The 57,366-nt window shown below is 72.9% G+C and carries 48 protein-coding genes and 3 pseudogenes (1 of these 51 only partly in view); 24 read left to right on the top strand and 27 right to left on the bottom strand.

Going from position 1 to position 57,366, the window contains the following annotated elements; genetic code table 11:
• Positions 1–79, bottom strand: the 5' end (the start) of a protein-coding gene (locus R2S09_RS25050; protein WP_306190659.1) for a DeoR/GlpR family DNA-binding transcription regulator. 701 nt of this gene lie to the left of the window's left edge; 79 of the gene's 780 nt are visible here — the first part of the coding sequence; it begins with the start codon at positions 77–79; the stop codon falls past the left edge of the window.
• 128 nt (positions 80–207) lie between these two features.
• Here R2S09_RS25050 and R2S09_RS25045 point away from each other — a divergent pair, with 128 nt between their 5' ends.
• On the top strand, positions 208–1,089 hold the full coding sequence (locus tag R2S09_RS25045) for an SIS domain-containing protein (RefSeq protein ID WP_316743348.1): 882 nt from the start codon (positions 208–210) through the stop codon (positions 1,087–1,089).
• Between the two features lie 31 nt (positions 1,090–1,120).
• The gene (locus R2S09_RS25040) at positions 1,121–2,041 is read left to right on the top strand and encodes a ketose-bisphosphate aldolase (protein WP_316743347.1); all 921 of its coding nucleotides are present in this window, start codon (positions 1,121–1,123) and stop codon (positions 2,039–2,041) included.
• Here R2S09_RS25040 and R2S09_RS25035 read toward each other — a convergent pair.
• Positions 2,031–3,164, bottom strand: coding sequence for a methyltransferase (locus tag R2S09_RS25035; RefSeq protein WP_316743423.1), 1,134 nt, complete (start codon positions 3,162–3,164; stop codon positions 2,031–2,033). The genes R2S09_RS25040 and R2S09_RS25035 overlap by 11 nt on opposite strands.
• A gap of 68 nt (positions 3,165–3,232) precedes the next feature.
• Here R2S09_RS25035 and R2S09_RS25030 point away from each other — a divergent pair, with 68 nt between their 5' ends.
• On the top strand, positions 3,233–3,883 hold the full coding sequence (locus R2S09_RS25030) for an alpha-ketoglutarate-dependent dioxygenase AlkB (protein ID WP_316743346.1): 651 nt from the start codon (positions 3,233–3,235) through the stop codon (positions 3,881–3,883).
• A gap of 36 nt (positions 3,884–3,919) precedes the next feature.
• Positions 3,920–5,158, top strand: a complete 1,239-nt coding sequence (locus R2S09_RS25025) for an ROK family protein (protein ID WP_306190655.1) — start codon at positions 3,920–3,922, stop codon at positions 5,156–5,158.
• Between the two features lie 25 nt (positions 5,159–5,183).
• Here the strand turns inward: R2S09_RS25025 and R2S09_RS25020 are convergent, their stop codons facing one another.
• The 5 genes from R2S09_RS25020 to R2S09_RS25000 form a co-directional block, all read right to left on the bottom strand.
• On the bottom strand, positions 5,184–5,585 hold the full coding sequence (locus tag R2S09_RS25020) for a tautomerase family protein (RefSeq protein WP_306190654.1): 402 nt from the start codon (positions 5,583–5,585) through the stop codon (positions 5,184–5,186).
• Between the two features lie 15 nt (positions 5,586–5,600).
• Complete coding sequence (locus tag R2S09_RS25015; RefSeq protein WP_306190653.1) at positions 5,601–5,786, bottom strand: DUF1272 domain-containing protein; 186 nt, start codon at positions 5,784–5,786, stop codon at positions 5,601–5,603.
• Positions 5,787–5,934: 148 nt separating this feature from the next.
• Positions 5,935–6,843 carry a phosphotriesterase gene (locus R2S09_RS25010; protein WP_306190652.1) on the bottom strand — a complete coding sequence of 303 codons (909 nt, stop codon included), beginning with the start codon at positions 6,841–6,843 and terminating at the stop codon, positions 5,935–5,937.
• A complete protein-coding gene (locus tag R2S09_RS25005; RefSeq protein WP_306190651.1) occupies positions 6,840–7,451 on the bottom strand; it encodes a DUF4865 family protein in 612 nt (203 codons plus the stop codon). Before R2S09_RS25005 ends, R2S09_RS25010 begins: the two co-directional genes overlap by 4 nt.
• Positions 7,452–7,472: 21 nt before the next feature.
• Positions 7,473–8,072 carry a TetR/AcrR family transcriptional regulator gene (locus R2S09_RS25000; protein WP_316743343.1) on the bottom strand — a complete coding sequence of 200 codons (600 nt, stop codon included), beginning with the start codon at positions 8,070–8,072 and terminating at the stop codon, positions 7,473–7,475.
• Between the two features lie 175 nt (positions 8,073–8,247).
• Here R2S09_RS25000 and R2S09_RS24995 point away from each other — a divergent pair, with 175 nt between their 5' ends.
• Genes R2S09_RS24995 through R2S09_RS24985 form a run of 3 tightly spaced genes read left to right on the top strand, consistent with a single transcriptional unit; the run spans position 8,248 to position 11,896 of the window.
• Positions 8,248–8,559, top strand: a complete 312-nt coding sequence (locus R2S09_RS24995; protein WP_306190649.1) for an SHOCT domain-containing protein — start codon at positions 8,248–8,250, stop codon at positions 8,557–8,559.
• A 53-nt stretch (positions 8,560–8,612) separates the two neighbouring features.
• On the top strand, positions 8,613–9,338 hold the full coding sequence (locus tag R2S09_RS24990; RefSeq protein WP_306190717.1) for an ABC transporter ATP-binding protein: 726 nt from the start codon (positions 8,613–8,615) through the stop codon (positions 9,336–9,338).
• Entirely contained in the window at positions 9,335–11,896 is a 2,562-nt protein-coding gene (locus R2S09_RS24985) for an ABC transporter permease (protein ID WP_306190648.1), read from the top strand. Before R2S09_RS24990 ends, R2S09_RS24985 begins: the two co-directional genes overlap by 4 nt.
• Positions 11,897–12,786: 890 nt before the next feature.
• Here the strand turns inward: R2S09_RS24985 and R2S09_RS24980 are convergent.
• On the bottom strand, positions 12,787–13,332 hold the full coding sequence (locus tag R2S09_RS24980) for an ATP-binding protein (RefSeq protein WP_306190647.1): 546 nt from the start codon (positions 13,330–13,332) through the stop codon (positions 12,787–12,789).
• 198 nt (positions 13,333–13,530) lie between these two features.
• Entirely contained in the window at positions 13,531–13,854 is a 324-nt protein-coding gene (locus R2S09_RS24975) for a hypothetical protein (RefSeq protein ID WP_306190646.1), read from the bottom strand.
• Between the two features lie 369 nt (positions 13,855–14,223).
• Here R2S09_RS24975 and R2S09_RS24970 point away from each other — a divergent pair, with 369 nt between their 5' ends.
• On the top strand, positions 14,224–15,348 hold the full coding sequence (locus R2S09_RS24970; protein ID WP_306190645.1) for a PLP-dependent cysteine synthase family protein: 1,125 nt from the start codon (positions 14,224–14,226) through the stop codon (positions 15,346–15,348).
• 28 nt (positions 15,349–15,376) lie between these two features.
• Here the strand turns inward: R2S09_RS24970 and R2S09_RS24965 are convergent, their stop codons facing one another.
• Together R2S09_RS24965 and R2S09_RS24960 are read right to left on the bottom strand one after the other, a co-directional pair.
• Positions 15,377–15,850: an SRPBCC family protein gene (locus R2S09_RS24965; protein WP_306190644.1), complete on the bottom strand. Its 474-nt coding sequence runs from the start codon at positions 15,848–15,850 to the stop codon at positions 15,377–15,379.
• A 95-nt stretch (positions 15,851–15,945) separates the two neighbouring features.
• On the bottom strand, positions 15,946–16,773 hold the full coding sequence (locus R2S09_RS24960) for a DeoR/GlpR family DNA-binding transcription regulator (RefSeq protein WP_030164439.1): 828 nt from the start codon (positions 16,771–16,773) through the stop codon (positions 15,946–15,948).
• Positions 16,774–17,081: 308 nt separating this feature from the next.
• Here R2S09_RS24960 and R2S09_RS24955 point away from each other — a divergent pair, with 308 nt between their 5' ends.
• Entirely contained in the window at positions 17,082–19,517 is a 2,436-nt protein-coding gene (locus R2S09_RS24955) for a hypothetical protein (RefSeq protein WP_399144585.1), read from the top strand.
• Here the strand turns inward: R2S09_RS24955 and R2S09_RS24950 are convergent.
• The 4 genes from R2S09_RS24950 to R2S09_RS24935 form a co-directional block, all read right to left on the bottom strand.
• Complete coding sequence (locus tag R2S09_RS24950) at positions 19,487–21,928, bottom strand: right-handed parallel beta-helix repeat-containing protein (RefSeq protein ID WP_306190643.1); 2,442 nt, start codon at positions 21,926–21,928, stop codon at positions 19,487–19,489. The genes R2S09_RS24955 and R2S09_RS24950 overlap by 31 nt on opposite strands.
• A gap of 154 nt (positions 21,929–22,082) precedes the next feature.
• On the bottom strand, positions 22,083–22,688 hold the full coding sequence (locus R2S09_RS24945; RefSeq protein ID WP_316743421.1) for a hypothetical protein: 606 nt from the start codon (positions 22,686–22,688) through the stop codon (positions 22,083–22,085).
• Between the two features lie 230 nt (positions 22,689–22,918).
• Positions 22,919–23,743: an MOSC domain-containing protein gene (locus R2S09_RS24940; RefSeq protein WP_306190641.1), complete on the bottom strand. Its 825-nt coding sequence runs from the start codon at positions 23,741–23,743 to the stop codon at positions 22,919–22,921.
• A gap of 41 nt (positions 23,744–23,784) precedes the next feature.
• Positions 23,785–24,237, bottom strand: coding sequence for a DUF6643 family protein (locus tag R2S09_RS24935; RefSeq protein ID WP_306190640.1), 453 nt, complete (start codon positions 24,235–24,237; stop codon positions 23,785–23,787).
• 295 nt (positions 24,238–24,532) lie between these two features.
• On the opposite strand from R2S09_RS24935, the gene R2S09_RS24930 reads away from it, so the two are divergent.
• Entirely contained in the window at positions 24,533–25,909 is a 1,377-nt protein-coding gene (locus tag R2S09_RS24930) for a TerD family protein (RefSeq protein WP_316743419.1), read from the top strand.
• Positions 25,910–25,948: 39 nt separating this feature from the next.
• Here R2S09_RS24930 and R2S09_RS24925 read toward each other — a convergent pair whose 3' ends face one another.
• Positions 25,949–27,130 (bottom strand): glycosyltransferase, encoded by a 1,182-nt coding sequence (locus tag R2S09_RS24925; RefSeq protein ID WP_316743338.1) that lies wholly within the window; start codon positions 27,128–27,130, stop codon positions 25,949–25,951.
• Positions 27,131–27,187: 57 nt separating this feature from the next.
• Here R2S09_RS24925 and R2S09_RS24920 point away from each other — a divergent pair, with 57 nt between their 5' ends.
• Together R2S09_RS24920 and R2S09_RS24915 are read left to right on the top strand one after the other, a co-directional pair.
• The gene (locus R2S09_RS24920; RefSeq protein ID WP_306190638.1) at positions 27,188–27,973 is read left to right on the top strand and encodes a glutamate racemase; all 786 of its coding nucleotides are present in this window, start codon (positions 27,188–27,190) and stop codon (positions 27,971–27,973) included.
• Between the two features lie 105 nt (positions 27,974–28,078).
• Positions 28,079–28,621: a hypothetical protein gene (locus R2S09_RS24915; RefSeq protein WP_306190637.1), complete on the top strand. Its 543-nt coding sequence runs from the start codon at positions 28,079–28,081 to the stop codon at positions 28,619–28,621.
• Between the two features lie 264 nt (positions 28,622–28,885).
• Here R2S09_RS24915 and R2S09_RS24910 read toward each other — a convergent pair whose 3' ends face one another.
• Positions 28,886–29,941, bottom strand: a complete 1,056-nt coding sequence (locus tag R2S09_RS24910; RefSeq protein ID WP_316743417.1) for an O-antigen ligase family protein — start codon at positions 29,939–29,941, stop codon at positions 28,886–28,888.
• A gap of 350 nt (positions 29,942–30,291) precedes the next feature.
• Between R2S09_RS24910 and lnt the strand changes: the two genes are divergently transcribed.
• The 5 genes and pseudogenes from lnt to R2S09_RS24885 all read left to right on the top strand — a co-directional run bounded on the left by lnt (position 30,292) and on the right by R2S09_RS24885 (position 35,639).
• Positions 30,292–31,920 carry an apolipoprotein N-acyltransferase gene (gene lnt / locus R2S09_RS24905; protein ID WP_316743335.1) on the top strand — a complete coding sequence of 543 codons (1,629 nt, stop codon included), beginning with the start codon at positions 30,292–30,294 and terminating at the stop codon, positions 31,918–31,920.
• A gap of 68 nt (positions 31,921–31,988) precedes the next feature.
• A complete protein-coding gene (locus R2S09_RS24900; RefSeq protein WP_306190635.1) occupies positions 31,989–32,468 on the top strand; it encodes an NUDIX domain-containing protein in 480 nt (159 codons plus the stop codon).
• A 27-nt stretch (positions 32,469–32,495) separates the two neighbouring features.
• Positions 32,496–32,842: pseudogene (locus R2S09_RS24895) on the top strand (SDR family oxidoreductase); the annotation flags it as partial.
• A gap of 76 nt (positions 32,843–32,918) precedes the next feature.
• Positions 32,919–34,919, top strand: coding sequence for a GAF domain-containing protein (locus R2S09_RS24890; protein WP_316743331.1), 2,001 nt, complete (start codon positions 32,919–32,921; stop codon positions 34,917–34,919).
• Between the two features lie 156 nt (positions 34,920–35,075).
• Positions 35,076–35,639: a dihydrofolate reductase family protein gene (locus R2S09_RS24885; RefSeq protein WP_306192683.1), complete on the top strand. Its 564-nt coding sequence runs from the start codon at positions 35,076–35,078 to the stop codon at positions 35,637–35,639.
• Positions 35,640–35,743: 104 nt separating this feature from the next.
• Here the strand turns inward: R2S09_RS24885 and R2S09_RS24880 are convergent, their stop codons facing one another.
• The 3 genes from R2S09_RS24880 to R2S09_RS24870 form a co-directional block, all read right to left on the bottom strand.
• Entirely contained in the window at positions 35,744–36,646 is a 903-nt protein-coding gene (locus tag R2S09_RS24880) for a carbohydrate ABC transporter permease (protein WP_306192684.1), read from the bottom strand.
• The gene (locus R2S09_RS24875) at positions 36,643–37,536 is read right to left on the bottom strand and encodes a sugar ABC transporter permease (protein ID WP_316743329.1); all 894 of its coding nucleotides are present in this window, start codon (positions 37,534–37,536) and stop codon (positions 36,643–36,645) included. Before R2S09_RS24875 ends, R2S09_RS24880 begins: the two co-directional genes overlap by 4 nt.
• Before the next feature lie 143 nt (positions 37,537–37,679).
• On the bottom strand, positions 37,680–38,978 hold the full coding sequence (locus R2S09_RS24870; RefSeq protein WP_306192686.1) for an ABC transporter substrate-binding protein: 1,299 nt from the start codon (positions 38,976–38,978) through the stop codon (positions 37,680–37,682).
• A gap of 911 nt (positions 38,979–39,889) precedes the next feature.
• Between R2S09_RS24870 and R2S09_RS24865 the strand changes: the two genes are divergently transcribed.
• The 3 genes from R2S09_RS24865 to R2S09_RS24855 all read left to right on the top strand — a co-directional run bounded on the left by R2S09_RS24865 (position 39,890) and on the right by R2S09_RS24855 (position 44,128).
• Entirely contained in the window at positions 39,890–41,344 is a 1,455-nt protein-coding gene (locus tag R2S09_RS24865) for a non-reducing end alpha-L-arabinofuranosidase family hydrolase (RefSeq protein WP_306192688.1), read from the top strand.
• A gap of 204 nt (positions 41,345–41,548) precedes the next feature.
• A complete protein-coding gene (locus tag R2S09_RS24860) occupies positions 41,549–42,622 on the top strand; it encodes an alpha/beta hydrolase (RefSeq protein WP_306192700.1) in 1,074 nt (357 codons plus the stop codon).
• A gap of 321 nt (positions 42,623–42,943) precedes the next feature.
• Positions 42,944–44,128, top strand: a complete 1,185-nt coding sequence (locus tag R2S09_RS24855) for a type III polyketide synthase (protein ID WP_306192690.1) — start codon at positions 42,944–42,946, stop codon at positions 44,126–44,128.
• 115 nt (positions 44,129–44,243) lie between these two features.
• Here R2S09_RS24855 and R2S09_RS24850 read toward each other — a convergent pair whose 3' ends face one another.
• From R2S09_RS24850 to R2S09_RS24830, 5 genes are all read right to left on the bottom strand, one after another.
• Positions 44,244–46,412 (bottom strand): SpoIIE family protein phosphatase, encoded by a 2,169-nt coding sequence (locus R2S09_RS24850; RefSeq protein WP_316743328.1) that lies wholly within the window; start codon positions 46,410–46,412, stop codon positions 44,244–44,246.
• Between the two features lie 170 nt (positions 46,413–46,582).
• A complete protein-coding gene (locus tag R2S09_RS24845; protein WP_306192692.1) occupies positions 46,583–47,818 on the bottom strand; it encodes a cytochrome P450 in 1,236 nt (411 codons plus the stop codon).
• 18 nt (positions 47,819–47,836) lie between these two features.
• Positions 47,837–49,228, bottom strand: coding sequence for an NAD(P)/FAD-dependent oxidoreductase (locus R2S09_RS24840; protein WP_306192693.1), 1,392 nt, complete (start codon positions 49,226–49,228; stop codon positions 47,837–47,839).
• Complete coding sequence (locus tag R2S09_RS24835; protein WP_316743415.1) at positions 49,218–49,445, bottom strand: ferredoxin; 228 nt, start codon at positions 49,443–49,445, stop codon at positions 49,218–49,220. Before R2S09_RS24835 ends, R2S09_RS24840 begins: the two co-directional genes overlap by 11 nt.
• Positions 49,446–49,595: 150 nt before the next feature.
• Positions 49,596–49,799: an AMP-binding enzyme gene (locus tag R2S09_RS24830; protein ID WP_316743327.1), complete on the bottom strand. Its 204-nt coding sequence runs from the start codon at positions 49,797–49,799 to the stop codon at positions 49,596–49,598.
• Between R2S09_RS24830 and R2S09_RS24825 the strand changes: the two genes are divergently transcribed.
• Positions 49,782–50,342, top strand: a complete 561-nt coding sequence (locus R2S09_RS24825; protein ID WP_316743326.1) for a helix-turn-helix domain-containing protein — start codon at positions 49,782–49,784, stop codon at positions 50,340–50,342. The two genes, R2S09_RS24830 and R2S09_RS24825, sit on opposite strands and share 18 nt — an antisense overlap.
• A 16-nt stretch (positions 50,343–50,358) precedes the next feature.
• Here the strand turns inward: R2S09_RS24825 and R2S09_RS24820 are convergent, their stop codons facing one another.
• Positions 50,359–52,446: a SpoIIE family protein phosphatase gene (locus R2S09_RS24820; RefSeq protein WP_316743325.1), complete on the bottom strand. Its 2,088-nt coding sequence runs from the start codon at positions 52,444–52,446 to the stop codon at positions 50,359–50,361.
• Positions 52,447–52,474: 28 nt separating this feature from the next.
• Positions 52,475–53,125, bottom strand: a complete 651-nt coding sequence (locus R2S09_RS40630) for a hypothetical protein (RefSeq protein ID WP_399144614.1) — start codon at positions 53,123–53,125, stop codon at positions 52,475–52,477.
• 37 nt (positions 53,126–53,162) lie between these two features.
• Between R2S09_RS40630 and hemG the strand changes: the two are divergent.
• The 3 genes and pseudogenes from hemG to R2S09_RS24805 all read left to right on the top strand — a co-directional run.
• Positions 53,163–54,164, top strand: a pseudogene (gene hemG / locus R2S09_RS24815) (protoporphyrinogen oxidase); the annotation flags it as partial.
• A 411-nt stretch (positions 54,165–54,575) separates the two neighbouring features.
• Entirely contained in the window at positions 54,576–56,960 is a 2,385-nt protein-coding gene (locus tag R2S09_RS24810; protein WP_306192698.1) for a phosphoketolase, read from the top strand.
• 163 nt (positions 56,961–57,123) lie between these two features.
• Positions 57,124–57,366: pseudogene (locus R2S09_RS24805) on the top strand (histidine kinase); the annotation flags it as partial.

The following is a 57,366-nucleotide window of genomic DNA, read 5'->3' as shown; positions in this document are numbered from 1 at the left end:
CCGCCGCCTCCTCGACCTCCAGCCGGCCGCGCTCGACGAGCAGCTCCAGCAGCGACTTCCACCGGGCATCGCGCGACATCCGCGGCCTCCGTTCCTCGACCCTCCGTGACCCTAGCGCACCCGACTCGGAGGCAAATGCTTGATTCTGTTTGAAAAGCGTGGCTATCTTGCAAGAACAATCAATCATTACCTCGGGAGGGTGTGGCCATGAGCCATGTCGAGGACGAGCTGACCAGCCAGCCGGAATGCTGGACCCGTGTCGCGGCCGACGCCGCCGGACACGGCGGGGCGCTGCCGGCGCCCCGGGAGCGGGTGGCGATCGTCGGCTGCGGCACGTCGTACTTCATGGCGCAGGCCGCCGCCGCGCTGCGCGAGGGCGCCGGGCAGGGCGAGACCGACGCCTTCGCCGCCTCCGAGTTCCCCCACGGCCGCTCCTACGACCGGGTCCTGGCCCTCACCCGCTCCGGCACCACCACCGAAGTGCTCGACCTGCTGGGCCGGCTGAAGGGCCGTACCCGCACGACGGCCGTCACCGCGGACCCCGGTACCCCGGTCATGTCGGCCGCCGACGACGTCGTCGTCCTCGACTACGCGGACGAACGCTCCGTGGTGCAGACCCGGTTCGCGACCACCGCGCTCACCCTCCTCCGCGCCCACCTCGGGCTGCACTCGGACGCCGTCGTCGCCGACGCCCGCACCGCGCTGTCCCAGCCGCTGCCCGAAGGGCTCGTCGACTGCGCGCAGTTCACCTTCCTTGGGCGGGGCTGGACCGTGGGCCTCGCCAACGAGGCCGGCCTGAAGATGCGCGAGGCCTCACTCTCGTGGACCGAGGCCTACCCGGCGATGGAATACCGGCACGGCCCCATCAGCATCACCACGCAGGGCACGGCGACCTGGATGCTCGGCCGGGCGCCGGAGGGCCTCGCCGACCAGGTGCGCGCCACCGGCGGGCTGTGGGTGGACGGCGGACTCGACCCGCTCGCCGAACTCGTCCGCGCCCAGCGGCTCGCCGTCGCCGTCGCCGCAGCCCGCGGCCTCGACCCCGACCAGCCGCGCCACCTCACCCGCTCGGTGATCCTCACCCCCTGACGCCCCGACCCCCACTCGGAAAGGACCGGCCGTGCCGCTTGCAGCCACCGGCGAGCTGGTCGGCGGCGCCGCCGCCGCGCGCTCCGCCGTCGTCGCCTTCAACATCATCACGCTGGAACACATCGAGGCCGTCGTCGCCGGCGCGGAGGCGGCCGGTGCGCCGGTCGTCCTCCAGGTCAGCGAGAACGCGGTGAAGTTCCGCGGCGGGCGGCTGCTGCCGCTCGCCCGCGCGGCCGTCGCCGCCGCCGAACGCGCCACCGTGCCCGTCGCCCTGCACCTCGACCACGTGCAGAGCGACGACCTGCTGCGCCAGGCACCCGGTGCCGGCTTCAGCTCCGTGATGTACGACGCCTCCCGGCTGCCGTACACGGAGAACCTCGCCGCGACCCGGGCCGCCGCCGCCTGGGCACACACCCAGGGACTGTGGATCGAGGCGGAGCTGGGGGAGGTCGGCGGCAAGGCCGGCCGGCCGCCGCTGGACGCCCACGCCCCCGGTGCCCGCACCGACCCCGGCGAGGCGCACGCGTTCGTCACCGACTCGGGCGTGGACGCCCTGGCCGTGGCCGTCGGCAACTCCCACGCCATGACCGAGCGCACCGCGGCCCTCGACCACGACCTCGTCAAGCGCCTGGCCGGCACGCTTGACGTCCCCCTCGTCCTGCACGGCTCCTCCGGCGTGCCCGACGGCGAACTGACCGCGGCCGTCGCCGGCGGCCTCGCCAAGATCAACGTCGGCACGGCCCTGAACCTCGCCATGACCGGCGCGATCCGCGACTTCCTCACCGCCCACCCCGAGGCGGTCGACTCGCGCAAATACCTCGGCGTGGGCCGGGAGGCGATGGCAGGGGAGGTGGAGCGGCTCATCGGCGTGGTCGGCACACCCGCCGCGGCGCCCACCGCCGGGGGGTCCGCGCCGCCTGCCGCCCGCCGGTCTGCGCCGCCTACCGCTTGACGGCCTTCAGCACCACGAACTTCGGGTCACTGGCCACCAGCCGGCTGTTGCCGAACACCCGGCGCAGCTTGACGTGGTAGCCCAGGTGCCGGTTGCCGATCACCCACAGCTCGCCGCCGGGGCGCAGCGCGCGCCGCGCCCCGGTGAACATCCGCCAGGCCGTCGCGTCCGTCGTCGCCTGGTGCGAGTGGAAGGGCGGATTGTTCAGCACCAGGTCCACGCTGCCGGCCGGCACCCCCGACAGGCCGTCCCCGACCCGGAACTCGGCATGCCCCGGCACCCCGTTCGCCTTGTACGTCGCCTCCGCCGAGGCCAGCGCCTGGAACGACTCGTCCGTGAACAGCACCTCGGCCTCGGGGTTCGCCAGCGCCATCGCCGTACCGACGACTCCGTTGCCGCAGCCCAGGTCCACCACCCGGCGGGCCCCGCGGCCCTCGGGCAGGTGCTCGAGGAAGAAGCGGGTGCCGATGTCGAGCCGGTCGGCGCAGAAGACGCCCGCGTGGTTGACGACCCTGAGGCCGGAGACGGCTCCGACGCCGTCGGGCAGGTCGTAGCTGTACGGCCACGGGTTGCCGGGCCGGTCGAGGGACGGATTCGGGGCGCACAGGATCAGCCGGGCCTTGCGCTCGGCTAGCGAGGTCCGCGTCGGGCCCAGGATCCGCTCGAACAGCGCGAGCGTGGAGGTGTGGATCTCCTTGACCATGCCGGTGCCGACGACGACCGTGCCCTCGTGCAGCGCGGGCGCCAGCCGCAGCAGCTGGTCCTCCAGCAGGGCGAGGCTCTTGGGGACGCGCACCAGCAGCACGTCGATCCGTGCGGGCGGCGGGTCCTGCGTGGTGAGCAGCCGTACGGCACCGGGTTCGACACCGTTGCGGGTGAGGTTGCGGCGGGTCGCCTCCTGCCCGAGGAAGGAGTCGGTGATCTGCACCGGACCGTGCTCGGCCAGCGCCGTCACCAGCGCGCCCCAGCGGTCCCCGACGACCACGACCGTTCCGGACAGGTCGGTCGCCTCCGCGGCAAGGTGCCGCAGCAGAAACTCGTCGGAGGCGTCCCAGGCACGCAGCCGGTCACGCGGGTCCTCCGGGAACCGGGCCAGCGCGCGCTCGCCCCAGGGGGTCGTCATACCGTCGTTCATCGTCCGTCCAGGCTAGCCGAGGCCCAGCTCAGGCCCGTTCCGGCAGGATGGGACCCATGGACGCCGAGCTGTTCCCCCGGAACCGTACGGAGATCGCGCCGGGCGCGATGCACGTACCGGACTGGCTGGACGGGGCACGCCAGCGCGAGTTGCTCGCGGCCTGCCGGGAGTGGGCCCGCCCGCCGGCCGGCCTGCGCACGGTCCGCACGCCCGGCGGCGGCACCATGACCGCCCGGCAGGTCTGCCTCGGCCTGCACTGGTACCCGTACGCCTACGCCCGCACGGTCGTCGACGGCGACGGCGCCACGGTCAAGCCGTTCCCGGACTGGCTGGGCGAGCTGGGGCGGCGCGCGGTGACCGACGCGCTCGGACCGGCGGCGGCCACCGGGGCGGCGTACGACATCGCGCTGATCAACTTCTACGACGCCGACGCCCGCATGGGCATGCACCGCGACAGCGACGAGAAGTCCGGCGCGCCCGTCGTCTCGCTCAGCCTCGGCGACACATGCGTGTTCCGCTTCGGCAACACCGAGACCCGCGCCAGGCCCTGCACGGACGTCGAGCTGCGCAGCGGCGACCTGTTCGTCTTCGGCGGCCCGTCCCGGCTCGCGTACCACGGCGTGCCCCGGGTCCATCCGGGCACGGCCCCGCCCGAGTTGGGACTGACCGGCCGGCTGAACATCACGCTCCGCGTGAGCGGCCTGTAGAACGCCCGGTCTGCGGATCATGGGAGACTCCCCCTCATGAGTGGCAAGGCGGACCCCCGGACGGCGGGGGAAGGTACCACCTCCAGGACGCGGCTGGACCGGGGGCGCGGTGCGCTCGGGCCCGCACTGGAGCTCGTGCACACCGGGCGCGCCCCGACCCGGGCCGTGCTCACCGCCGAGTTGGGGGTGACCCGGGCCACGGCCGGCGCGGTCGCCGCCGAGCTGGAGGCGCTCGGCCTGATCCGGGTGGACGCGCGGCCGGGCGCGGCGGCCGGTTCGCAGGGACGGCCCTCGCACCGGCTCGCGGTCGCCGAGGACGGGCCCGTCGCCCTGGCCGCCCAGGTGCACGCCGACGGCTTCCGCGCGGCCCTGGTGGGTCTGGGCGGCCGGATCGTGGCGACCGCGCCGGGCTGCGAGACCGTGGACGCCGACCCGGCCAAGGTGCTCCGCTCCGTCGTCGAGGCCGGCGCCGAGCTGCTGCGCGGCACCGGGCGCCGCTGCGTCGGCGCCGGGCTCGCCGTGCCCTCCGCGGTCGCCGAACCGGAGGGCCTGGCGTTGAACCCGCTCCATCTGGCCTGGCCCCCGGGCGCGCCCGTGAGGGAGCTCTTCGCCGAGTGCGTGCGCGCGGCCGGGATCACCGGCCCGGCGTTCGCGGCCAACGACGTCAACCTCGCCGCGCTCGCCGAGCACCGGCACGGCGCCGGGCGCGGCGCGCGCGACCTGCTGTGCGTGGCCACCGGCCACCGGGGTGTGGGCGGTGCGCTGGTGCTGGACGGGCGGCTGCACACCGGGAGTTCGGGCCTGGCCCTCGAAGTCGGCCACCTCACCGTCAACCCGGAGGGCCGCCCCTGCCACTGCGGCAGCCGCGGCTGCCTCGACGTGGAGGCCGACCCGCTGGCCTTCCTCACCGCGGCGGGCCGCGAACCGGGACCGGAGGTGTCGCTGCTGCAGCAGGCCAACGACCTGATCCGGCACCACTACGACGACCCGGCCGTCCGCACGGCCACCGAGGCCCTGATCGACCGCCTCGGCCTGGGCCTCGCGGGCCTGGTGAACATCCTCAACCCGGACCGGATCATCCTCGGCGGGCTGCACCGCACCCTGCTCGAGGCCGACCCGGACCGGCTGCGCGCGGTCGTCGCCGACCGCAGCCTGTGGGGCCGCAGCGGCGGCGTCCCCATTCTGCCCTGCACCCTGGACCACAACAGCCTGGTCGGCGCCGCCGAGTTGGCCTGGCAACCGGTCCTGGACGACCCGCTGGCCGCACTGGCCTGAGCCGCCCCGGAAGCGGTCAGGCCCTTTAGTCCGGTGCGGACCGCCCCGTGAGGTACTGCGCCACGCCGTGGCCCAGCGACCAGTCGGCCGGCCCGTTCTCGGTGACGGTCACGAACACGTTGCGCGGCTCGGTCCCGGCGTAGGCCTCGGCGAGTTCGGCGATGCGCCGGTACAGCGCCTGCTTCTGCGCGTCGGTGCGCGCGGAGCGCATGGTGATCGCGACGTAGACGATGCCCTCGTCGCGGTGCACGCCGGGGTAGTCGTCGTAGCGCAGGGTGCCGCGGGTGCCGTCGCGGGCGGTGAGCACCTGGAACCGGTCGTCGCGCGGGACACCGAGCGTCTCGACCAGGGCGTCGTGCACCGCACGGCCGAGCGCGTCGAGCCGGCCGGTGCCGGCGCCGAGGACGTCGATACGGATCAGGGGCATGGGCGAGGGTGCCTTTCAGGTGGCCGTGGTGCGGCGGGGTCTGGGGACCAGCTCGCCGCCGCAGTTGGGGCAGATGTGGCGCATTCCTTCGGCGCAGGGCACGCAGAAGGTGCACTCGTAGGAGCAGATCCGGGCCGGTGCGTCCGGCGGCAGCACGGCGGTCTCGCAGCGTTCGCACCGGTCGCGCATCTCCAGGGCCATGGCACTCGCCTTTCCTCCTGTTGGTGGCCGTGTCCTTCCATCCTCGGGCCGGGCGCGGCCCCGGGAAGACCGGCCCGGGCCAGGGTTGCGCGGGATCGGGCCGGACGATCGGGTACGGACGGCCGATCCGGCGTGGTGTCGGCCCTGCTCAGCGCCAGTCGGTGGCGAACGCCGCGGCCGGGTTGTCCGTGAGGACCCGGTCGACGAGCTCCGTGCCGAGTTCGGCGGCCAGCCGCGGACGGAGCCGGCGCAGCAGGTACGGCATGCCGGGGCCGCCGTCGACCGACCGCGCGCCCGCGACCACCGTGTCGCCACCGAGCAGCAGCCGGTGGCCGAACCCGGCCTCGGCAAGAGCCCGTACCGCGCCGGGCATGCGCCAGTCGGTGGCGTGGTGGGTGCGGGACGGGCCGTCGAAGGCGAGATAGCAGCCGCTCCGTGCCGCCTCGCGCTGCGCCACGGGGTCGGGGAAGCGGTTGAGGTGCCCGAGGATCACCCGGTGCGGCGGCATCCCTGACTCGCCGCACAGCAGGTCCAGTACATCCAGGGCGGCCGTGCCCATCTCCAGGTGGACCGCGACGGGCGCGCCCGTGGCGTGGTGGGCCTCGGCCGCCGCTCTCATCGTCCAGCGGGCGTGCGCGTCCAGGCCGTGGAAACCGCCGGCGACCTTGACGAGCCCGGCCCGGACCCCCGACGGGCCGATCCCCCTGGTCAGTTCGGAGACGAAGACCTCCGCGAGCCGGCCGCGCAGTGCGGCGAGCGCCTCCTGGTCGTAGTGGACCGCCTGGTGCAGCCCCGTCGCACACACCAGGTGCACCCCGGCCGCCCGGGAGAGCAGCGGCAGATCGGCGGCCCGGCGCCCCAGCCCGTACGGCGTCCACTGCACCACACTCCGGCCGCCCGCCGCGCGGAACGCGTCCAGTTCCGCCCGCGCCGCCGACGCGTCGGCCAGTTCCCGGCCGGGCAGCCGGGGGCTGTGGAAGAACAGGTGGTCGTGGGCGTCCGTCACACCCAGCTCCCCGGGGGAGACGTCGCCGAGAACCGTGCGGACGGCGCTCACCACTGGCGCCCCCGCGGCAGCGTCTTCCGCCCGGGCTGGGACACGTGCAGGACCTGGAACACCTCGCCCTCGCCCCGGCCGTCGCCCGCGGAGGCCTCGGCCGCGGGCTCCCGGTGTGCCCAGAGCGAGAAGCGCACCAGCTCCCAGCGGCCGGTGTCCACCGCCGCTGCCGCGAGCACCGCACCGTCCCGGGCGGCCAGCCGCCGGGTCGTGTCCACCTCGTCCGCCATGAAGTCCGCGAGCACCACGCCCTCGGGGACGGGGCGGCGATGCCGTACGGCGACGGCGGCGGGCGTGTCCGCGGCGGCGCCCTCCTCGTGGACCAGACCGGTCCACTGCCGCACCGTGGGCCGCCCGAAGTCACCGGCCAGCCCCTGGAAGGCGCCTCCCCACAGGAAGGAGTTCATGCCCTCCACGGTGTTCCAAAGGTAGAACGGTCCGTACTGGTTGACCGGCGAGCCGTCGACCCCGCGCTCCCGCATCAGATATGCCTTGAGACCGAGCCCCTCCCAGTCGTCGAGGAGGTGCCCGATCCGGGCCACACGGCCCCGGATCACCTCCATGTCGTAGTCGGCGGGCAGGGTCAGTTCGTACTGCATCGCGTGCATCGTCAGGGTTGTCCTTCCCCGTCAGGCCTCGGGCCGGTCGGTCGTCGTGGAGGGCGGTGCGAGCAGGGAGAGCAGTCCGCGCACGCCGGTGTCGAAGGCGGCGGGGGAGCCGGAGGCGCGCGCCAGGACGTAGCCGCCCTGCACGGTCGCGAGGATCGTCGCCGCGATCTCCTCGCCGTCGAGCGAGGGCGCGAACTGACCCTGCTCCTTGCCCTCCTCGACGATCCCGGCGAGCCGCTCACGGATCCGGTCGAGCGTCTCGTCGACCGGTGCGCGCAGTTCGGCGCTGGCGACGACGTCCGGGTCCATGGTCAGCCGGCCGACCGGGCAGCCGCGCAGCACATCGCGTTCGCGCCGCAGATACGCCTCGATGCGCTCGTACGGCGTTCCCGGGCCGGCGAGTACTCCCTCCGTGGTGGCGCGCAGCTCCTCGGCGGTGCGCCGGATCGCGGCCAGCGCCAGGTCGGGCTTGCCCTTGAAGTGGTGGTACATGCTGCCCTGCCCGGCGCCCGCGCGCTCCAGGATCGCCTTGGGGCTGGTGCCCACGTAGCCGCGCTCCCACAGCAGCTCGCGGGTGGACTCGATCAGTCGCTCCGGGGTGCTCATACAGCCACTGTACATACCAGTAGGTACAGAAGTCGACGGTACGGCGCCGTCCTCGGGAAGCAGCCCCGGCACGGCGCCGTACTCCCCGCGAGGTACACGCAGTGCCGCTGGCCGTACGACGACCCGGACCCCACCCGGGAGCCACGCTCGGTACATCACCGGACAACCCTTCCGAGGAGATGAACCGAGAATGCAGACACTGGCGGACTGGAACGGCCACCCCGGGCCGTGGATCCTCTTGTTCCCGTTGATCTGGGCGGCCGTCGTCGTCGGCGCCGTCACCCTCCTGCGTCGCACGGCGTGGCGCGGTCGCGGCGGCCCGTGGCGCGGCATGGCCGCCGGGCCCTGGCGCGGCGTCGACGGCCGCCCCGCCGGCGACTCCCCGCTCGCCGTCCTCGGCCGCCGCTTCGCCTCGGGCGAGATCGACGAGGACGAGTACTGGCGCCGTATGTCGGTGCTGGAGGAGCAGTTCGGCCGTCCGGGCAAGGACGGTGCCCTGTGACCGCCACGACCGCCGCCACCACCGGATCCCCCACCCCCGGGCCGGCCGCCCGCATGGCCGCCCAGGTCACCGACGCCGTCAAGGTCTACGGCGCGGGCGACACCGCCGTACGGGCCCTGGACGGGGTGACCGTCGGCTTCGCCGCCGGACGCTTCACCGCGATCATGGGGCCCTCCGGCTCCGGCAAGTCCACCCTGATGCACTGCGCGGCCGGGCTCGACACGCTCACCTCCGGCACCGCCCACATCGGGGACACCGAACTGAGCGCCCTGGACGACCGCCGCCTCACCCTGCTGCGCCGCGACCGCATCGGCTTCGTCTTCCAGCAGTTCAACCTGGTGCCGACGCTGACCGTGGCGGAGAACATCACGCTGCCGCTGGACCTGGCGGGCGCCAGGGGCGACGCGGAGTGGATCGACGCGCTCATCGACGTCGTCGGGCTGCGCGACCGCCTGCGCCACCGGCCCGCCGAGCTCTCCGGCGGACAGCAGCAACGCGTCGCCGTGGCCCGGGCGTTCGCCGGGCGCCCCGACGTGGTCTTCGCCGACGAGCCCACCGGCAACCTCGACTCCCGCTCCGGCCAGGAGGTGCTGGGCCTGCTCGGCCGCGCCGTACGGCAGATGGACCGCACGGTAGTCATGGTCACCCACGACCCGGTCGCCGCCGCCCACGCCGACGAGGTCCTCTTCCTCGCCGACGGACGCCTGGTCGACCGGATGGAGTCCCCCACCGCCGACAAGGTCCTGGACCGCATGAAGGCCTTCGAGGTGCGGACATGAACACCTCCGTCCGGCTCAGCCTCTCCTCGCTGCGGGCCCACAAGCGGCGCTTCGCCGGCACCTTCCTCGCCGTGTTCCTCGGCGTCTCCTTCCTCGCCGGGACGCTCGTCATGGGGGACACGCTGCGCTCCGGTTTCGACTCGATGTTCGGCAAGGCGACCGGCGGCACGGACGCCGTCGTGCGCAGCGCCGACACCATCACCACGCCCGGCGAGAGCCAGGGCGTACGACAGCCGGTGCACACCTCCCTGGTGAAGACCCTCCAGCGGGTCCCCGGCGTCGCGGCCGCCGCCCCGGACATCCAGGGCGCGGGCCAGCTCGTGGGCAAGAACGGCAAGCCCATCGGCGGCCAGGGTCCGCCCACCGTCGCCGGCAACTGGATCACCGACCCCACGCTCAACCCGTATCAGCTCGCCGAGGGCCGCGCCCCCGCGAAGTCCGGCGAGGTCGTCGTCAACCGCGGCACCGCGAAGAAGGGCGGTCTGCGGATCGGCGACACCACCACCCTGCGCACCCCCGACCCCGTCCGGGTGACGATCGTGGGCCTCGCCACCTTCGGCGGCGAGGACGGCATGGCGCAGGTCACCTTCACCGGCATGACCCAGGCGGACGCGGAGAAGTACCTGACCGCCCGGCCCGGCGAGGCGGCGAGCATCCAGGTGCGGGCCGCGTCCGGCGTCAGCCAGGCGGAACTCGTCCACCGGCTGACTCCCGTCCTGCCCAAGGGGGTCGAGGCCATCACCGGTCAGGAGTCCGCGCAGGAGAACACCGACATGATCTCCAGCCAGTTCCTGGCCATCTTCACCACGTTCCTGCTGGTCTTCTCCGGGGTCGCCCTGCTGGTGGCGACCTTCTCCATCCACAACACCTTCGCGATCGTCGTCACCCAGCGCGCCCGCGAGAACGCGCTGCTGCGCGCCCTCGGCGCATCCCGCCGCCAGGTGACCGCCTCCGCCCTCGCCGAGGCGAGCGCCGTCGCGCTCACCGCGTCCGCCGCCGGACTGGCGGGCGGCATCGGGATCGCCGCCGGGCTGCAGGCGCTGTTCCCGGCGATCGGGTTCCCCTTCCCGGACGCCGACCTGGTCGTCAAGCCGCTGTCGATGGTGCTGCCGCCGCTGGTCGGCGTGGTCGTCTGCCTGGCGTCCGCGCTCGCGCCCGCCGTGCGGGCGGGCCGCACCGCGCCGCTGGCCGCGCTGCGCGAGACGGCCGTCGACTCCTCCGGAGCCTCCCGCACGCGCGCGGTCGCCGGCACCGGTCTCGCCGCACTGGCGATCGCGGCGGCCCTGACGGGCGTCCTGGTCTCCCCGTCCGTCTGGCTGGCCGGACTCGGCGCCGTGCTCGCCCTCGTCGCCTTCGTCGTCCTCGGCCCGGTCGCCTCCGCCACCGTCGTACGGCTGCTCGGCGGGCCGCTCGACCGGCTGCGCGGCGTCACCGGTGCCCTCGCCCGGCGCAACGCCCTGCGCAGCCCGAAGCGCACCGCCGCGACCGCGAGCGCGCTGATGATCGGCGTCGCCGTCGTGTCGCTGTTCACGGTCTTCGGCGCCTCGCTCAAGGCCACCATGGACCAGACCGTCTCCCGCTCCTTCGCGGGCGACCTCGCCGTGAGCACGCCGTCCTTCGGCGCCGGCGGCAGCGGGCTGAGCCCCCGGCTCGCGGGGGCGATCCAGCGACTGCCCGAGGTGGACACGGCCGTCGGCCTGGGCCGGGGCGTCGCCGAGGTGGACGGCAAGGGACGGGCCCTGACCGTCACCGACCCCGCCGCGCTCGCCCGCACCTTCGACCTCGGCACGGTTCAGGGCTCCCTGCGCGACCTGGGTGCCGACGGGCTCGCCCTGACCCGGAACGAGGCCGCCAAGCAGGGCCTGACGACCGGCGACAAGGCACGGCTCACCTTCACCGACGGCAGGACGGAGACCTTCACGGTCCGTGCGGTCTACGGCCGGTCCGAACTCGCCGGTGACTACGTCATCACCCGCGAGGCCTGGGCCCCGCACCGCACCCAGGACTCCGACACACTCGTCGCCGTCTCCCTCAAGCCGGGGGTGAGCGCGGACACGGGCAAGGCGGCCATAGGGAAAGTCGCCGCCCGGTACGGCAACCCGCAGGTGCAGACCCGCGACGAGTACGCGCAGTCCTCGGCGGGCGGCATCGACATGATGCTCACCCTGGTCTACGCCCTGCTGGCCCTCGCGGTCCTCATCGCGCTGCTCGGCATCGCCAACACGCTGACACTTGCGATCCACGAACGCACCCGGGAACTCGGCCTGTTGCGGGCCGTCGGCCAGACCCGTTCCCAGGTGCGGGCCATGGTCCGCTGGGAGTCGGTGCTGGTCGCCGCCTTCGGCACGGCCGGCGGGCTGGCCCTGGGCGCCTTCCTCGGCTGGGTGCTGGTGAAGGCGTCCGACGGCGCGAGCGACACGGCGTTCGCCTTCTCCCTGCCGCCGGCGCGGCTCGCGGTGGTGGCCCTGGTGGGCATCACGGCCGGCGCGCTGGCCGGTCTGCGCCCGGCCCGGCTCGCGGCCCGCCTGGACGTCCTGCGGGCCATCGCGACGGAATGACCGCCGCCCCGGCGCTGACGCAGCACCGCAGGCCGGTCGGCCACGGCCGGTGAGTTGTCCCGGCCGTGGCCGACCGGCTGTCCGTGAGAGTGGCGTGGGCGACGGGGGAGCCGAGAGTCCCGTCACCGCGGTGACGGGTCCGCCGGCCAGGTGAAGAGACGCCACCCGGGCACACGTCGAACGAATCCCGCGGGCCCGGCGGACGTGACCGGGGCGGGCGAGCGGCACGACGGGCACGCCCGTCGGGCGGCTGTGGGTGGTGTGCGGGGTGGCGCGCCGGCCGGGTACGAGTGTGCGGTGGGGCTTGGCGCCTGTGTGCGGCGGGCATGTGAGCCCGCCGACTTCCGCCCGCCGCCCGCCGCCCGCCGCCCGCCGCCCGCGGCGATCGGCACGGCATGCGTGCTGTCCCGTACACGGCCCGTCTGGGCACGGGTGGCGTGCCCCTGGGCCGGTGGGCGGCATGGCGAGCGCGCTTGTTCGGCGACTGTGGGTGGTGTGCGGGGTGGCTCGTCGGCCGGGTACGAGTGTGCGGTGGGGCTTGGCGCCTGTGTGCGGCGGGCATGTGAGCCCGCCGACTTCCGCCCGCCGCCCGCCGCCCGCGGCGATCGGCACGGCATGCGTGCTGTCCCGTACACGGCCCGCCTGGGCACGGGTGGCGTGCCCCTGGGCCGGTGGGCGGCATGGCGAGCGCGCTTGTTCGGCGGCCGTGGATGGTGTGCGGGGTGGCGCGCCGGCCGGGTACGAGCGTGCCCTGTCGTTGGGCACTCGGGTGTGGCGGGCACGGTCGCCCGCCGACACACCGACACACCGCCCGCGGCGATCGGCGGCGCCGCGTACGGGACGGTACGCGGCGCCACCGGGCGCCGTAGGGCGCGTCGGTCACCGCCCGGTCAGCCGGGAACGGCGGACCGGGCGGGAGCGTGGGCGGGCGGCCCGGCACCGTCGAGCGCGGGCTCGGGCGCCGCGAAACGGCGCACCGGCTGGTCCGGGGTCGCCAGCCGTGGAACGCGCGCCGGCACGCCGACCGGGCCGCCGGAGGTCGGCAGGGTGAACCAGACCACCTTGCCCTGCTCGCCGTCCGGGCGTGCGCCCCAGCTCTCGCTCATCGCGGCCACCATCGCCAGCCCGCGGCCTTCGGTGGCCAGCGGCGCGATCTCGCCCAGGTCCTCCACCACGGGAAGACGCGGATCGTGGTCGCGCACGGAGACCGTGAGCCGGTCGAGCAGCAGCTCGAGCTCGACCGTGCACAGCTTGTCCGGCCGGGCGTGCTGGTGGACGTTGGTCAGCAACTCCGTCACACCGAGCGCCGCCCGGTCGATCAGAGGGTCAAGATGCCAGTAGCGCAAGTGCGCCGATACGATTCTGCGGACCTGGCCGATCCGCGACGGCAGGGCTTGGAGCTCCACCGTGCAGTGCCTGCTTGGGTGACTGATCACGGCTGCGACTCCCCGACGTTGAGGTCCGGAAGAACACGACGTTTCGGATGCAGCAGGACGCCTGCGTGACACTGCCGCCTGCTGTCGTGGCCGGCGGGCTGGTTCGCAGCGTTATCGCCGGTAAACCCAGAGTGATGTGAGACCAGCGTGACGCAAGGGGTTCGGCACCGCAACTTCGAGACACCTTCGTGCCCCGCGTCAGCCGCCGCGTCCCGCCGCCCTGCGGACGGCCTCGACGAACCGGCGTGCCGCCGGCGGTCCGGGCTCGCCCGCAGCGGGGTCCGCCGCGCCCAGGGTGAGCGAGTAGCGGTTGCCGTTGAGGTCGGCGAGCGCCCTGTCGGCGGGGCCCAGCCAGGGCCTGGACGCACGCACCGCCCGAACCGGCGCGCTGTCGATCTCACTGCCGTAGCTGGTGAGCAACTCCAGCCTGCCGTCGCTGATCCGGATCCGCCCGGCCCGGGTGAGCGAGCGCAGCCGTCGGGCGATCCGCACGCCCGTGGCCGTGAACTCCGGTTCCGCCATCGCTGCCGCCCCCTCGTGCGCGCCGCCGGCTCCTGGCTCCGCACGGTTCGGAGCCGGCGTGGTCCGTCCGGGACCCCGTGAGCGTCCCGTCGGGCTCTTCGTCCCGCGCGGTGCAGTCTGCCCCCCTTCGGCACGCGGCACCAGTGCACGCGGCCCCCTCGCGCCCGGCGCCCGGAGCATTCGCGCGAATGCGCCCCCGCCGATGCGCGCGGTGCGCCGGTGACGCGCCCTGGCGAGCCGTTCCCCAGGCCCGCCTTTGACCCGCCCAAAGTGGTGTTTATGCAGGTGAGAAGCGTGCCGAAGATGTCTATCATCGGTCGCGTCCGGCCGCGCGACACGCCGTCGGCGCCCAGAGTGAGGAGTCCCGCCGTGAGCACCATCGAGCAGCGCCGGACCGGTGAAACGCTGGACCTCGACCGCAGCGACAGCGGCTACCGGGACTGGCTCAAAGAGGCCGTCCGCAAGGTCCAGGCGGACGCCAACCGGTCGGCCGACACCCACCTGCTGCGCTTCCCGCTGCCGGAGGACTGGGGCATCGACCTGTATCTGAAGGACGAGTCGACCCACCCGACCGGCAGCCTCAAGCACCGCCTGGCCCGCTCCTTGTTCCTCTACGGCCTGTGCAACGGCTGGATCCGGCCGGACCGCCCGGTGATCGAGGCCTCCAGCGGCTCGACGGCCGTCTCCGAGGCGTACTTCGCCAAGCTGATCGGCGTGCCCTTCATCGCGGTGATGCCCCGCACGACGAGCGCCGAGAAGTGCCGCCTGATCGAGTTCCACGGCGGACGGTGCCACTTCGTGGACGACCCGCGCACCATGTACGAGGCCTCCGCCCGGCTCGCGGTGGAGACCGGCGGCCACTACATGGACCAGTTCACCTACGCCGAGCGCGCCACGGACTGGCGCGGCAACAACAACATCGCCGAATCCATCTTCCGCCAGCTGGAGTTGGAGCGCTTCCCGGAGCCCGCGTGGATCGTCGCCACCGCCGGCACCGGCGGCACCTCCGCGACCATCGCGCGCTACGTCCACTACATGCAGTACGACACCCGCATCTGTGTCGCCGACCCGGACAACTCGTGCTTCTTCGAGGGCTGGGCGACCGGTGATCCGGAGGTCACCTGCGACTGCGGCTCGCGCATCGAGGGCATCGGCCGGCCGCGCATGGAACCGAGCTTCGTGCCCGGTGCCGTCGACCGGATGATGAAGGTGCCCGACGCGGCCGCCGTCGCCGCCGTACGGGCGCTGGAAGGGGCCATCGGCCGCAAGGCGGGCGGCTCGACCGGCACCGGACTGTGGAGCGCCCTGAAGATCGTCGCCGAGATGCTGGCCAAGGGGCGCAAGGGCAGCGTGGTCACGCTGCTGTGCGACCCGGGCGACCGCTACCTCGACAAGTACTACTCGGACACATGGCTGGCCGATCAGGGCCTGGACAGCGCACCGTACACGGCCGCGATCGACACCTTCCTCGCCACGGGGGAGTGGCCGCGCTGAGCAGGACGGCCGGTGCGCCCCGGGCCGGTCAGCGCCCGGACAGGCGCCGGTCCAAGGCGGTCACGGCGCCGCGGAAGGCGCGCCCGAATCCCGGCCGGCCCAGAGAGAGGGCGAGCCGGAAGACCGTCGTACCGTCGGCGGCGACGGTCCACCGCACCCGCGTGCCGGTCCCCGCCGGTGCCAGCCGCCACTCCTCGACCAGCGCACGGGCGCCCGGCGCGTTGGTGACGTCGACGCGGTAGGCGTACACCGCGGGGGACCGGGCGACGAGCACCGCCTCCTCGAACCGTGTCCCGCCCCAGAGCCGGACGTCCCGCTTGGCGCCGCCCCCGAGCGGCCGCGCGGAGGTCACCGCCGGGAACCACTGCGCCCAGCCCGGCACGTCCTCGGCGAGCGCGGAGAAGACCCGCTCGGGGGAGGCGGAGACCTCCCGCGCGAAGACCAGCCGTACCGGCGCGGTCTCCACGAAGCCGCTCTCCACGGGACGCAGACGGTGAGCCATGGACAAGACCCCCTTCACGCACGGCGACAAGGCGGTGGACGAGCACCGCTGCCACCGTAGCTGACGCCCTATCAGCCAGCCCAAAGAGGGCCCCTTCAGACGTCTTCCCCGTCCCCCGGCTCGCCCGCCACCACCAGCCGCAGGTGCTCCGAGATCTCCGCGCGCGCCTCGGCCGGCAGCCCGGCATCGGTCACCAGCGTGTCGATCCGCTCCAGCGTGGCGAAGGAACTCAGGCCCACCACACCCCACTTGGTGTGGTCGGCGACCACCACGACCCGCCGCGCGGACTGCACCAGGCGCCGGTTGGTCTCCGCCTCCGCGAGGTTCGGCGTCGACAGACCGGCCTCGGCCGATATTCCGTGCACGCCGAGGAACAGCATGTCGAAGTGGAGCGCGGCGATCGCCTGGTCGGCCACCGGCCCCACCAGCGAGTCGGACGGGGTGCGCACCCCGCCGGTCAGCACCACCGTCGCCGCGCCCTGCCGCTGGCCCGAGGCGCGCTGCGCGGTGTGGAAGACGTCCGCCACCCGCACCGAGTTGGTGACCACCGTCAGGTCCGGCACGTCCACCAGATGATGGGCCAGCGCGTACGTCGTCGTACCGCCCGACAGAGCGATCGCCGTGCCCGGCGCGACCAGCCGCGCCGCCGCCCGCGCGATGTCCTCCTTGGCCGTGAGTTCCAGGCCCGACTTGGCCTCGAAGCCCGGCTCGTGCGTGCTGGCCTCCACCACCGGGACCGCGCCGCCGTGCACCTTCTCCAGCACACCCTGGCGGGCCAGCGCGTCCAGATCACGGCGGATCGTCATGTCCGACACGCCGAGCTTCCGGGTCAGCTCGTTGACCCGGACACCGCCACGGCGGCGGACCTCGTCCAGGATCAGGGCGCGCCGCTGCTCCGCGAGGAGGTTCTGATTCTCACTCACGTGTGCTCCGGTTCCTTTCGCCTCACACCGTCCGACACGCCCGGCCTGCCCGCCCCGACGAGGAGGTTCGCCGTACCGCGGGTGCGCGGACGTCCCATCCTTTCACGGGTCGCCCCCCGTTGCGCCATCGCCCGCCGGGACGCGCACCTGTCGTGACGCGCGCAGCCCTGCCGCGATTTCGCCCCGGCTGCCGTCACCCGGATCGGGGAGATTCCGTTACAGGGGGTGTGCGGGCACGCCGGCGGCGGCGATCCTGGAGTCCGCACGGACACAGGCGACGACGCGGCATCACGGGGGAAGTGCGGACAGTGGAACGCGCACAGCTCGATCCAGCGGCGCCCCACCCGGACGGGCCGCCCGGCACGGACCGCGAGCCGGGCCCGGCCGCGCCGCCCGCACCGGCCGGAGCCGCCCTTGAACTCCTGGTCCACGGAGTCGGCGGCACCACACCCGAGAAGATGCTGGACGACCCGCGCACCGTGCGGATCACCGGCGACGACACGGCCGCCGTCTACCGGCGCGCCACCGACGTCGACGCCGAGACCCGGCCGGAGCGGACCCACGGCGGCGGCCGGCCGGTGCCCGAGGCGTACGTCTGGTGCAACCTCACCTCAGGCAACGGCAGCCGGGCGCTGTGGCTGCTGCTGCTTCCGTTCATGGTCGTCAACCTCGCCCACTGGATGCGCCCCACCGCACACGGCCGCCCCCGCACGGTGCGCCTGTACGGCCTGCTCGTCCGGCTCACCGGTCTGACCCTGACCGTGCTGCTCGTCGCCGCCGCCTGCGAGGTCGCGCTCGACCTCGCCGTCTGGCAGTGCGCGGGCACGCGCGCGTGCGCCGCACGCCACTCCTGGCTCGGCTTCCTCTCACCGGGCACCGGCGGCTGGTGGAGCACGCCCGGCCGCCGGCTCGCCCTCGCCGCCATGGTCCCCACCGCGCTCACCGGACTGCTGTGGTACCTCTCCCACCGCACCTGGAGCGCCTACGAGTCCCAGCAGCCCCTCTCCCGCGAGGGCGAATCCGAGCCCGGGGAGGACGACGACAGCGGCGCCCTGGGCCGTCCCGGCTTCTGGTACGGGCGCCGCCTGGTGGCCCGGCTGCGCGCCGCCCACACCGCAGCCGGCCTGCTGACCGTGGCCGCCGCCGTCGCCACCCCGGCCGCGCACGCCGACCGGCGCCCCGGCGGTTCCACGGCGCTGGACGCCATGGGCTGGCTCCTGCTGGCCGCCCTGGCCGGCACGGCGGCCGTCGTGCTGGGTGTGGTCTGCCGCCGGGGCCGCAGCGAGCACCGGCCCGACCGGCGACTGGACCGCCACCTCGTACGCCGGCTGCCCCTCGGCGCACTCCTGCTGCTCGTGCTCGCCGCGCTGTACGCCGGGTGGGCGCGCCCGCAGTGGCACTCGACGGGCCGGCTGGCGGGCGACGCCACCTTCGGCGGCATCGCGCTGGGCCAGGGCCTTCTGGTCCTCGCCCTCGCGGTCACCGCACACCGACTGCACCGCACCCGACCCCCGGCCCGGAGCGCAGGTCCAGCGGCAGACGCCTCCACCGGCCCCCGCGCCGCGCTGCGCGGCCTCGGCGGACCGGCGGTCGCCATGCTGGCCTGCGCGCTCGGCGGACTGATGTCCGGCGGGGTCGCCCAGCGCGAGTCCGACTGGCTGGACGGCACCGGCACCTCCATCCCGGGGCCGCCGGTCCTGCTCACCTGGCAGGCGTCCGTCATTCCGCCGCTGCTGCTGATCCTGCTGGTGCTCTGCGGTCGGCCGGCCGGGCACGCCTGGCGGCTGGCCCGAGCCGAACGCGCCTTTGTGGAACGGGAGTACCCGGACGAGCCCAAGGACCCCGAGCGCACCCGCCGGATCGCCCGCACCCGCGCGATGGCCACCCTCACCGACGACGGCCCCCTCGTCGTCGGCGTCACCTCCGCGGCCACCCTCCTGCTGGGCGCCGCGGCCCTCGCGGGCGCCCTCGGCAGCGGCAGGACACCGGTGGGGGCCGCCGACGGGGCGCCCCCCGTCGTCCAGGGCGCCGCCGAGACCGCGCAGACGCTGGGCTCCTGGCTGATCGGGCTGGGCTTCGTACTGCTGGTCACCTGGGGCCGACGCGCCTACAAGGACGCCTCCGCCCGGCGCACCATCGGCATCCTCTGGGACATCGGCACCTTCTGGCCGCGCGCCGCCCACCCCTTCGCCCCGCCCTGCTACGCCGAACGCGCGGTGCCCGACCTCACCTGGCGGATGGCCACCTGGACCCGGGCCACGGGCGGCCGGCTGGTTCTCTCCGGCCACTCCCAGGGCAGCGTGCTGGCCGCCGCGGCGGCCTGGCAGCTCACACCGTCCGTGCGGGGCCGGGTCGCGCTGCTCACCTACGGCTCCCCGCTGACCCGGCTCTACGGCCGCTGGTTCCCCGCCCACTTCGGGCCGGCCGCCCTCGCCGCCCTGCACCGCGACGTCGACTGCTGGCGCAATCTGTACCGGCGCACCGACCCCATCGGCGGCCCCATCGGGCTGCCCGGCGGCAGCGGCCCGGAGGTGGACCACGCCCCGCTGAAGGACCCGCTCGGCTACGGCCGCACCGCACTGCATCCCCTCCCCGCCCCGATCCTCGGCCACTCCGACTACCAGGCCGACCCGGCCTTCGCCGAGGAACGCCGGCGGCTGCTGGCCCGACTGCGCCCGGACCTGCCGGCCCCACGGGAAGAAGGGAAGGAGGCTCAGGGCAGTGCGGGCAGGTCCTCGGCGTAGAGCAGCGTCAGATCGTCGGTGCTCGGATCCTCGAGCTGTGCCACCCGGCCCGCGTGCCGCTCCACCATCGCCTCGAAGGTCTGGCGCGCGGTACGGCCGTTGCCGAACGCGGCGCCCTTCGGGATCTCGGTGAAGTACTTCACCAGCGCCTCCGCCGTCCCCGAGGCCAGCCGGTACTCGTGCTCCTCGGCCTGCTGCTCCACGATCCGCAGCAGTTCGTCGGGGCCGTAGTCGCCGAAGGTGATGGTGCGGGAGAAACGCGAGGCCACCCCGGGGTTGACGGACAGGAAACGCTCCATCTCGGCCGTGTAGCCGGCCACGATCACCACGACCGCGTCCCGGTGATCCTCCATCAGCTTCACCAGTGTGTCGATGGCCTCCTTGCCGAAGTCACGCCCGGCGTCCTCCGGGGAGAGCGCGTACGCCTCGTCGATGAACAGCACTCCGCCGCGCGCCCGTTCGAACGCCTCCTGGGTGCGGATCGCGGTGGAGCCGATGTGCTCACCGACCAGGTCCACCCGGGACACCTCGACGAGATGGCCCTTCTCCAGCACACCGAGCGAGGCCAGGATCTCGCCGTACAGACGCGCGACCGTCGTCTTGCCGGTGCCGGGGGAGCCGGTGAAGACCAGATGGCGCTTGACCGACGCGGCCTTCAGACCGGCCCGCTGCCGCCGCCGGCCCACCTCGATCATGTCGGTCAGGGCGCGGACCTCCCGCTTCACGCTGTCCAGGCCCACCAGCGCGTCGAGTTCGCCCAGCACGTCCTTCGCGGTGCGCGCCGGCTGGTCCGGTTCCGGCGCGGTCAGCAGCGGCTCCTGCTCGGTGCTGCGCTGCCCGGGGATGGCGCCCAGCAGACCGGCTGCCGGGTTCACCGTCTGCTGCACCGCCGCCTCCCGTGCCACGGGCGGGTGGACCCCGCCGCTCTGGTCGCTGGTGCAGTCCTCGACCACCGGCCCCGACCCGGCCGCCGCGTCCGGCCCGCCGTCGGCGAACTCGTAACCGCCGCGCGCGCACCGCTCCGTACGGCACTTCCTCAGCGTCGTACGGCAGCCGTCGATCACATGGAAGCCGTAGCCGCCGCTGCCCGTCACCCGGCAGCCCAGGAAGCTGCCGCGCCCCCCGGCGGAGACGTAGAAACCGGCCTCGGCGGGGGAGGAGACGGTGCAGCGCTCGATGGTGGGGTCGGCGCCCTTGGTGACGATCACGCCGGTCTGCGTGCCGTCCACCGTGCAGTTGTTGAGCGTGCCTCCGCTGCCGTGGTCACGGAACCAGGCGCCGGTGGCCGCCTCCTTGATCCGGCAGTCGTCGAGCTGAGCGGTGGCGCCGTCGCTCACCGACACCGCGGTGTTGCGCACCTGGGACAGGTCGCTGTCGACGACGTCGGCGCGGGAACCCCGGTCCAGTACGAACAGCGCGTCCGGCACGTCGTGCACCCGGCAGGAGTCCAGGACCGCCGTCGCGCCGTCGCTGACCCACACCGCAGGATAGTCGCCGGTGCTGTCGAAGATCTCGCACTGGTTGGCGTCCACCCGTGTGCCCGGGTCCCACACCGACAGGCCGTTGCGACCGAACCGGCGCACCGTGGTCCGGGTCAGGGTCAGCACCGAACGCGAGCGCAGATCCACCGCGTTCTCCGGGATGTCGTGGATGCGGCAGTCGGCGAGGGTGAGGACGGCGTCCGTGTCGAGGGTGACCCCGTCCGCGGTGGTGCGGTGCACATCGCAGTCGGTGAGGTGCGCCGTGGCCCGCCCGGTGATCTGCACACCGCTGCCCCGCACCTCGTACACCTCGCAACCCACCGCCTCCAGGGCGGTGTTGTCGCCCGTGACGGTGATGCCCGCGCCCGCGGTGTGGTGGACGCGGCAGCGCTCCAGCCGCGGGTGGGCGCCGCCGCGGACCGCCACGCCCGACTGCCCGGCCGCGACGATCTCGCACTCCTCGAACACCCCACCGCCGCCGTCGAGTACGGCGAGGCCGATGCCCGCCGGGTTGTCGACGGTGCAGCGCCGCACGGTCGGCCGGGCACCGGCACGCACCTCGACGCCCGTCGCGGACCGGGTCACGATCCGCACGTCCCTCAGCTCCGGCGCGCCCTCCTCCACCAGCAGGGCGGGCGCGGCGGCGTCCTGGCCCTCCACATGAAGGTCATGCACCACCGCCGAGGCGCGCACGGTCAGCGGCACCCCGTCCACCGGGGCGATCCGTACCGACCCCGCGGAGCCCTCGGGTCCCCGCAGCGTCACCGCCCGCTGGACGACGAGGTTCTCGCGGTAGGTGCCCGGGGCCACGGTGAGGACGTCGCCGTCCGCCGCGGCCTCCAGGGCGGCGGCGAGCGACGCGTACTCACCCGTGCGGCGCCGCCACCGCGAAGTGCCGGTGTGCGTCACCTGGACCGTGCCCTGTGCCATGGCGTTGCTGTGCCCCCACCTCGTCGTACTGATGGCGCGTTCACCGTCGGGGCACGCCCCTACGGCTCGCTCGTGCGCGGGTCGTTGCCGAATGCGTCGGCCGGTCCACCGTAGCGTGCGCGCGGACGGTCGGTTGACCGGAGGCGGCAGGTCGTCAGCTGCCGGTGCCGGTGCGGCCCCAGTCAGGGCCCGCGCGCTCCCAGGCCCGGTCCCAGCCCGCGTACCGGCGGCGGAGCAGTCGCCAGACGATCAGTCTGCGTACGCACTCGACCAGTCCGGCGGTCAGCATGGCGGCGCCGAGTCCGGCCAGCACGGCGTGTGTGGTGGCCGTGGCGGGGTCCAGGGGGCGGGTCACGGTCCGCCCGCGCGCGTCGGTCCACAGCGTGAAGTGGTCGCCGCGACGGGGGGATTTGAGGTCCGTGGTGACCTGGCCGTGCCGCTGCGTGCCGTCCGGGGCGGTCCAGTCGGCTTCGACGCGGCTGCGTATGTCCCGCCCCGAGGAGATCTCCGGGTCGGGCGCCGGTGCCACCTGATGCACCTTCCTCACCACGGTGGCCGTCACCATGTGCCGGGTCTGACGCTGGTCCCGCACCGACTGCTGGAGGGCGCCCTGGGCGGCGGAACCGACGAGGACGCCGAGCACGGGGGCGGCGACCAGGATCAGCAGCAGGGCCGCCAACGCCACCCAGGACTCGGCCAGATCGGTCGTGCGCCGCAGCGGATTGCGCCGCCAGCGCCACAGGCCGCAGATCGCTCGCATCTCCGGCACCCCCCTTCCCGCTCCGTTGATAACCCCCCGCGGAGCCGCTCACCCGTGAACCCGGCCGAAGAGAGAGCCAAATCACCCCCGGCCCGGAGCTCTCATGAAGCCCTCACGACATCCCAACGACCGGTCACCGGCCCGGGTTCCCGGACGGAGGCCGTCGCCGCCCTTTCGAGGAGCGCCCTTTCGAGGAGCGCTCGTTCAAGCAGTGCTCGTCCAAGGAGCGCTCATTCGAGGATCGTGACCGGGTCGCCGACGCGTATGGTGCCGGTCGCCTCGGGCACCAGGTTCTGCCCGAAGACCAGTTCGCCGCCGAAGCGGCGGTGTCGGCCGAGGGTGCGCAGGGGCTCCTTGCCGCGCGCGGCGGTGGCCTGGTCGGTGGTGGTCACCACGCACCGGCCGCAGGGCCGGGCCACACGGAAGGCGACCTCGCCGATCGTAATGCGCCGCCAGTCGTCCTCGGCCCAGGCGGGGGTACCGCCCACCACGACGCTCGGCCGGAAGCGGTTCATGGGCAGCGGGCCCTCCTCGGCGTGGTCGCCCTCGGCGATCAGCGAGTTGAGGGAGCCCAGCGAGGCGAGCGAGGTGAGCAGCAGTGGATAGCCGTCGGCGAAGCTCACCGTCTCGCCCGGCAGCGCGTAGTCCGGGTCGACGGACCGGCGCGTGGCGGGGTCGTCCATGTGGACGAGACGGACGCCGGCTCCCACGAGGCCGCTGCACCAGGCGTGCGCGGCGTCGTCGGCCGGGACGGCCTCCACCTTGTCGCCGAAGATGTCCACGGTCACCGTGGCACCCGGCTGCGGGACGGGCACGACGACCGGCTCGCGGCGCGGCGCGGACAGCCGAAGGCCGCCGCCGGGCACGAGCTCGGCGACGGCCAACGCGAGGTACGGCTGCCGGCGTTGCGTGACGACCTTTCCCCCGTCGTCGATCAGCACCCAGCGACGATCCCCGGCCAGCCCCCAGGGCTCCACGACGGCCTCCCGGAGCCCCAGGGCCCGGAACGCCTTGACCGGGTGGATGTGTATCGAGCGCAGTTCCGCATTCCCCATGACCTCATCCTGCCAGGCGGCATGGACGGGCGAGGAGCGGATCAGTACCCGCGGTACTGCTGGTTGTTGTACGGGTCCTGGTAGGGCGTCGGTGCGGGCCGCGGGGCCGCGGGGCGCATCGCCTCGTAGCCCGTGCCGCCCGCCATCGGGCGCGGTGGCATCGGCTGCTGCGGGGCCGGGTATCCGCGCGGCGCGGTGGCCTGCTGGGGGATGTACGCCGTGGGCGCCTGCTGCAGCGGGGTGGGCTGCGGCGCCTGCGGGTAACCGTAGGAGGGCTGGGACGGAGCCGCCGGGAGGGCGGGCAGCGCCGAGTGGAGCGCGGGCAGGTGGCTTCCCGGGGCGGGCAGGTGGCTTCCCGTGTCGTACGGCGCGGGGACCCGGATCGGGGCGATCTGCGGTGTGCCCCGCTCGGCGACGAGCGAGTCGTAGATCGGAGTGTCCGGGAAGGAGGCGGAGTAGTAGCCGCCGCCATAAGTGGAGCGGGGGGAGGTCATGGCACATAAGTTAAGCCCACGATGTGCTGGTTGGGGAGACCGATAAGAGGGTTGTTTTCCGTGTCGGCGGTGACGCGGAATACCCAATGCGAGCGAACTTGGTGAAAAAGGGGCGTCACTCGGGGCCCGGATCGTGTAAAGGGCGAGTTCCCGAGGGGTTACCGGAGGTTGCGCACGCGTGTTCCGGCGCTCGCCCGTGGGTGTACGCGCCGACCGGGCATAGGTTGGGCGGGAGGGAGACGGCGGACCGCCGGGCACGGCCGGGCCGACACACGTGATGGGGGCGAGCATGTCCATGTTGAAGGGGTCGAACACGCCGGTGCCGAGCACCGCTCTGCGCGTCGAGGTGGGCCGGCGGTCCGGCCCGGGCATCCCCGACGTGGATGCCTCGGCGCTGCTGCTGGTGAGCGGCAAGGTGCGCTCGGACGGCGACTTCGTCTTCTACAACCAGCCCGCGCACCCCTCGGGGTCGGTGCGGCACGAGGGCAAGCGCGACCTCGGCGGCCGGGTCATCGACACGCTCCTGGTCGACCTTGCGCGCGTGGAGCCCTCGATCGACCGGGTCGTGCTCGCGGCCTCGGCGGACGGCGGCACGTTCGGTCGGGTGCCGGAGATGTACATCGAGGTGCGGGACGCCGCCGCGGGCACGTCGGTCGCCCGCTTCGACAGCACCGGCGCGAGCGTCGAGACCGCCTTCGTACTGGGCGAGTTCTACCGCCGCCAGGGCGCCTGGAAGTTCCGGGCCGTGGGACAGGGCTACAGCAGCGGACTGGAGGGCCTCGCCACGGACTTCGGCATCACGGTCGACGAACCGCAGCACCCGGCGCAGCCCACGGCTCCGACGCCGTACCCGGCACCGGCGCCGCGCCCGGGACCGACGGCAGCACCCGCGCCCGCGTCCTCCCCGGCCATGGCACCGCCCCCCGCCGGGCCGCCCGTGCCCCTGCCCCCGCCCGTCGCCCCACCGGTCACCGTGCCGCCACCCACCACGGCACTCACCACGCCCCCGCCGTCGGCCCCCGCGGCGTCTGCCGTCCGCCTCACCAAGGTGACGCTCACCAAGGCCGCCCCGTCGGTGTCGCTGACCAAACAGGGCGGCACCTCGGGGACCATGCGCGTGAACCTGAACTGGCAGGTGCGCAAGCAGTTCGCCGGCTGGGGCAGCAAGCGCGGCCGGGCGGTCGCGATGCACAGGGACCTGGACCTCGACCTGTGCGCCCTGTACGAGTTGTCGGACGGCCGCAAGGGTGTCGTACAGGCCCTCGGCAACGCCTTCGGCTCGGTGCACCGGCCCCCGTACATCCACCTCGACGGCGACGACCGCACCGGCGCCGTGGCCACCGGCGAGAACCTGACGATCAACCTCGACCACACGAACGACTTCCGGCGCATCCTCGTCTTCGTGACGATCTACGAAGGCGCCCGCTCCTTCGCCGACCTGCACGCCACCGTCACCCTTCAGCCCCAGCACGGCGCCGCCGTCGACTTCTCCCTCGACGAATGCACCGTGCCCTCCACGGTGTGCGCGCTCGCCCTGATCACCCACACCGGGAGTGACCTGGTCGTCCAGCGCGAGGCCCGCTACCTCGTGCCCGCGCGCGGGGTGAGCCCCCAGCGCACCGTCGACCAGGCCTACGGCTGGGGCATGAACTGGACGCCCGGCCGCAAGTGAGCGGCCCACCACTGCCCGTGGGGGCCCGCCGGTGAGCGCTCAGCCCTCCTCGGGCACGGCGTCCGGGCGCGCGTAGGTGCGGCCCTTCCAGGCCGCACCCCGGCCCCGGTAGTGCTGCACCGCCGAGTCCACCGTCATCAGCAGATAGAGGAACGCCGTGAACGGCAGCAGCGGAGCGAGCCACAGCGGCTGGCGGTAGTACCGCAGCATCGGCACGTACGTCGCCGTCATCACCAGCCACGCCGAGCCGCCGGCCCCTGCCGCCGCCGCGCCGCCCGCCGCCAGGCCCGCGACCAGCGCCACCGGAGGCACCAGGTACACCAGCGCCAGCCCGGCGACCGTGCCGAGCAGCAGCAGCGGGTTGTGGCGCAGTTGCGCGTAGGCGCTGCGCGAGACCATCCGCCACAGGTCGTGCAGGAGCGGATACGGGCGCACGCTGTCCACCCGGTCGGCCAGGCCCAGCCAGATGTGCCCGCCGCTGCCCTTGACCGCCCGGGCGAGGGCCACGTCGTCGATCACCGCGTGCCGGATCGCGTCCGGGATCCGCGCCCGTTCGGCGGCCTCGGCGCGCAGCAGCACGCAACCGCCCGCGGCCGCCGCCGTCCGACCGCCCCTGCGCCCGATCCGGCGGAACGGATACAACTGCGCGAAGAAGTAGACGAACGCCGGAACGACCAGCCGCTCCCACAGGGATTCGACGCGCAGCCGGGCCATCTGCGAGACGACGTCGAAGCCCTCGGTGCGGGCCGCCGCCACCAGCCGGCGCAGGCTGTCCGGGGCGTGGGCGATGTCGGCATCGGTCAGCAGCAGGTACTCGGGGCCACGCGCGCGTGCCAGGCCGATGCCGTGCCGTACGGCCCACAGCTTGCCGGTCCACCCCGCGGGCGGCTCGCCCGGCGAGCTCACGGTCAGCGGCAGTCCGCCGGCACGCCGCGCCAGTTCCCGGGCCAGCTCACCGGTGCCGTCACTGCTGCCGTCGTCGACGAGGAAGACCTCCGCCCGCCCCGGGTAGTCCTGCGCGAGCAGCGACGGAAGGCTCTCACCGAGCACCGCGGCCTCGTCCCGCGCGGGCACCACGACGCAGACCGCCGGCCAGTCGTCCGGGGCCGGCTCCGCCGCGGGTGGCAGTCTGACGTCCGTACGCCAGAAGAAGCCCTGGCAGAGCAGCAGCCACAGCCAGGCGGCCAGTGATGCGACGGCGGTCCACACGATCACGCTCACGCGCGCAGTCTGCCCCACCGGAGCATCCGGTACGACGGGATCGTCTATCGTGGCCGGGTGAAGATCGCGCTCATGGACTCCGGAATCGGGCTGCTGGCGGCCACCGCCGCGGTGCGGCGCCTGCGCCCCGACGCAGATCTGGTGCTCTCCATGGACCCCGCGGGCATGCCCTGGGGACCACGCACTCCGGAGGACCTCACCGCGCGCGCGGTGGCCGTCGCCGAAGCCGCCGCCGCACTCGGCCCGGACGCCCTGATCGTGGGCTGCAACACCGCGACCGTGCACGCGCTGACCACCCTGCGGGACCGCCTCGAACCGGACCTGCCGGTCATCGGCACGGTGCCCGCGATCAAGCCGGCCGCGGCCGGCGGCGGGCCCGTCGCCATCTGGGCCACCCCCGCCACCACCGGCAGCCCCTACCAGCAGGGGCTCATCCGCGACTTCGCCGACGGCGTGCCGGTCACCGAGGTGCCCTGCTGGGGGCTGGCGGAGGCCGTGGAGCACGCCGACCAGGCGGCGATCGACGAGGCCGTGACCGCCGCCGCCGGGCTCACACCCGACGACGTGACGACCGTCGTCCTCGGCTGCACCCACTACGAACTGGTCGCCGACCGCATCCGGGCCGCCGTGCAGCGCCCGGACCGCCCCCCGCTGGCGCTGCACGGCTCGGCGGGGGCCGTCGCCGCACAGACCCTGCGCCGGATCGGTGCCCGCCCCGAGCCCGAGGCCGCCGCCGCGGGCACCGTCACGGTGCTGCTCAACGGGCAGGAGGGCGCACTGCCCGTGCCGGCCCTCGCGTACGTGGAGGGCCGCCTCCTCGAGGCCGTCACCCCCGCCGGATGACGCACGGTCGCGTCCCGGGCACACCCGGCACGTACGCGCAGGTGCGGAACACTCCCCGTGTGCGACGCGCTACCCGCGGGGCGAAACCTGAGTAACCTCATTGACATGAGGGACCACTCCCGCAGCGAGGACGGGCCGCACCCCGAGGTCTGGACGGGCCGCGCCACCAACCGCTTCCAGTGGCTGCTGGCGCTGGTCGGCGCCGCCTGCCTGGCCCTCGGCATCGAGCTGGCCGTGGACTCGGCCTGGAGTTCCGGGATCGCCCCGCTGGTGATGTCCGTCGTGGGCTGCATCGCCGCCGGGCTGCTGGTCCTCTTCGGCACCCTCGCCTTCGTCCATGTCGCACTGAAAGTCGACAAGGAGACATTGGAGGTGCGCTGCGGTCACATCGGCCTGCCGCGCCGGCGCATCCCGCTCGCCCATGTGGCGGGCGCCGAGTTCGCCCCCCACGTCACCCCGCGCCACTGGGGCGGCTGGGGCTACCGCTGGCGGCCCGAGAAGGGCACCGCCGTCGTCGTACGGCGCGGTGAGGGCGTCGTGCTGCGCCTGTGGGACGGGCACACGTTCACGATCACCGTGGACAACGCCGAGTCGGCGGTACGCGTGATCAAGGACCGCCTGCACCCGCCTGCACCCGGCCGGGTCTGAGCGGCGCCGGCTTTCTCCGGCCGGGGCCGAGTGGTGGCGGCGGCTCCGATCGGGTCTGAGCGGCCGCGTCGGGGCGGATGTGCCCGAGCGGGTTCGCCGTACGCGCCGCCGACGCCGACATGCTCGCGGACCCGGAGACCCGGCCTCGCCATGGCGTCGGCCGGTCCTGCCGGGGGCATGGCGCCGGCCTCTGCCGCCTGGGGGCGCACGGCGCCGGCCGGTCCCGCCGGGGCCCGCTGCCGCATCCTCGTCGAGCTGGTCCCCTCAAGGCGCCGGCTGGTTCTGTCCGGGCCGTCGTCGCAGGTCCGTCGGGCCGGCTTCGTCACGGTGCCGGCCCGTCCCGTCCGGGCCGCTCCCGTATCGCGTCGGGCCCGCCTCGTCGGCCAACGGGCGGGCCGTCGCCGTGCCGGCCAGCAGACCCGCGCCCACCGACACGGCGGTGAAACTCAGCGCGTCGCCCACGGCGGCGATCACCGCGAGAGCCGTGAGCGCCGCGCCCGCGGTGAGGGCGAGCGGCGTGGGACGTGCGGTCCGCCACAGCGCGTAGAGCATCCAGCCGTACGCCACCGCCAGCAGCCCCACGCCGATCAGCCCCTGCTCGGCCGCCTGCTGGAACAGCGCCGAGTGCGGCCTGCCGTCGGGTTGCAGCGACTGCGCGGCCGTCGGACTGAAGTCTCCGAAGCGACCAGGTCCGGCACCCAGGCCCGGGTTCCGATGGGCGAGGTGCAGCGCGTCCCGCCACAGCTGGACGCGGTGCTGTGTCAGCCAGCCCTCCAGGGTCTCGGCGAGCCCGTCGGGCAGGACCCGCGCGGCGACCGCCCAGCTCGCCCCGGTCACCGCGGCCGCGACGAGGGCGAGGCCCGTGATGCCGGGGCCGCGACGGCGCATCCGGCCCGCGGCGAGCGAGCAGAACAGCACCGCGGTGCAGCAGACGAACCCGCTGCCCGAGCCGAGAACGACCGCCGTCAACGCGATCGCGACGGCCAGCGCACGCAGCGCCAGCCGTACGACGGGGGCGGTCGCCGCCCAGGCGGCGCAGCAGGCGGCACCCGCGGACAGGGTCAGCACGGCGGCGGTGGCGCCCGCGTGCCCCAGCGGACCGGCGAACCGCGGCCCCGGCGCCAGCCCGGGGACCGCCACCACCAGCGTCAGGCCGGCCAGCGCCCCGGCGCAGGGCGCGGCGACCGGCAGCAGGGCGCCGCCTATACGCCCGGTCGCGTACCCGGCGGCCACGGCCAGCACGGCGAGCAGCACGCCCTCGGGCCGGCCCTCGTGCAGCGCGCCGGTGACCAGCGACCAGGTGGCGCAGGCTCCCAGCATCACCACACCGGCCGCGTCGGAAACGTTTCGCCGCCCGTCGTCCGCGTGTCTTCCGTCGTCCGCGCGTCTTCCCCCGTCCGCCCCGCCCGCGGACGTCATCTCGGTGGACCGCACCCCTCGCCCCCCGCAACCCCGGTCGCCCCCGGCCCGTTCCCCTGTCCGGCCGGTCCACTCCGGCCACGACAGGCCGCAGACCGGGCCCCCGGGCACACCGTAACGGCTGATGACCGGATTGTGGACGTCCCGTGCGGGAGCCAGGCGGACTTCGGCAGGTACCGCGTCCAGGTCCGTGGCGTACGCCCCACGGACCGAGCTGTCGAGGCCCAGGTCAACCGCCGTAGACTCCCGGGATGACCGTCACCGCAACTTCCGTCGGCGAGTCGGAGCGGCTGAGCCCGCAGTCCGCCCCCGCGCCCTGGCGCGCGAGGCTCGTCCGGCTCGTGCCCGCCGCTGCCGCCGTGCTGTCCGGGCTGCTGCTCTACGTCAGCTTCCCGCCGCGCACACTGTGGTGGCTGGCGCTGCCGGCGTTCGCCGTCCTGGGCGGGGTGCTGCGCGGCCGGGGCTGGAAGGCCGCGCTGGGCCTCGGCTACCTCTTCGGCCTCGGTTTCCTGCTGCCGCTGCTGGTGTGGACCGGCGTGGAGGTCGGACCCGGTCCGTGGCTGGCGCTCGTCGCGGTGGAGGCGGTCTTCGTCGCCCTGGTCGGGGCGGGCATCGCCGCGGTGTCGAAGCGGCCGGCGTGGCCGGTGTGGGCGGCGGCCGTGTGGATCGCCGGTGAGGCGGTACGCGCGCGCGTGCCGTTCAACGGCTTCCCCTGGGGCAAGATCGCCTTCGGGCAGGCGGACGGCGTGTTCCTTCCGCTGGCCGCGCTCGGCGGCACACCGGTGCTCGGCTTCGCCGTGGTGCTGTGCGGCTTCGGCCTGTGCGAAGCCGTGAGGGTGGCGGTGGAAGGGCGGCGCACCCGTGCCGTGCGGCGGTCGGCCGCCGCCGCGGCCCTGCTCAGCGTGGCCGTGCCGGTGGTGGGCGCGGTGGCCGCCCGCGGCCTGGTCAGCGACAGGGCCGAGAACGGTACCGTGACGGTCGCGGTCATCCAGGGCAACGTGCCGCGCTCGGGTCTGGAGTTCAACGCCCAGCGCCGCGCCGTCCTCGACTACCACGTGCGCGAGACGCTGCGCCTGGCGGCCGATGTGAAGGCGGGCAAGGCCGCCCGGCCCGACTTCGTGCTCTGGCCGGAGAACTCCTCCGACATCGACCCCTTCGTCTACCCCGACGCGCGCATGGTCATCGACCAGGCGGCGAAGGCGATCGGCGTGCCGATCTCGGTGGGCAGCGTCGTCGAGCGGGACGGCAGGCTGCTGAACGAGCAGATCCTGTGGGACCCGGCCAAGGGGCCCGTCCAGACCTACGACAAGCGGCAGATCCAGCCGTTCGGCGAGTACCTGCCGCTGCGCTCGCTGCTCGGCGCGATCAACAAGGACTGGACCTCGATGGTCCGCCAGGACTTCAGTCGCGGCACCGAGCCGGGCGTGTTCACCATCGACGGCGCCAAGGTCGGTCTGGCCACCTGCTACGAGGCCGCCTTCGACTGGGCCGTGCGTGACACGGTCACCCACGGAGCGCAGATGATCTCCGTACCGAGCAACAACGCGACCTTCGACCGCAGCGAGATGACCTACCAGCAGCTCGCCATGTCCCGGATCCGCGCGGTCGAGCACAGCCGGACCGTCACCGTCCCGGTGACCAGCGGTGTCAGCGCGGTGATCATGCCCGACGGGCGCATCACGCAGAAGACCGGCATGTTCACCCCCGCCTACCTGGTCCAGAAGGTGCCGCTGCGCTCCTCCAAGACGCCCGCGACCGAGCTGGGCATCGCTCCGGAGATCGCCCTCGTCCTCCTCGCCGCGGGTGGCCTGGGCTGGGCGATCGGGGCCGGTGTCCGCGGGCGGCGCACCGAGGCCACGGAACCGGCCACGGCCGGGTAACCGTACGCCGGACGCACGTCCCCGGACCGGGATCCGGGGACCCGGCCCGGGCCCGTTAGGGTCGCTCCATGGCCACTCCTGACTTCATCCGCACGATCCGGGCCTCCGCCGGCCGCCAGCTGCTGTGGCTCCCCGGGGTCACCGCGATCGTCTTCGACGACGAGGGCAACGTGCTGCTGGGCCGCCGCTCCGACACCGGCAGATGGTCGGTGATCGGGGGCATCCCGGACCCCGGTGAGCAGCCGGCCGCCTGCGCCGTGCGGGAGGTCCACGAGGAGACCGCGGTGCGCTGCGTCGCCGAGCGGGTGGTCCTCGTCCAGGCACTGGAACCCGTCACCTACGCCAACGGCGACATCTGCCAGTTCATGGACATCACCTTCCGCTGCCGTGCCGTGGGCGGCGAGGCACGGGTCAACGACGACGAGTCCCTGGACGTGGGCTGGTTCGCGGTGGACACCCTGCCCGACCTCGACGAGTTCGGGCTGGTGCGGATCAAGCAGGCCCTCTCCGACGGACCCACATGGTTCGAGCCCATGAGTTTTGAGTGAAGTGTGGGGTCATGCCACATGTAGCCTGAAGGCGCGCCGCACGGCGTCACGTCCAACTGCGTCAACCCGCGCTCTGTGCGCACCCCCTGGTCGAGAGACAGCTCGCCGAACAGGCGCGGGCCCACGGCATCCGCGAGGAGCCCGTCCTGTCCTAGGGTGTCTCGCCGATCATGCCGGGCTCGCGGCGCCTGGCACCGCTCCCTGATCCGGCCTGATCGACGAGACACCCCCTGCTGCTCCTTCAGGACTGCGCGGTCGAACGGCTGATCGAACCGGAGGAGGCCGCCGAGGCCGTGGCCTGCCTGTGCGGCCCCCAGGCGTCCTTCGTCACCGGCACCTCGCTCGTCCGCGACGGCGGCTGGACCGCCCACTGACCTGCCCGGAGCCCACCCGCCGCCGAGTTTTCCACAGGGCTCAACGGGCGACGGGCGAATAATGAATCCTGTGAGCATGTCCAGCGATCACGTGCGGTCCGCGGACCGCTCCACCGCCGATGCGGCGACCCCGCCCGGCACCGGCGCCCTGCCGCACGGCAGCGACGGGCCCCCGCGCGGCGAGGGCACCGGGTGCCACGCAGATGCACCGTTCCTCGAGCTGCTGTCCCGCGGCGCGCCCGCGGACGCCTACGAGCAGCCGGTGCTGCGCGCCCGCGCCGAGGGCCGGCCGGCCGGCTGCGTCGCCGCGCTCGAACACGCCAAGCTGCTCGCCCTGCGCGTCCGCGCCGAACTGGACGGACGCCGCCGCCGGGAGGCGGAGCTGTCCGCCCTCTTCGAGACCGCCCACGACCTGGCGGGCCTGAGAGACCTGGACTCGGTGCTGCCGGCCATCGTGCAGCGCGCCCGCTCCCTGCTCGGCACCGAAGTCGCCTACCTCACCCTGAACGACCCGGCCCGGGGCGACACCTACATGCGCGTCACCGAGGGCTCGGTGGCCGCCCGCTTCCAGCAGCTGCGCCTGGGCATGGGGGAAGGGCTCGGCGGACTGGTCGCCCAGACCGCGCGGCCCTACGTCACCGACGACTACATGAAGGACGCCCGCTTCCAGCACACCGGCTCCATCGACGCCGGCGTGCAGGACGAGGGCCTGGTCGCCATCCTCGGTGTGCCCCTCATGCTCGGCCCACAGGTCATCGGCGTACTGTTCGCCGCCGACCGGCGGGCCCGGGTCTTCGAACGCGAGCAGATCGCATTGCTCGGCTCCTTCGCGGCCCTCGCCGCGGCCGCCATCGACAGCGCCAACCTGCTCACCGAGACCCGCTCGGCCGTCGCCGACCTGGAACACGCCAACGAGATCATCCGCGACCACAGCGGCGCCATCGAACGCGCCTCCGACGTCCACGACCGGCTCGCCGAACTCGTGCTGCGCGGCGGCGGAGTCCATGACGTGGCCGCCGCGGTCTCCCAGGTCCTCTCCGGCACCGTCGAGTTCACCGAGGCCACCGCCGCACCGGCCGGCCCCCTGGAGGCCTCCCGTGCCGAGGGACACGCGGTGCGGCACGGCGACGACTGGATCGCCGCGGTCACCGCGGGCGGAGAACTGCTCGGCGCGCTGGTGCTGCGCGGCCACCCCGGCCTCGACCCCGTCGACCAGCGCACCCTGGAGCGCGCCGCCATGGTCACCTCACTGCTGCTGCTGGCCAGACGCTCGGCCGCCGAGGCCGAACAGCGCGTCCGCGGCGAACTGCTCGACGACCTCCTCGACGCCCGGGACCGCGACCCGCGCCTGCTGCGCGACCGCGCCACCCGGCTGCACGCCGACCTGGACGCCACGCATGTGGTGCTCGCCGCCCGGCTCGATGCCCCGGCCGCCGACGCCGACCAGGAGGCCGCTGCCCGCCGGCGGCTGTGGTCCGCCGCCTCCCACCTGGCCGCCACCCGCCAGGGCCTGGCCGCGGCCCGCGACGGCGGCACCGTCCTGCTGCTGCCCCTCCAGCCCGGCACCACCGCCACGGACCTGGCCCGCCGCACCGCCCACCACCTCGGTACCGCCGTGCACGAGGCGGTCACCGTCGGCGCCTCCGCCCCCGTGGGCGACCTCGCCGCCCATCCCGACACCGCGGCCGCCGCCTACGCGGAGGCACGGCGCTGCCTGGAGGCCCTGCGGCTCCTCGGCCGCACCGGCGACGGCGCCGCCGTCGAGGACTTCGGCTTCCTCGGTCTGCTCCTGGCCGGCGACCGGGACATCGCCGGCTTCGTCGACCGCACCATCGGCCGGGTCACCGCCTACGACGAGCGCCGTGGCACGGACCTCGTACGCACCCTGGAGGCGTACTTCACCTGCGGCATGAGTCCGGCCCGCACCAAGGACGAGCTGCACGTGCACGTCAACACCGTCGCCCAGCGCCTGGAACGGGTCGGCCGCCTGCTCGGCGACGACTGGCAGACCCCGGCCCGCACCCTGGAGATCCAGCTCGCACTGCGCCTGCACCGCCTGTCGGCGCACCAGCACTGACGCCCGTTCGCGTGTACGCATACGGGGGCCGGTGGAGCGGTCGCTCCGAGCTGGGCGCGTGTGGGGCGGGGAGACCTGAGGGGATCCCATGGCCGCGATGAGTCCTGCGGCCTCCGGCGGTCCTACCGTCGAGCCCGTTACCGAGGAGAACTTCTGATGCGTAGTGTGACCTATTCGATGAACGTCTCACTTGACGGCTACATCGCCGGGCCGGACGGCGGCTTCAACTGGACGGGGCCCGACGAGGAGGTCTTTCGCTCCTGGATCGACGAGATCCGAGAGGTCGACGTCCACCTGTTGGGACGACGGCTGTACGAGACGATGCTGTACTGGGAGACCGCCGACCAGGATCCATCACTCGACGACTCCATGCTCGAGTGGGCCGCGCTCTGGAAGCCGCTCCCGAAGGTGGTGTTCTCCACCACGTTGTCGGCGGTGCAGGGCCATGCCCGGCTGGCCTCCGGCGGCCTGGCGGAGCAGATCGAGCGGTTGCGAGCCGAACCGGGGGAGGGCGACATCGCGATCGGCGGCGCCACGCTCGCCGCCGAGGCGGCCGCGTCGGGTCTGATCGACGAGTACCGGGCCAGGGTCTGCCCGGTGCTGGTCGGCGGTGGCATTCCCTTCTTCCCCCAGCAGGAGCGCCGGGTGGATCTCGAACTCGTCGAGACCCGCACCTTCAGCTCAGGTGTCGTCTACCTCCGCTACCGCGTGGTGCGCTGAGCGGCGCCTTTGAGAACCCTTGTCCGGTCCTGCCGGCGCTGTCGGGGCTCTTTGAATTCCCGAAGAGCCCCGACAGCGGGCAGGTGATGAAGGCGGTGCCGGTTTCAGCCCTTCACGGCGCCGGTGAGACCGCCGACGATCCGCTTCTCGAAGACCGAGAAGAAGACCAGCGCGGGGAGCATCGCGAGCGAGGTGAACGCGAGGACCTTCGCGGTGTCCACGGAGTACTGCGAGGAGAAGGCCTGGACGCCGAGCGGCAGGGTGAAGTTCGCCTGCGAGTTGAGGATGTACAGGGGCAGGACGTAGTTGTTCCAGCTGTTGACGAACCCGAGGATGCCGACCGTCACCACCCCGGGCAGTGACAGCGGGATCACCATCCGGACGAAGAACCCGAGCCGGCTCGCCCCGTCGATGGCGGCGGCCTCCTCGAGCTCGTTCGGAATGGCCTTGAGGAACGGAACCAGGATGATGACGGTCATCGGCAGGCCGAAGGCGATCTGCGGAATGATCACGCCCAACAGGTTGTCGAGGAGGCCGAGGTCCTTGACGACGATGTACAGCGGGGTGATCGCGATGACCAGCGGGAACATCAGGCCGGCGGCGAACAGGGAGTACATCGCGCCCTTGAGCTTGAAGTCGTAGCGGGCGATCACGAAGCTCACCATGAGGCCGAGGATCACAGTGCCGACGGTGCTCGCGAGCGCGACGATGACGGAGTTGGCGAATTCGCCCCAGAACGTCACCGACCTCAGAACGGCGGCGTAGTTGCTGAAGACCCAGGGCTGCGGTAGCGCGGCCGGGTTCGTGGTGATCTGCGAGTTGGTGCGGAATCCGCCGAGCACGATGTAGAGCACCGGCGCGACACAGGCCCCGATGAAGAGCAGCGCGACGAAGTAGGTGAAGGGACTCCCCCACTTCTGCGGCTTGTCACGAGAGCCGCGGCGGCCGGTGGGCGCCTTCGGCTCGGCTTCGGAGGACGACCAGGAGTCGGCGGTGGTCGCGCTCATCGGTTGGCTCCTTCGGTGACGGCGCCCTGGAGGTCGCGGCGCAGGACGAAGCGCTGGTAGATCAGCGCGACGACGAGCGAGATCAGGAACATCACGACCGCGATGGCGCTGCCGTAGCCGTAGTTGCCCGCGTTGCGTCCCTGGGCGACCATGTAGATCGCCATGGTCGAGGTGCCCGCGGTGCTCGCCACGTACGGACCCCAGATGATGAAGACCAGATCGAACAGTTGCAGCGAGCCGATGATCGACAGGAACGCCCAGATGCGGATCGTCGGCGCCAGCAGCGGCAGCGTGATACGACGCTGGATCTGCCAGTAGGAGGCGCCGTCGATCTGTGCGGCCTCGAAGAGTTCGTCGGGGATCGACTGCAGGCCGGCGAGCATCAGGATCACCGCGAAGCCGATGTACTTCCACGTGATGATGGCCATCAGCGTCCAGATGGCCAGCTTCGGGTTGGAGAGCCATTCCGCTTGCAGGAAGCCCAGACCGAGGTGGTGCAGCAGGTCGTTGACGGCGCCGCTGCTCTGGAGCATCAGGCCCCAGCCGGTGCCGACGATGACCTCGGAGATGATGTAGGGCGCGAAGATCAGGACGCGGATGACCGAGCGGCCGCGGATCCTCTGGTTGAGCAGGAGCGCGAGGACGACCGCCAGCGGGCCCTGGATGACCAGGGAGAGGACCAGGACCAGTCCGGTGTGCCACAGGACTTGATGGAACGCGGGGTCGGTGAGGATCAGCTTGTAGTTGTTCAGGCCGACCCAGTCCGTGGGCGGCCCGTAGCCGTGCCACCGGTAGAAGCCGTAGTACGCCGCGAGCGCGATCGGAAAGATCACGAACGCGAGGAACATGATGATCGCCGGTCCGGACAGGAGCGCGATCTCGAGTCGCATCTTGGCACGGCCGCGGCGGCGCGCAGCCGCGCGCGCCGAAGTCGGGGGCGCGGCCACGGCCGCGCCCCCGACTCTGGGCGTGCCCTGCGACTGGCGGCCGGTGGCCGGGTCAGTACCCAGGGTGTCGCTCATGGTGTGCTTACTCAGCCCTTCGCGGCAGCGGCGTTGGTGTCCTTGACGATGTCCGCGGCGGTGCCCTTGCCGGCCAGCAGGTTCACCACGGCGGTGTTCATGGCGTTGCCGACGTTCTGGCCGTACAGGGTGTCGAGGAACATCATGGAGTAGGGGGCCTTGTTGAAGGCCTGCAGCGTCGAGACGTTGTAGGAGTCGGTGACGACCTCCTGGGCCTGCTTGTTCACCGGGAGCGTGATGAAGGCCTTGGAGTAGGCCTCCTGCTGGTCCTTGGTCACGAGCCACTGGAGGAACTCAAGGGCCTGCTTCGGTGCCTTCTTGGACAGCGAGTACCCGTCGAGGCCGGCCATGATGGCGCTCGGGTCGCCCTGGCCGCCGGTCACCGCGGGGAAGGGGAACCAGCCCAGGTCGGGGAGCGGCTTCTGGTCCTTGGTGAGGCTCTTGATCACACCGGGGTCCCAGTTGCCCATGAGCTCCATGCCCGCCTTGTGGTTGGCGAGCAGGCCCGCCGACGACCCGGCGCCCTGCTGCGACGTGGACGTCAGGAAGCCCTTCTGGAAGGGCTCGACCTTCAGGAACGCAGCCAGGTCGTCGCCCGCCTTGGTCCAGCACGGATCGTTGAACTTGAGCTCCTTGGCCGCCGTGTCCATGGTGTTCCGGCTGCACTCGCGCAGGGCGAAGTTGTAGTACCAGTGTGCAGCCGGCCAGGCGTCCTTGGCGCCGACGGCGATCGGCGCGACGTTGATCTTCTTCAGCTTCGCGACGTCGGCCTTGAGCTCGTCCATCGTCGTCGGCGGCGCGGAGATGCCGGCCTGCCTGAACAGGTCCTTGCTGTAGTAGATGCCCTCCGGCTGGGTGTCGAGCGGCATGGCGTAGACCTTGCCGTCGATCGAGTACCCCCCGAGGGCCGCCGCGCCCGCGTTGGCCTTGTCGGTGTCGGTGAGGTTCAGCTCCTGGAGCTGGCCGGCGTCGACCTCGGCACGCATCTTGCCGCCACCGCGCTGCAGGAAGATGTCCGGCGCGGTGTTGGCGTTGAGCGCGGTCTGCAGCTTGCCGTCGAGATCCTCGTTCTGGATCATCTGGATCTTGACCGTGACGTTCGGGTGCAGCGCGTGGTAAGCCTTCGCGGCGTTCTTCCAGTACACGTCACCGGCCCCGGGCTGCGCGTTCTCCCAGACGGTCAGGGTGACCTTGCCGTCGGCCGAACCGCCGCCGCTGCCGGAGTCGTTGCCGCCGGCACACCCGGTGGCGGCGAGCGCGATGCCCAGGCCGATCGCGACGGCCGTCGCGCCGCGTGCTTTCCTCGTCATCGTGGAGACTTCCTGATCTGTCGTCAAAGAAACAATGGATGGATGCAAATGGTCTGCGCGAAGTAATGGACTGTTGACTGCCGAAAGCCTTTTAGGTGCGCTGATCTGGGTGTTCGAGCGGCAGGGCGACCGTGGTGACAGTGAGGGTCTGGGTATGCGAATTCGCGACGATCACTGCACCCGTGCTTCCCCCCTCCGGGCATGCGTGGGTGGACGTGCCAGGTGGACGGGTGTGACCGTATGGAGTCGTCTCCGTTACGGGGAGGCTTCGATCGCTGGAGAGTATGCGCTGGGCGCAGAGCGGCAGTCAATTGATTCGTTTACGAAAGTTCGCCGAAAGTTACGACTGGCCGTCGGAGGCGGTTGCCGAAACCTTTCGACCTCCCTCGGATGAACGGCCCACCGGGCAACCCGGCTTGAGTGGCCGTCGTGGCGACCGTCGGTACGGCGGTCGCGAGGTGGCGGGGCGGCCCCCCATTCCGCGGGGTGCGGCCGCTTGATCGCCTGCGAACCTTTCGGCGTTACTCGCGAATCGTTGCGAGAGGTATTGACGTCGTTCACCGGCTCCCTATCATCCAAGTTGCTCGACACTCCGACCTCAGTTCGATATCACGAACAGACGCTAGGGCCGCTCCACTTGAACTGCAGGTCACCTCCGGGTCACACCGCTCGCCGCAACGGCCGAGCCGCAAGGAGCACACGGAACGATGCATATGTCATGGACTCGTCAAGCACTCGGCGCTCGATGGCTCGGTCCGTGTCACGCGGTTCGGGCTGTCCATGCCCTGAACCGAGCCGGTCCCGGCCACTGCCCCCCACCCGCACCCGACCACACAAGGAGGAGCATGAACCCGCTCAAACGTTTCGGCCGTCGCCGATCCTCGGTCCCGGGCCTCCCGGCCGCGACCGCTATGAGGACGCCGGATGGCGGGGTCCCCTTGCGCAGAGGAGGTGAGGGCCGCAGACGTCCGTCTGTGGTGCTTGCCGCCGCGGCTGCGGTTCTGGTCGCGTTGGCGGCGATGCTTGTCGCCGCCCCGGCTCAGGCGGCAAGCAGCGGTGCCTTGCGCGGTGTTGGTTCCGGCCGGTGTCTCGATGTGCCGAACGCCAGCCGGACCGACGGCACGTACCTGCAGATCTGGGACTGCTCGGGCGGGACCAACCAGCAGTGGACGTTGACGGACAGCAACCAGCTGACCGTGTACGGCGACAAGTGCCTGGATGTTCCTGGCCACGCCACCGCGGCCGGTACCCGGGTGCAGATCTGGACCTGCAGCGGCGGTGCGAACCAGCAGTGGCGGGTGAACGCGGACGGCACGATCGTCGGCGTGGAGTCCGGACTGTGCCTGGACGTCACGGGCGCCGGTACGGCCAACGGCACGGCCGTGGAGATCTGGACGTGCAACGGCGGCGGCAACCAGAAGTGGACCGGCCTGTCCGGGACGTCGACCCCGCCGGGCGGCACGTGTGCTCTTCCGTCGACGTACCGGTGGACGTCGACGGGTGCGTTGGCGCAGCCGGCGAACGGGTGGGTCTCGCTGAAGGACTTCACCAACGTCGTCTACAACGGCAAACACCTGGTCTACGCGTCGAACGTGTCGGGATCGTCGTACGGCTCGATGATGTTCACTCCCTTCACGAACTGGTCGGACATGGCGTCGGCCGGCCAGACCGGGATGAGTCAGGCCGCGGTGGCGCCCACGCTGTTCTACTTCGCGCCCAAGAACATCTGGGTGCTGGCGTACCAGTGGGGTGCGTGGCCCTTCATCTACCGCACGTCGAGCGACCCCACCAACCCGGGCGGCTGGTCCTCGCCGCAGCCGCTGTTCACCGGGAGCATCTCCGGCTCCGGCACCGGCCCGATCGACCAGACCCTGATCGGCGACGGCCAGAACATGTACCTGTTCTTCGCCGGTGACAACGGCAAGATCTACCGGGCGAGCATGCCGATCGGGAACTTCCCGGGCAGCTTCGGCTCGTCGTACACGACGGTCATGAGCGACTCGACGAACAACCTGTTCGAGGGGGTGCAGGTCTACAAGGTCCAGGGCCAGAACCAGTACCTCATGATCGTCGAGGCCCAGGGTGCCAACGGGCGCTACTTCCGCTCGTTCACGGCCTCCAGCCTGAGCGGTACATGGACCCCGCAGGCCGCCAGTGAGAGCAACCCCTTCGCGGGCAAGGCCAACAGCGGTGCCACCTGGACCAACGACATCAGCCACGGTGACCTGGTCCGCAACAACCCCGACCAGACCATGACCATCGACCCCTGCAACCTGCAGTTCCTCTACCAGGGCAAGTCCCCCTCCGCGGGCGGCCCCTACGACCAACTGCCCTGGCGGCCGGGCGTCCTCACCCTGCAACGCTGAGACCCACCGCCTCGGGGAACCCCAGCCGTGCGTCGGCTGGGGTTCCTCTGCTCGTTGCCGGATTCATGCAGCCTCGCCGAGGGACAGTTGCCGGGACCGGCGCTTCTTCCACCACGGCGGGTGGGGAAGGATGGGCCGCGTCGGTGGGGCGGGGGAGGACGGGTGCTGACGAGTCTGGCGGTCCCTGACGGGGTGTCCGTGACCATGCCCATCGGTTTCGTCACCTCCATCGCGCTGCTGGCGCTGTGCACGTTCGCCGCTCTCCGGCCGCCCATGCCGCGGCATTCGAGCCGGTCGAACCTTTGGTTCTGGCTCGGGTATCTCCTCAACGAGCAGCCGTTCCTAGGCCTGGCCCTGGTGGCTGTCAGCGCCTTTCCGGTGCTGACGACCGGGGTCGGTACGACGGTGTGGTGGCTCGCGGTCGTGCTCACCGCCGTACCGGCCTGTGGCCTGGTCGCGACAGCGGTCCGGACCCGCCCGGCGCGAGGCGTCCTGGAGGCGGCCCTGGCGGCCGGACCGGGCGTCCGGATGCCCCACAGCCGACTGCCCCTTCTCCGGATCGTGCTGCTGCCGTTGGTGTCGTGGCGGCCCGGCGTCCGCCGGCTCCGCGACCGCCGCTACGGCGACGCACGGACCCAACGCCTCGACGTCTACGTCTCGCGCAGTCGGCCGCACGGCGCCCCGATCCTGCTGTATCTGCACGGCGGGGGGTTCGTCATGGGCAGCAAGCTCCTCGGCGCTCGGCCACTGCTCTACCGCCTGGCCGACCACGGCTGGGTCTGCGCGAGCGCGAACTACCGGCTGCGGACCGCCTACGCCGACTCGCTCGCGGACGTGAAGCAGGCGATCGCCTGGCTGCGCGAACACGCCGACGAACTCGGCGCCGATCCGTCACGTCTGGTCGTGGCCGGGGGATCGGCCGGCGCCCATCTGGCCGCGACCGTCGCGCTGACCGACGACTCGATCGCGGGCGCGATCGGACTGTACGGCTACTACGGACCGAGCGACGGAGGCGCGTCGGGCGCCCCGCTCACCCCGCACGCCCATCTCCATGCCGGCGCGCCACCGTTCCTGATCGTGCACGGCACCCTGGACACCCTGGTGCTGACGGAGGACGCCCACCACTTCGCCGACGAACTCGCCGACGCCTCCGACGCACCGGTCGCCTTCGCCGAGCTACCCGGCACTCAGCACAACTTCGACTTCTTCCACTCGCTCCGGTTCCATGCCGTCGCCGACGCCGTCGAGGCCTTCGCGGTCTGGGCTACGCGCCGGTGACCCGACAGGCCGGGGCATCGCCGACCCAGGGTCACCTCCACCCCTGCCCCCGTCGGCGCCCTGACTGACGGAACGTCAGATGTCGGCTGCGGAAGCACTCCGTGGGCCCTGTCGCAGCGGTGTGTGCCGTGTCACGCATGTCGAGTGCCGCCTGAGTTGTATGCATCACAGCGTAAATGTCCATTTAGCGTCCATGCTCGAAACGGATGGCGGCTCCCGAAGTGGAGCTCATCGGCAACCTCTTGGGCGCGACATTCCAAAGTGACCCATGACACAGCATTCGTGACATTCCTGCCTGTTCCCCCGGAAAGGTGCCGCATTATGGCCGCTTACCTCTGTCCTCCTGCCGTGATACACGGCGAGCACGCCGTGGAGACCAGCCAGATCGTGGCGGAGGTGCGCGATCGGCACCCGCATGCGACGTGGGCGCCGCGGATCGACGGCATCGCGGCCGGCACGGGCATCGAGACCCGTGGGTGGATGCTGCCGCTGGAGACCGCCGTCGCACCCGGCAACGGTGGCGGCCTGCAGGCCGTCGGCGTCGGCCCGGCCCAAGAGGCGTTGGCGCGCGATGGTTTCACCCAGCAGGACGTGGACCGCGTGATCGCCGCACTGGAGGCGATACCCGCGCCGCAGACCGTCCAGGAGCGCACCGCGCCGGCCTGGGAGGCCGTGCAGTCCTACGGGGAGCGTGCGGCCCGCGGGGCCCTGCAGATCGCCGGGCTGGACGCCGCGGACGTCGACTGCCTGATCACCAGCAACTCCACCACCCCGGCGCTGCCGGGTCTGGACATCGCCCTGGCCAACAAGCTTCCGCTCCGCGACGACGTGATGCCGCTGCCGGCCACGCAGTGGGCCTGTATCGCCGGGACCCGCTCCCTGGCGCTGGCGGCGGACCTCGTGGCCGCGGACCCCGACCGGGTGGTCCTGGTCGTGATCGCGGAGGCGCTGAGCACGACCTACCAGCCCGCCGACGACACCCTCGAGTCCCTGATCGTCCGGCTGCTGTTCGCGGACACCGCGGTCGCCGCGGTCGTCACCGGCCGCCCGCGGCGCGAGTCGGTGCTGCGGCTGGACGCCGCCTGGCACCACACCCTGCCCGGCACCCGTGACCTGCACCGCCTGGAGACACGGGCGGACGGCACCCACTTCGTGATGGACCGGCGCGGCCCGCGCGCCGTGCAGGAGACGGTCACCGCGATGTGGGAGTGGCTGCGCGTCCGCTACCAGGACCACCCCGACGCCTGGCACCCCGACGTGCTGCTCGCGCACCCCGGCGGGACCCGGGTGCTGGAGTACATGGAGGAGACGATGCCCGAGGCGTGGCCGTCGGGGCTGCTGGACCACAGCCGGGACAGCTACACCACCGGCAACCGCGGAGGCGCCGCCGTGTTCGACATCATGCGGCGGGCCCACGACGCCGGGCAGAAGCCGGGCAGTCGCGCCGTCCTGTACGCGGCGGCACCGGGACTCACCGCCACCGCCCTGGAAGGGGAGTGGCTGTAGTGCGCGCCCGCGTCACCCGCACCGGCGAACGGACCGTCCGCATGACCGGTCACGTCACGTACCGCTGAGGGCACCGTCCGTGCCGAAGGTACGTGTCCCCGCCCCCGCCCCCGCGTCACCGCGCGACTTCCGCCCAGACCACCTTGCCGGTGTCCGTCCACCGCACGCCCCACCGGGTGGTGAGCCTGTGCACGATGTTCAGGCCACGGCCGCCGTCGTCGAGGAGGTCGCCCCGGCTCACACGTGGCCTGCCGTTGCCGGTGTCGCCCACCTCGCACAGCAGGCCGGGACCGGCCCTGATCAGCCGTACCGTGACGGGACCGGTGGCGAAGCGCACCGCGTTGGTGACCAGCTCGCTGACCAGCAGCAGCACGTTGTCCCGGGTGTCGTCCCTGGTGCGCCATTGCCGCAGCAGCGCGGACACCTGCGCACGAGCACGGGCGGGGGCGTCGTCGCGGGCGGGCAGCCGCCAGGTCGATGTGTCCCCCTTGCGGTAGCCGATCATCCGCGCGAGCAGCAGGGTCACGTCGTCACGCTGACGCATAGGCGCCAGCACGGAGACGACGTGCCGGGCGGCCTGCTGCAGGGCGTCCCAGGGATGCACCGTGGAGACGGCGTCCGCCAGCCTGCCGATGCCCTCGTCGATCGACACGGCCGGATCCTCCACCAGACCGTCGGTGTAGAGGGCGAGCATGGAACCCGGGGGTGCGCCGAACGTGTGCACGTCGAACGGCTCCCGCAGCGCGAACTCGGCGCCCAGGCCGGGGTGAGGGCGGACCGCGAGCGGGCCCGCGCGCCCGTCCGGGGAGACCAGGACCGGAGGAAGGTGTCCGGCGCTGGACAGCGCCACGCGGTGACTGACCGGGTCGTAGAGGGCGATGCAGCAGGTCGACCCGAGGGCGCTGTAGCCGGCCGCCAGCCCGGACTCCGTGTCGTCCAGCAGCGTCACGGTCGCGTCCAGGTGCGCCAGCACCTCGTCGGGAGCGAGCCCCGCGGACAGCAGCGCGCGGGCCTCCGTGCTCAGCTGGCCCATGGTCGCCGCGGCTCCCAGACCGTGCCCCACGACGTCACCGACCACCAGCGCGGTACGGCCGTCCGGCAGCGGGAAGCTGTTCACCCAGTCGCCGCCGACGCCCGCGCTGTCGGGCGTGGCGGGCTGGTAGACGCTGGCGATCTCGATGGTGTCGCCGCCGGTCCGGGGCAGCAGCCGGCGCTGCAACGCCAGCACCTGTGTGTGCTCGCGCTGGTGCTGACGGGCCAGGTCGACGTGATGGGCGGTCCTGGCAACCAGTTCCTGCAGGTCGAACAGCTCGCTGTCGCGGAAGGGGCAGTCCGCCCGCCGCCAGATCTCCGCCACGCCCAGCACCACGGGCGGCGGGCCGTCCAGGACCAGCGGTATGCAGGCCACACCCGCCGAACGGTCACCGGGCACCAGGGCGCGCAACACTCGCGGACTGCCGAGTACCCGCTCGAGCGCCTCCCGGCCGGGTATGACGATGGCCTGCGGAGCGTCGTCCCGCCGTACCGCCTGCGCCAGCAGGCGACTCGCGTCGCCCGGAAGATCGTCGCCCGGAGTCACGTAGCCCTCGGGCCATGCCCGGTCCGGCACCAGCGCCGCCCGCCGCAGCCGGATGCGCCCGTGCGGCTGGTCGGTGACTCCCTCGCCCGTCCACACCGCGAAGTCGAGGTCGACGGCGGCCACCTCTCCCCAGGCCAGCAGGGACTGCGCCAGTGACTGCGCGGTCTCGCCGATGTCCAGCGAGGTGCCGATCGCGGTCTCGGCGGCATACAGGTGCAGCCTCCTGGCCATGGCGATCACGGAGACGGTCAGGCCCTCCTGAGGCACCGCGGCGGGCAGGATGCTCATCGAGACGACCAGTTCGGACCCGTCGCCGCGCCGCAGGCGCTGGATCCGGGCGACGTGCGCCTCACCGGTCTCCAGGACCTGCCGCAACCGCCGTGTGACCGTCGGTACGTCCCCGGGTGGCAGGAGATCGACGAAGGGGCTCCCGGGCATGGCGTCCAGACCCGCGAACACGGGGGCCGTCAGATTGCAGCGGGTGATTCTCAGATCCCTGTCCAGGTTGACCGCGCCGAGAATCTGATCCTGAGGGCCGGCTGCCGGGTCGTCGGGTGCCCGTGGGCGGGCGGTGCGACCGCCCTGCACCTGCGTGTCGGCAGGACCGGAGGCCGCTGCCACGCCGCCGCGCGGGATGTAGCGTCCCAGGGCGCTGCTGACCAGGTCGAACGCCGAAGGGGACGAGGGCGAGGGTGTGGAGTCCATGCGGCTCTCTCAGCAATCCCCGGCGCAGTGCCGGGGCCGTACTCGAACCCGTGCGGCGGGCCCCGAGATCCCTGACCGCACACCTCATTCAATAACACCCGGGGGCGCCTCGCCCACACCAGCGGATCGCGCGGTGAACACGGACAGTGAGGGAATGCCGAGGCCGACGCTCAGGCCGTGATTCCCTGGATGGCCAGGGACAGGTGGCGGGGGCCGCGCAGTACGGGGCTCTGGCGGTAGGGCGGGGGGTCCTCCACGAGCTGGGGGTTGTTGACCCGGCGGAAGAGTTCGGTGAGCGCGATCTGGGCCTCCATACGGGCCAGGGCCGCGCCGAAGCAGTAGTGGACGCCGGTGTAGAAGCCCAGGTGCTGGTTGTCGGTGCGGTCGGGGATGAAGCGCTCGGGGTCCTCGAAGCGCCGCGGGTCGCGGTTGCCCGAGGCGAGCAGGAGCGAGACGGGTGCGCCCTTGGGGATGACGGTGTCCGCGACGTCGATGTCGTCCAGGGTGGCGAAGAACGGCAGGAACTGAACCGGTGGCTCGTAGCGCAGTACTTCCTCGACCAGGGGTACGGCCAGGCCGGGTTCGGCGCAAAACCGCTGCAGGACGTCGGGATGGCGCAGCAGGGTGAGGGTGGCGTTGCTGATCAGGTTGACGGTGGTCTCGTGGCCCGCCAGCAACAGGAGGGCGGCGGTGCTGACCAGTTCCGCGGGTGACAAGCGTCCGCCGGGGCCCGTCCGGGGGGCGAGCGTGCCGAGCATGCCCTCGCCGGGACGGCGCTTCTTGTCCTCGATCAGTTCGGCCAGGTACACGGCCAGTTCCTGCCGGGCGCTGTCACCCTCGCGAGCGCGTCGCGCGCCGTCCTCGCCCGGGCCGGCGTCGAGGCTGTCGACCACCTTCTCCACCCAGACATGGAAGCGGCCCTCGTCCTCGTGCGGCACGCCGAGGATCTTGCAGATGGCGGCGACGGGGAGCTGGTAGGCGAACTCGTCGACGATGTCGACCTGGTCCTTGCCCTCGAAGGCGTCGAGCAGTCCGGTGACGATCCGGGTGAGGTCGGTGCGCATGTCGTGGAGGAACCGCGGGCTGTGCGGAGGCCCGAACGGTTCCATGGCCACGTCGCGCAGCCGGTCGTGCTCCGGCGGGTCCAGCCGGATGAAACTGCGCCGCAGGCTCGACTCCTCCTCCTGCGCCAGCGCTCCTCCCGTCCCGGGGGTGAGGCTACGGGGGTCGGCGCTGAGCCGCGGGTCGTTGGCGACGGCGCGGATGTCGTAGTAGGTGGTGACGAGATAGCTGCCGTCGTCCTGGCGTACGACCGGGCCCGCCTCACGGAGCGCGGCGTACAGCGGATACGGGTCCGCCCGGTTGGCGTAGTCGGTGAACTGCGAAGGCTTGGTGGCGGTGGACATCGGGCGCTCCCGGGGTGGTCAGGCGCGTGCGGGGACGAAGCCCACGCGGCGTTCGCTCGGCGAGTGGCCGGACAGGGTGACGGTGGGTCCGTGGCTCGGCAGGGCGGGGTCGGGGAACTCGGGGTCGACCGCCTTGAGCGCCGCGGCGTGCTGGTCGACCGTGACGTGGTCGGGCGGGAAGGGCGCGGCGGCTTCGATCTGGTGGCGGTAGAACTCCAGCCACTTGCCGCCGTCGAAGGAGACCGCGGCGATGACCCGGCCCTGGTGCCCGTAGACCGCGACGAACTTCCGTTCGGCCAGATCTCCCTGGGCGATGATCAGCTCGTCGCCCAGCGAGGGCACGCCCACCGACTTGATGTTGACGCCGAACTGGGAGGACCAGAACATCGGCAGCCACAGATGCGGCCGGCGCTCGGTACGCGCGCAGATCATGTTGTGCGCGGCGATCTCGGCCTGTTCCACCGCATTGCCCCAGTGCTCCAACGACAGGAACTGGTAGCCGAAGAGCGGATGCGGGCAGCGAGCCACATCGCCGGCCGCGTAGATGTCGTCGGTGACGATGCCGTTGACGTCGAAGGCCCGGCACCCGGCGTCGCAGGCGATCCCCCGTGGACCGGCCGCCAGCCCGGAGCCGGCGAGCCAGCCGGTGTTGCGGATCGCCCCCAGGGACACCATCGCCGCATCGACCTCGATCACCGAACCGTCCGACAGATGCGCGCACCGCAGCCGGCCCGCCGCGTCGCCCTCCAGCGAGGTGACCGTGATCCCGCAGCGCAGATCGACCCCGTGTTCCCGCTGAAGCTCCGCGGCCACCTCACCGATGACCCCGCCGAGCGCGCCCACCAGCGGCGCCGGGCCGCGTTCGGCGACCGTGACCTCCAGCCCCCGCTCCCGGCAGCCGGAGGCGATCTCGGAGCCGGTGAACCCGGCACCGATGACCAGGACCCGGCGCGTCCCCGCGGTCAGTTTCCGCATCAGCCGGACCGAGTCGTCGCGGGTGCGCAGCACGAAGACGCCGTCGAGGTCCGCTTCCTCCGGGTGGATCCAGGGCCGCGCACGAACCCCTGTGGTGATCAGCAGCCGGTCGTAGGGAAGCTCCGTACCGTCCGCGAGGCGTACTTTCTGTGCGACCCGGTCCAGGCCGGTCGCGGCCACCCCCAACCGCCACTCGGCGTCGATCTGCCGCCGCCGCGGCAGGGCGCCCTCCGGAGGCACCCGGCCCAGAAGCACCTGCTTCGACAGCGGCGGTCGGTCGTACGGCTCGTACGGCTCGTCCCCGACCATGGTCAGCGACCCCGTGAAGCCTCCCTCCCGCAGTGTCTCGGCGGCCCGCAGCCCGGCCAGGGAGGCGCCGACGACGACGATGCGGCCGTCCTGCCGGAAGCCTTGGGCGTCCGTCTCAGCCGACACCGGACGCCACCCCCTTGGTCGGTTCGTCGGACCAGTCGACCAGGATCGCCTGCACCGGGCACGCCGCCGCGGCCCGTTCCACGTTCTCCCGCTGCGACGCGTCAAACTGCTGATCGAACAGCAGTGCCTCGCTGCCGTGCAGGGTGAAGACATCGGGGGCGAGGAAGGCGCACTGGGCGAACCCCTGGCACCGGTTCAGATCGACGACAAGCCTCATCAGCACCACTGGTTCCCGACGGGGCCGCGGCCGGCATCGCGATGCCGGGGTGAACGGCGGCGGACAGGTCCCCTCCACCCTCTGCCGCTGCCCGGGCACCGGCGACCGGTTGTCCTCCGAACGGGCGGCGCTCCGGAGGCCGGCACCCGGCTACGGGGCGTTCCGCGGCTGCCGCTTGAGGATCTTCCCGGTCGCGTTCATGGGCAGGGTGTCAAGGAACTCCACCCGGCGCGGGTAATTGTGGCCCGCCATCGTCTCCCTGCACCAGGCGATGAGCTCGTCCTCGGTCAGAACGGCGCCGGGGGCGAGGACGACGCGGGCCTTGACCTCCTCGCCGTGACTGTCGTGGGACACGCCGATCACGGCGGGCACGCCGATGACGGCGGACGGCTGAGCCGTACGACGCCGTTCAGCGAGGCGCAGCTCGACCCGGCGCGGCTGCCCGTGCCCGCCGGGGTACGGGTCGTGGTGGGCGACCCGGCGCAGCGGCTGGACGGCTTCCGCCGCACGCACATCGAGGCCACCCACGCCCGCCGGGTGGTCATGCAGGCCGAACCCAGTGCCACGCCCGTCACCCGGTGCCGGCACGTGGCCGTCGCCGCGCTCGGCACCGTGGACCCGGAGCAGGCCCGCACCTTCGTCGTCCGCGTGCTCGGGCGCCTCGCCACCGATGACGAGAACCCCCTCCGCCTGGCGACCACACTCGCCGGCTGTCTCGACGACAACTGCAGCCGTACCCGGACCGCGGAGCGGCTCATGATCCACCCGAACACGGTGACCTGTCCGGGTCAGCAGGCCAAGCAGATCCTCGGTCGCGGCATCGAGTCGGGCACTCCGGACCTGCGGGTGGCCCTGGCGTTGCTGCCCACACTGCGTGGCCTGCCGCACGACCGGTGAAGCGGGTCCGTCGCCTTCAGTCCGCCGCCGGGCGGAGTTCGGCCCAGACGGTCTTTCCGCGCCGGGTGGGCCGGACACCCCACCGTTCGGTGAGCTGCGCGGTGATGAACAGCCCGCGGCCGCCCTCGTCGCCGACCACCGCGCGGCGCAGCTGCGGCGCGGTGCTGCTGTCGTCGGTGACCTCGCAGGTCAGCGTCTGGTCGCGGACCAGACGGAGCTCGATGGGGCCCTTGGCATAGCGGACGGCGTTGGTCACCAGTTCGCTGACGACGAGTGCGGTGTCCTCCCCGAGATCGTCCAGACCCCACTCGGAGAGCCGGCCGGCCACTCGTCGCCGGGCGTCGTTGACCACCCGGGGGTCGTTGGGGAGGGTCCACGACGCCGTACGGTCCGCGTCGAGCGCGCGGGTGCGGGCGAGCAGCAGGATGGCGTCCTGCCTCGGCTCCTTCGGGAGCAGGGCGTCGGCGAGCGCGTCGCACCTGGCCCGGAGCGAGGAGTGGGCCGCCACCACGCGGTGCAGCTCGTCCAGCGGGATGTGCCGCGGTCGGGCACCGGCGCCGTCCGGGAGCAGAGCGGGGTTGTAGAAGGCCAGGGTGCTGCCCACGGGCAGGGTGCGTTCGGTGACGGGGTACTCGCCGACGCCTTGGCCCAGGGGCGGTCCCGCTGCGATGTCGATCAGCTCCACGTCGCCGTCGGGCAGGACGAGGGCCGGCGGTGGGTGCGCGGCGGCGGCCAGGGAGCAGCTCCTGGCCACCGGATCGTAGACCGCGTACACGCAGGTGGCCGGCCAGGTCTGGTCGGGCGACTCCTCGGGGTCCGGACCGCGTGGTGCACGGGCGAACCGGCTGGTCAGATCGTGCAGGCGGGCGAGGATCTCGTCGGGCGGCAGGTCGAGCTCGGAGAGGGCGGTGACGGCGGCGCGCAGTTCGCCCATGGCGGCCGCGGCGTCGACGAACCGGCCGGTGGTGTCCCCGGCCGCCAGGGCGACACGGGAACCCGAGAGCGGGATGACGTCGAACCAGCCGCCCCCGGCTCCCGCGGGAACGTACACGTGCGCGGTCTCCACGGCGGCGTGGCACCGCGATGCGGGCTGCCGCAGATTGCGCTGGACGATGCGGGCGACCGAGCGCTCCCGGTGGTACAGGCGGGCGTTGTCCAGGCACAGGGCCGTGCCGGCCGACAGCTGCTCGGCGAGTCCCAGATCGTCCCGGTCGAACGGCACGGGGTTGTGCGAGCGGTACAGGGAGACCAGGCCGAGCACGACCCCGCGGGCGCGCAACGGCACCGTGATCACGGAGTGCACCCCGGCCGCGCTCAGGGCGGTGTCTCCCGCATGATCCGGACGCAGGACGGGGACCAGCTCGGGCTCCAGGACCGGAAGGACGTCTCGGCGGCAAGGGGCGCAGACCTGCAGGGCGGCGCCGGCCGGCGGGCCGTGCCGGTGGTCCTCGTCGTCCACCGACCGGGAGGCCGCGCGGCGCAGCGGCAGTCTGACGTCCACGGTGCCCACGGCGGGCGCGTCGCCCCGCAGCACGGAGTCGAGCACGTCCACGGTCACCACGTCGGCCAGCTCCGGGACCACGATGTCGCACAGTTCCTGCGCGGTGCGGAACACGTCCAGAGTCCTGCCGACGCCCGCGGTGGCCCGGTTCAGCAGGCGGAGCCGGCCTTCGGTCCGCACCCGCTCGGTGACGTCCGTGACGACGGAGGCCAGGCCCTGCACGGTGCCGTCGGCCTGTTGCAGCTGGAAGAAGGACGCCGAGGTCACATGCTCCCGCACAGGGTCTTCCGGGCTCCGCACCCGGAACTGCACGTCGAGAGCGGGGACGCCGGTCTCCAGCACTTCGCGCGCGGTCTGCTCGACGGCCTCCGGCTCGTCGGCGTGGTAGGTCCGCAGTACGTCGAGCATCGGGCGCCCCAGCATGCGGTCGACCGGAAACTCGTGGATGAACCGGGCCCCGGTGTTGACCCGGACCAGCCGCAGTTGTGCGTCGTAGATGTGCAGCCCGGTCGGCGACTGCCGGAACAGCACTCCGATCACGGCGTCGTCCAGCCCGAACCCGCCGGATGTGCCGGACGTGGGTGTGCGGCGTGAGACGGTCACGTGGAGTCCTTGTCGGCGAGGAGCCCCATCACGGACATAATGAGCAAATCACCGCGCCGTGCCCCTCGCCACCCCTGGCCGTCGGCCGTCGCCGGTGCTGCCCGAGCCGTCGGCGAGGCGTGACTTCGCCGCCCGGCCGGAGCCTCACGGACGGAGCGGGACGACGCAGGCACGGCGCGCGTCCTGCGAACCGCTGCCGTGGCCTTGACGGGCGCCCTGGCCATGCCGGCCGCGCCGACAGCCGGTGCGACCGCTCCGGCGCGGTCCGAGCCGTCCCCCGCCCGCGGTCTCGTGCGGACGGCCCGCGGTGGCCGACCCGCGGCGGGGCGGTCCGTGGGCGGCGGCAGCGCGGGTCAGAAGACGCAGGGCCGGCCCGTGGAGTCGTAGCCGAGCCGGTTGATGCCCAGCAGCGGGGTGCCGTCGTCGGCGTAGCAGTGGTAGTCGAGGATGTCGTGTGGGTGTCGGCGAGGACACCTTGGCCGCCGGGGCCGTGGATGCTGCCGTGGCTCGCGAGGATCCCGGTGCCGCCGCGGGAGGTCATGGCGACGCCGTTGCGGTCGTGGTAGGGGCCGGTGACGGACGTGGAGCGGCCGACCATGACGCGGTGCGTGCTCTGCGCGCCGCGGCAGCAGTGGTCGAACGACACATAGAGGTAGTGATAGTCGCCGTGGCGGAAGATGTACGGGGCCTCGATGGGGCCGAGAGCCGTCTCCCGGCCGCCCGGATCGGTGAGCGGCAGCCGTCGTGAGGGTTCGCCTGATCGATACGTGGCCGAGCGGCTCGGCAGGGAGGTTGTCGGCCGGCTGCTGGAGCCGCTGCTGGACGGGGTGTACGCGGGCGACGCATCCCGGATCTCGAGGCGTGCCGCCGCCCCGCACCTCTTCGAGGCGGCCAGGGCCCACGACTCGCTGCTGGACGCCGTCCGCTCCGTCCGGCGGGACTCCGCGGGCGAGCCGCCGTCCGGCCCGCTGTTCATGGGCGTCGACGGCGGCCTCGGCCTGCTGCCCGGTGCCGTCGCCGACGCCGTACGCGCCCGGGGCGGCGAGATCCTCCTGGACACCCCGGCGCTTGCGCTGACCCGCACCGACGGGGGCTGGCAGGTCCGCGTCGCGGCCCGTACGATCACCGCCGGCCATGTGGTCGTCGCGGCTCCCGCCGCGGCCGCGTCCACCGGGCTCGCCGCCGAGGCTCCGCCCGCCGCGGCGGAGCTGTCCCGGATCGAGTACGCCTCGCCGGCACTGGTGACCCTGGCCTTCCGCCGCGCCGGGCTGCCCGCCCTGCCCGGGGGCAGCGGCTTCCTCGTGCCACCCGTGGACGGCCGCACCATCAAGGCCGCCACCTTCCTGACCAGCAAATGGAGCGGGCTCGCTCGCACCGCCCCCGACCTGTGCATCGTCCGCACCTCCATCGGCCGCTACGGCGACGAGCAGGCCCTGTACCTGGAGGACTCCGATCTCGTCGCGGCGGCGCTGCGCGACCTCGCGGAGGCGACCGGACTGTCCGCCACACCCGTGGCCGGCACGGTGACCCGGTGGCACGGCGGCCTGCCGCAGTACACCGTCGGTCGTACCGCGCGCGTCGCACGGGTCAGGCAAGAGCTCGCGCAGCTGCCCGGCATACGGCTCTGCGGAGCGGTGTACGACGGTGTGGGCGTGACCAACTGCGTGGTCAGCGGGCAGCGAGCGGCCGACGAGCTCGCCCGGGCCGCGGCCGTCTGACCCGCCACCGGGGCCCTCGCAGGCCGTGTGGGCGCGCGAAGGGTGCCGGCATGACCATCACCACGGCGCCCCGTCCGCTCCGCACGGTCTTCCTCGGCCTGTGGGTGCCGGGGCGCCGCCCCGTGGGGATTCGGACGTCGGCCGGGCCGACCCGTCCGCCGGGACCGGCATGTCACTTCCCGCTCCACCACCGGCGGCCGGGCGCCGACTCCGCGCCGCCACGGAACCGGCGGCCGGGCACGAGCCGGGCGCGGTGGGCGCGCACTCGGCGACGCCCGGCCCTCGGGCGTGACCCGAACGGCCCTGTCGGGTACCCGGGCGGCCGCCCGAGGGTGGAAGTGGTGTGCCGCCCGCACACAGGGCGGCATCCCCACCGCTGTTTCCGAGCACGTCGACCAGGAAGGATCCCTGATGTCCGTCGAGACGCGGCAGGCCCCCGCCGGGCTCACGGACGAGGAGCTCGCGACGCTGGACGCCCACTGGCGCGCCGCGAACTACCTCTCCGTCGGCCAGATCTACCTCATGGCCAACCCCCTGCTGACCGAGCCGCTGCGCCCGGAGCACGTCAAGCCGCGGCTGCTGGGCCACTGGGGCACCTCACCCGGCCTGAACCTGGTCCACACCCACCTCAACCGGCTCATCAAGACCCGCGACCTGAACACCCTGTGCATCTGGGGTCCCGGCCACGGCGGGCCCGCCGTGCTGGCCAACTCCTGGCTGGAGGGCTCGTACACCGAGACCTACCCGGACGTCACCCGGGACGCGGCCGGCATGGCCCGGCTGTTCAAGCAGTTCTCCTTCCCCGGCGGAGTGCCCAGCCACGTCGCCCCCGAGACACCGGGCTCGATCCACGAGGGCGGCGAGCTCGGCTACGCGCTCTCCCACGCCTACGGCGCCGCGTTCGACAACCCCGATCTGCTGGTGGCGTGCGTGATCGGCGACGGCGAGGCGGAGACCGGCCCGCTGGCCGCGTCCTGGCACTCCGACAAGTTCCTCGACCCGGTCCACGACGGAGCGGTCCTGCCGATCCTGCACCTCAACGGCTACAAGATCGCCAACCCGACGGTCCTGGCCCGGCTCCCCGAAGCGGAACTCGACGACCTGCTCAAGGGCTACGGCCACGACCCCCTCCACGTCACCGGCGACGACCCGGCGACCGTCCACCGCGCCCTGGCCGCCGCCCTGGACACCGCCGCCGACCGCATCGCCGCGATCCAGCGCGCCGCCCGCGAGGACGGCGTCACCGACCGGCCCCGCTGGCCGATGATCGTGCTGCGCACCCCGAAGGGCTGGACCGGCCCCGCCGAGGTCGACGGCCTGCCCGTGGAGGGCACCTGGCGCTCCCACCAGGTCCCGCTCGCCGCCGTCCGCGACAACCCCGAGCACCTGCGGCAACTGGAGGCATGGCTGCGCTCCTACCGGCCCGAGGAGCTGTTCGACGAGCACGGCGCCCCCCGCCCCGAGGTCCTCGCCTGCGTCCCCGCGGGCGCCCGCCGGCTCGGCGCCACCCCGCACGCCAACGGCGGACTGCTGCTGCGCGAGCTGCCGCTGCCACCGCTGGAGAAGTACGCCGTCGAGGTCGACAAGCCCGGCGCCACCCTGCACGAACCCACCCGCGTCCTCGGCGACCTGCTCGAGGAGGTGATGGCGGGCACCGCCGGCCGGCGCGACTTCCGTCTCGTCGGCCCCGACGAGACCGCCTCCAACCGCCTCCAGGCCGTCTACGGCGCCAGCGGCAAGGCCTGGCAGGCCGAGACCCTGCCCGTCGACGAGAACCTCGACCCGCACGGCCGGGTGATGGAGATCCTCTCCGAACACACCTGCCAGGGCTGGCTGGAGGGCTACCTCCTCACCGGCCGGCACGGGCTGTTCTCCTGCTACGAGGCCTTCGTGCACATCGTCGACTCCATGGTCAACCAGCACATCAAGTGGCTGCGCACCACCCGCCGCCTGAGCTGGCGCGCCCCCGTCGCCTCCCTCAACTACCTGCTGACCTCGCACGTGTGGCGCCAGGACCACAACGGCTTCTCCCACCAGGACCCCGGCTTCGTCGACCACATCCTCAACAAGAGCCCCGAGGCCGTGAGGGTCTACTTCCCGCCGGACGCCAACACCCTGCTGTCGGTGACCGACCACGCGCTGCGCAGCCGGGACTACGTCAACGTGATCGTCGCCGGGAAGCAGCCCTGCTTCGACTGGCTGTCCATGGACCAGGCGACGGTGCACTGCGCGCGTGGCGCCGGCGTGTGGGACTGGGCCGGCACCGAGGACGGCAGCCGCGAACCCGACGTGGTGCTGGCCTGCGCGGGGGACGTGCCCACGCAGGAGGTGCTGGCCGCCGCCCAGCTGCTGCGCCGGCACCTGCCCGAGCTCGCCGTGCGCGTGGTCAACGTCGTCGACATCGCCCGGCTGATGCCGGCCGAGGAACACCCGCACGGCATGAGCGACTTCGAGTACGACGGGCTGTTCACCGCCGACAAGCCGGTGATCTTCGCCTACCACGGCTACCCGTGGCTCATCCACCGTCTGGCCTACCGCCGCACCGGCCACCACCACCTGCACGTGCGCGGCTACAAGGAGATCGGCACCACCACCACCCCGTTCGACATGGTGGTCAGCAACGACCTCGACCGCTACCGCCTGGTCATGGACGTCATCGACCGCGTCCCCGGCCTCGCCGTCCGCGCCGCCGCCGTACGCCAGCGCATGGAGGACACCCGGCTGCGCCACCAGGCGTGGATCCGTGAGCACGGCGTGGACCTGCCGGAGGTCGCCGACTGGACCTGGGACGGCTGAGACGGCGGAACGGGGGCGGCCCCACGGGCCGGTCCCGTACCCTGTTGCGCCGGGGGTGCGCCGCAGCGGCGGCGCACCTGTGCCGCGTCCGTGTCGCAGCGACTACTGTGACGGATGAGCGGAACGGCTTTCGGCACGTCACAGGGGCTTGGAGGAATCAGCGGTGGGAGGCTCCGAGGAGGCCGAGGACGCCCGGGTGCGGCTGCCGCAGCTGCGGCTCGACGAGCTGCTGGAGGAGCTCCAGGCACGCCTGGACGCGGCCCGCGGCACTCGGGACCGGGTGCACAGCCTGCTGGAGGCTGTGCTGTCCGTCGGCCGGGAGCTGGACCTGGAACAGGCGCTGCGCCGGATCGTCGAGGCCGCCGCGGTGCTGGTCGACGCCGAGTACGCGGCGCTGGGCGTGATC

Source organism: Streptomyces sp. MK7 (assembly GCF_032658145.1).
Classification (GTDB): Bacteria; Actinomycetota; Actinomycetes; order Streptomycetales; family Streptomycetaceae; genus Streptomyces; species Streptomyces spiralis.
Note: the sequence above shows the minus strand (reverse complement) of the source record. Positions and strands in the feature narration are given on the sequence as shown.

Excerpts from the sequence above, each read along its gene's own strand:
- R2S09_RS24900 (WP_306190635.1), top strand. The coding sequence starts at position 31,989 with ATGGCCACTCCTGACTTCATCCGCACGATCCGGGCCTCCGCCGGCCGC.
- R2S09_RS25015 (WP_306190653.1), bottom strand. The coding sequence starts at position 5,786 with ATGGCCCTGGAGATGCGCGACCGGTGCGAACGCTGCGAGACCGCCGTG.
- R2S09_RS24935 (WP_306190640.1), bottom strand. The coding sequence starts at position 24,237 with ATGACCTCCCCCCGCTCCACTTATGGCGGCGGCTACTACTCCGCCTCC.
- R2S09_RS24995 (WP_306190649.1), top strand. The coding sequence starts at position 8,248 with ATGCAGACACTGGCGGACTGGAACGGCCACCCCGGGCCGTGGATCCTC.
- R2S09_RS25030 (WP_316743346.1), top strand. The coding sequence starts at position 3,233 with ATGGACGCCGAGCTGTTCCCCCGGAACCGTACGGAGATCGCGCCGGGC.
- R2S09_RS24950 (WP_306190643.1), bottom strand. The coding sequence starts at position 21,928 with ATGGCACAGGGCACGGTCCAGGTGACGCACACCGGCACTTCGCGGTGG.
- R2S09_RS25045 (WP_316743348.1), top strand. The coding sequence starts at position 208 with ATGAGCCATGTCGAGGACGAGCTGACCAGCCAGCCGGAATGCTGGACC.
- R2S09_RS24865 (WP_306192688.1), top strand. The coding sequence starts at position 39,890 with ATGAGGACGCCGGATGGCGGGGTCCCCTTGCGCAGAGGAGGTGAGGGC.
- R2S09_RS24810 (WP_306192698.1), top strand. The coding sequence starts at position 54,576 with ATGTCCGTCGAGACGCGGCAGGCCCCCGCCGGGCTCACGGACGAGGAG.
- R2S09_RS24930 (WP_316743419.1), top strand. The coding sequence starts at position 24,533 with ATGTTGAAGGGGTCGAACACGCCGGTGCCGAGCACCGCTCTGCGCGTC.
- R2S09_RS24890 (WP_316743331.1), top strand. The coding sequence starts at position 32,919 with ATGTCCAGCGATCACGTGCGGTCCGCGGACCGCTCCACCGCCGATGCG.
- R2S09_RS24850 (WP_316743328.1), bottom strand. The coding sequence starts at position 46,412 with ATGGACTCCACACCCTCGCCCTCGTCCCCTTCGGCGTTCGACCTGGTC.
- R2S09_RS25000 (WP_316743343.1), bottom strand. The coding sequence starts at position 8,072 with ATGTACAGTGGCTGTATGAGCACCCCGGAGCGACTGATCGAGTCCACC.
- R2S09_RS24885 (WP_306192683.1), top strand. The coding sequence starts at position 35,076 with ATGCGTAGTGTGACCTATTCGATGAACGTCTCACTTGACGGCTACATC.
- R2S09_RS25005 (WP_306190651.1), bottom strand. The coding sequence starts at position 7,451 with ATGCACGCGATGCAGTACGAACTGACCCTGCCCGCCGACTACGACATG.
- R2S09_RS24990 (WP_306190717.1), top strand. The coding sequence starts at position 8,613 with ATGGCCGCCCAGGTCACCGACGCCGTCAAGGTCTACGGCGCGGGCGAC.
- R2S09_RS24940 (WP_306190641.1), bottom strand. The coding sequence starts at position 23,743 with ATGGGGAATGCGGAACTGCGCTCGATACACATCCACCCGGTCAAGGCG.
- R2S09_RS24875 (WP_316743329.1), bottom strand. The coding sequence starts at position 37,536 with ATGCGACTCGAGATCGCGCTCCTGTCCGGACCGGCGATCATCATGTTC.
- lnt (WP_316743335.1), top strand. The coding sequence starts at position 30,292 with ATGACCGTCACCGCAACTTCCGTCGGCGAGTCGGAGCGGCTGAGCCCG.
- R2S09_RS24945 (WP_316743421.1), bottom strand. The coding sequence starts at position 22,688 with ATGCGAGCGATCTGCGGCCTGTGGCGCTGGCGGCGCAATCCGCTGCGG.
- R2S09_RS24985 (WP_306190648.1), top strand. The coding sequence starts at position 9,335 with ATGAACACCTCCGTCCGGCTCAGCCTCTCCTCGCTGCGGGCCCACAAG.
- R2S09_RS24910 (WP_316743417.1), bottom strand. The coding sequence starts at position 29,941 with ATGCTGGGAGCCTGCGCCACCTGGTCGCTGGTCACCGGCGCGCTGCAC.
- R2S09_RS25025 (WP_306190655.1), top strand. The coding sequence starts at position 3,920 with ATGAGTGGCAAGGCGGACCCCCGGACGGCGGGGGAAGGTACCACCTCC.
- R2S09_RS24975 (WP_306190646.1), bottom strand. The coding sequence starts at position 13,854 with ATGGCGGAACCGGAGTTCACGGCCACGGGCGTGCGGATCGCCCGACGG.
- R2S09_RS24835 (WP_316743415.1), bottom strand. The coding sequence starts at position 49,445 with ATGAGGCTTGTCGTCGATCTGAACCGGTGCCAGGGGTTCGCCCAGTGC.
- R2S09_RS24845 (WP_306192692.1), bottom strand. The coding sequence starts at position 47,818 with ATGTCCACCGCCACCAAGCCTTCGCAGTTCACCGACTACGCCAACCGG.
- R2S09_RS24860 (WP_306192700.1), top strand. The coding sequence starts at position 41,549 with ATGCCCATCGGTTTCGTCACCTCCATCGCGCTGCTGGCGCTGTGCACG.
- R2S09_RS24880 (WP_306192684.1), bottom strand. The coding sequence starts at position 36,646 with ATGAGCGCGACCACCGCCGACTCCTGGTCGTCCTCCGAAGCCGAGCCG.
- R2S09_RS24915 (WP_306190637.1), top strand. The coding sequence starts at position 28,079 with ATGAGGGACCACTCCCGCAGCGAGGACGGGCCGCACCCCGAGGTCTGG.
- R2S09_RS24855 (WP_306192690.1), top strand. The coding sequence starts at position 42,944 with ATGGCCGCTTACCTCTGTCCTCCTGCCGTGATACACGGCGAGCACGCC.
- R2S09_RS24965 (WP_306190644.1), bottom strand. The coding sequence starts at position 15,850 with ATGGCTCACCGTCTGCGTCCCGTGGAGAGCGGCTTCGTGGAGACCGCG.
- R2S09_RS24870 (WP_306192686.1), bottom strand. The coding sequence starts at position 38,978 with ATGACGAGGAAAGCACGCGGCGCGACGGCCGTCGCGATCGGCCTGGGC.
- R2S09_RS25020 (WP_306190654.1), bottom strand. The coding sequence starts at position 5,585 with ATGCCCCTGATCCGTATCGACGTCCTCGGCGCCGGCACCGGCCGGCTC.
- R2S09_RS25035 (WP_316743423.1), bottom strand. The coding sequence starts at position 3,164 with ATGACGACCCCCTGGGGCGAGCGCGCGCTGGCCCGGTTCCCGGAGGAC.